Genomic DNA, 55,193 nt, shown 5'->3' with positions numbered 1-55,193 from the left:
CCTCACGCGAACGGCACCGCCGTCGTGCCCTTCGGCAGCTTGGCCTCATCATCGGGCTCGACATGGATGGTGACGCGCACGGAAGGGATTTCCGCCTGCAGCGCATCCTCGATGCGGTCGCAGATGACATGGCTGGCGCCGACCGACATGTCGGCATCGACGACGAGATGGAATTCGATGAAGGTGGCGCGGCCGGCGATGCGTGTCTTGAGGTCGTGCACTTCGAGCGCGCCTTTGCAATTGGCCGAAATGATGTCGCGGATGCGCATATGCTCCTGGGTGTCGACGGCGCGGTCCATCAGCCCGTTCATCGACGAGCCGATAACATGCCAGCCCTGCCAAAGAATGTTGAGCGCGACGATCACGGCCAGCGCCGGATCGAGGATCTGCCATCCGGTCAGCACCGCGCCGACAAGGCCGGCGAAGACGCCGACCGAGGTCACGACGTCGGTCATGATGTGTTGGCCGTCGGCGACCAGTGCCGGCGATCTTGCGTTGCGCCCTGTACGGATCAGCGCCCAGGCCCAGAAGGCGTTGATGACCGTCGCCACACCGTTGACGGCAAGCCCTTCCCAAGGCTGCTGGAGCGGGACGGGGTGGAGCCAGGATTGCCAGACCTCGTTCAGGATCAGGAGTGCCGCGACCACGATCAGCACGCCTTCCAGGACGGCCGAGAAATACTCGGCCTTGTGGTGGCCGAACGGATGGTCCTGGTCGGCAGGCTTGTAGCTGACCTGGATCGCCCAGAACGCGGCGGCCGAGGCGATGACGTTGACGATCGATTCCAGCGCGTCCGAATAGAGTGCGACGGAACCGGTGATGTACCAGGCGGCAAGCTTGAGTGCGAGCACCACACAAGCGACGACGATCGACCAGAAGGCAAGCCTTGCGACCTTGCGCCTGGTCGCGGCCTTCGCCGCGACCGCCGTCGTGTCCCGCGTTTCGACCATCGTCTCTAGGCGGCCTTGTCCTTGGCCTTGCGCGGCAGGTGGGCGACGATGTTCTCGATGATGCGCATGCCGGCATTGTGGCCGAGCGTCATGATCGATTCCGGATGGAATTGTACCGCGGCGATCGGCTCCTTGCGGTGCTCGAAGGCCATGATGACGCCGTCTTCGGTCTCGGCGGTGACCACGAAATCGTCGGGTAGCCGCACCGGATCGGCGAAGATCGAATGGTAACGGCCGACGGTGACTTCCTTGGGCAGACCGGAGAAGATGATGCCGGGCTTGGAGACGCGAATGCGCGACGGCTTGCCGTGCATCGGCACATGCAGCTGCCGCAATTCGCCGCCATAGGCCTCGGCCAGCGCCTGCAGGCCGAGGCAGACGCCGAAGATCGGCAGCTCGCGGGCGCGCGCTCGTCCGATGGTGGCGGCGCAGTCGAAATCCTTGGGCGTGCCGGGACCAGGCGACAGCACGACGAGATCCGGCTTCAGCCGGTCGAAAACTTCTTCCGGCACGGGGGTGCGCACGGTCGAGACATTGGCGCCGGTCTGACGGAAGTAATTGGCCAGCGTGTGGACGAAGCTGTCTTCATGGTCGACGAGCAGGATGTTGACGCCGTCGCCGACGCGCGCGGTGGTGCGCTCGGTGCTGGCGGCATTGCCCGTCTTGGCGTCGCGGATGGCGGAGAGCATGGCGGAGGCCTTCAGTTCGGTTTCGGCTTCTTCTTCCTCGGGAATGCTGTCGAACAGTAATGTGGCGCCAGCACGCACCTCGGCAATGCCGTCCTTGATGCGGATGGTGCGCAGTGTCAGGCCGGTGTTCATATCACCGTTGAAATTGACCATGCCGATGGCGCCGCCATACCAGGCGCGCGGGCTCTTCTCGTTCTGCTCGATGAAGCGCATGGCCCATAGTTTCGGCGCGCCGGTGACGGTCACCGCCCAGGCGTGCGAGAGAAACGCGTCGAAGGCGTCCATGCCTTCGCGCAGCCTGCCCTCGATATGGTCAACCGTATGGATAAGCCGCGAATACATCTCGATCTGGCGGCGGCCGATGACGCGCACCGAACCCGGCTCGCAGACGCGCGACTTGTCGTTGCGGTCGACATCCGAGCACATTGTGAGCTCGGATTCATCCTTCTTGGAATTGAGCAGCTTCAGGATTTGCTCTGAGTCGGAAATGGCGTCGTCGCCACGCTTGATCGTGCCCGAGATCGGGCAGGTCTCGACACGGCGGCCGTTGACGCGCACGAACATTTCGGGCGAAGCGCCGATCAGGTATTCGCCTTCACCCAGATTAATGAAGAAGGAATAGGGCGAGGGGTTGATTGACTTCAGCTTGCGCGAAATCTCGGAGGGTTGGGTCTCGCAGCGTTCGTAGAACATCTGCCCGGGTACGACCTCGAACAGGTCACCGCGCTTGAAGCTGTCCATCGCGCGGCGCACAAGATTGGCGTATTCGCCGGGTTCATGGTCGCCGCGCGGCGGGATACGGTCGGCGGTCTTGAACGGCTCGGCGATCTCGTCGCGCGGCAGGCCTTCGGTCGAAAAACCCTTGCCGGCGTAGTCATATCGATCGGTCCAGGCCTTGGCCGAATAATGATCGACGACCAGGATCTCGTCGGGCAGGAACAGCACGAGATCGCGCTGGCTTGGCTTGCGTTCGAGCTTGTAGTCGACCGGATCGAACTGGAAGGCGAGGTCGTAGCCGAAGGCGCCGTAAAGGCCGAGATTGGCGTCTTCGGCGGTCTTGAACAAGGCGGTGATGGCGCGCAGAACCGTGAAGACGGAAGGAACGCGGCTGCGTTCTTCTTCGGTGAAGACGCGGCCCGGCTTGGCGACGTCGAGGCGGATCAGCTTTTTCGACGCCTCGGCGATCGTGATCTCGGCGATATCGCCGAGCGTCTTGACGATGACCGGCAGAAGCACCTCGCCCCGCCGGTTCAGCGCCTCGATGCGGATGGACCGGCCACGCGCCGAGATCACCAAAGGCGGGTCGATGATGGCGGTGTCCCAACGCGTATAGCGGCCGGGATATTCATAGTTCGAAGAGAACACCGCGCCCCGGCGCGCATTCAGCCCGTCGACATAGGCGTCGATGGCGCCTTCATAGGGCCGGTCGTGGCGCTCGCGGGTGATGGTGATGCCACCCCCGGTCACAAAACTCTCTGCGCCGTTGTCCAGAACCTTCATCGTCATTGCCGTCTCCATCAGCTTCTTGGGCAACGGACCCGGGAATGGCTTGGAAAAAACAAATGGCCGCCCGGACATTCCGCTGCGGCCACCCTCTCTTTTCACGCGCACGCGTTCGAACAGGCCGCTGTCAGCAGGCCCACCACCAAACGGTCTTGATCGAACGCATGTTCATGGCGATTCCCATAGCGGCGATTGAGCGACCGCGCAACTGGATTCGGTGGAGGCTCAATCTTCCAGTGTGCCGGACCTTGCGTCGGCGCTCTTCCTGTCGCCCACCAGTTTCAACAGATCCTCGCCGGCGCGGATGATGCGGCGCGAGCGCCGGGTCAGGACGATGCCGGCCTGCGGCGCGAACACCTCGGTGCGGCCATCGGCTTCGCCCGGTGCGTGGACGATGACGGCAAGCCGCGTGTCCTTGGCCACGCGGTCGCCGGGCTCCACGTCGTAAAGCACGGCACCTGCCCGGGGCGCCGGCATCATGTCGATGTTTTCGAGCGGTGCGACAACCCCGGTGAAGGCACCGGGTGAGGGCAGGGCCGGGTCGGCGACCACGCCGCGCGCCACCAGCAGCCGGTAGAGCCCCGCGGCGTCCGACGCCGCGAACGCGCCATCGACATCGAGGATGCCGCGATATTCGACCGTCGTGACGACGCGCCGGTCGAGCTTCGCCACATCGGCGGGAACGTTCTGATAGGGCATGATCGAGGCGCCCTCGAAAGTGCCGTCCGTGTCTTCACTCCACAGCACCACCGCCTCGACGCCCATGGCGGCGGCGCAGTCGGCCATTGCCGGCCACAGGCTGGTGTGGACATACAGGTAGGAAAGACCCTCGTCGTCGCAATGCAGGTCAAGCACGATGTCGTGGCCGAGCGAAAGCTGCACCAGTCTCGTCTTCAGCCGCTGGTCGGGCGTGCCATGCGCGGTGTCGGGCAGGAGTGCCGTGTCGGGCGCGGCGAGCAGCGGGAAACCGCGGTTGAAGTTGGTGCGCGTGCCCAGATGAAAACGGCCCTGATGTTCGCCGAAATGATACTGGGCGCGGCCGATCGGATTGGCCCAGGGCACGATGGTGATGTCGCCCTTGATGCGCCCCTCCGCCTCGGCCCTGGCCAGCATCGGCATCAGCGCGTCAATGGCGACTACTCCGGGCAGTTCGCCGGCATGGAGCGCTGCCTGCAGATAGGCCGAAGGCGCGGATTCGTCGGTTCCAGCGAAGCGAAACAGCGGGAATTCGTAGGAAACCCCTTCGCTGTCGCCGGCTATGCGTTCGATCGATTTCTGCATGGGGTCTTTCTCCGTCGAGAGGCGAGAAGACATGCCTCTTCGACTGTGCGCTTGTCGATTGGTCCAGGCTGTCGCGCTATGGGCGCAAGCAGCTACTGCGCGGCAGGTTGAAGAGTGACGACCGGAGCGCGCTGGTCCAGTGCCCGCGAGGCAACGGCTACGGCGACCGCCAGCAGAGCGAGTGCCGCGCCCACCAGCGGCAGGTTGGCATAGGAAACGCCCCAGGAGAGCGCCACGCCGCCGATCCAGGCGCCGCTGGCGTTGCCGACATTGAAGGCGCCCTGGTTCAGCGTGGCGGCAAGGTTCGGTCCCTCGGAAGCGGCTTCCACGACACGGATCTGCAACGGCGGCACGACGACGAAGACGAGCATGCCCCACAGGAAGACGATGCCTATGGCGACACTGGCGATAGCGCCGAACTGCATGAAGCCGACAAACAGGACCGCCAGCAGCAGCAGCGTGCCGATGACCGTCGGCATCAGCTTCCAGTCGGCCAGCCGGCCGCCGATGATGTTGCCGATGGTCATGCCGGCGCCGAACAGCAAGAGCACCCAGGTGACCGCTGAAGTCGAGAGGCCGGACACGTCGGTGAGATAGGGTTTGATGTAGGTGAAGACGGCAAACAGGCTGGCTGAGGCGAGCGCCGCGATCAGCATGGCCAGCCACACCTGCAGCTTGCCGAGCACGCGCAATTCGCCGCGCAAGCCGTCGCCGCTTGGTTCAGTGACATCCGGCGGCACTAGCCAAGCGATCGCCGCGACCGAGATCAGCCCGATGCCGACCACCGCCAGGAAGGTGGCGCGCCAGCCGAAGGCTTCGCCAAGCGCCGTTCCGGCGGGAACGCCGAGGATGTTAGCCAGCGTCAGGCCGGCGAACATCAGCGCGATGGCGCTGGCACGCTTGTTGCGGGGCACCAGGCTGGCGGCGACGACCGAACCGATGCCGAAGAAGGCGCCGTGGCCGAAGGCGGTGAAGACGCGCGCGCCCATCAGCATCCAGTAATTGGGCGCGATGGCGCAGAGCAGGTTGCCGACGACGAACAGTGCGGCCAGTCCGACCAGCACCGGCTTGCGCGGCAGATGCGCGGTGGCCATCGCCACGACTGGCGCGCCGAAGACCACGCCCAGCGCATAGCCAGTGACCAGCAGCCCGGCCGCGGGAATGGTCACGCCAAGGTCGGCGGCGACCTCCGGCAGCAGACCCATGATGACGAATTCGGTGGTGCCGATGCAGAAGGACGCAATGGCAAGCGCAAGGATCGGCAAAGGCATGGGAGGTCCAGACTGAATCGGTTCAAATGGAAACTGCGCGAGCGCCCCATGGCGCACAAGCGCCATTGCCGCAATGCAGCAATGCAGAAAGCGGAGAGCAAAGAGGCACTGGCAGCGGTGCTTATGCCGTGCTGCCTAAACGACCCTGACCGAACCCGGCCGAGCGGCCGAACCGACCGCTGAAGCCGGAGTTCAGACCAGCGGCTTCAACTCCTGGGCGATGGTTGGCAGCAGTTCCGAGACATTGGGGTGGATGTGCATGGCGCGCGCCAGCGTGTTCACAGGCGCCTTGGCATACATCAGGTCAAGCACGCAATGCACGGCTTCATCGCCGCCGGGGCCAAGCACGCAGCAGCCGAGGATTTCCCTTGTGTCAGCGTCGACGAGGATCTTCATGAAGCCTTGCGTCTCGCCTTTCTCGACGGCGCGGCCGACACGGCTCATCGGCCGCTGGCCGACCAGCGCGCGGCGTCCCGACTTCTTCACTGACGCCTCGGTCATGCCGCAGCGGCCGAGCGGCGGGTCAATGTACAGAGCGTAGGCCTCGATGCGGTCGGTGACCTTGCGCGGATCATTGTCGAGCAAATTGGCCGCAACGATCTCGTAATCGTTGTAGGACGTGTGGGTGAAGGCGCCCTTGCCATTGCAGTCGCCCATCGCCCAGATGCCGGGCACGCTGGTGCGCAACTGGTCGTCGACGGTGATGAAGCCGCGTTTGTCGACCTCGATGCCGGCCTGGTCGAGGCCGAGATCGTCGGTATTGGGCGTTCGCCCCAGAGCCAGGAGCACATGCGAGCCGACGGCCGGCGGCTTGCCGGCGGAGAAGGCAACAGCAATATCCTCGCCCTGCCTGGCGAAGCTTATGGCGTCGGCGCCGAGATGGACCGCGATGCCTTCGTTTTCGAGGATCAACAGGATGGCGTCGGACACATCCTCGTCTTCGCGGCCGATCAGCCGCGAGCCCTTTTCGACAATCGTGACCTCCGCGCCGAAGCGGCGGAACATCTGCGCGAATTCGAGCGAGATGTAGCTGCCGCCGACCACCACGAGGTGGCGCGGCAACACGTCGAGGTCCATCATCGAAGAGTTGGTGAGAAAGTCGATGTCGTGAATGCCGGGCAGATCCGGTACCGATGCGCGGCCGCCGGTGTTGAGAAAGATCTTGCCGGCGGTCAGGAGATCATCGCCGACGCGCACCGTGTTGGCGGATTCGAAACGCGCATGGCCGCGATAGAGCGTGCATTTATCCATGTCGGCGATCCAGGTTTCCAGATTGCCGCGGGCGTCGTTCGACACCTTGTCCTTGCGCGCCTTGACCCTGGCATAGTCGACGCCGACCGGGCCGGAGAGGGTCACGCCATAGTCCGCGGCGCGCCGCGCCAGATGCGCGGCATAGGCGCTGGCGACCATGGCCTTGGTCGGCATGCAGCCGGTGTTGACGCAGGTGCCGCCGACCAGCTTGCGCTCGATCAGCGCCACGCTCATGCCGGCCGCGGTCAGCCGGCCGGCCAGCGAAGGGCCGGCCTGGCCGGCACCGATGACGATGGCATCGAAGGTTTTCGCCGTCATGCCACCGCCGCCACGATCAAGAGGCCGCCGACGATTGCGACCGCATCCTCAATGAAGGCCGCGGGCTGGTCCTTGCCGAAGGCGGCCGCCAGCCGGCCGCGCGCCTCCGCGCCGCCGAGCGTGCCGATGACGGCCCCTATGGCGCCGGCGATCAGGCAGACGATGGTGGCGCCGCCAGTGGCGCCGATCACGGCGCCGCTGAAGGCGCCGAGCAGGATGCGGGCGCCGAATTGCTGCGGCACCTTGCGGCTCGGCGTCGACGGCAACTGATCGGTGACCAGCTCGACGATGGCCAGGATAGTGAAAATGCCGACAGCGGCCCAGTGGCTCATGAAGCTTGCCCAGGTGCCGGCAACCGGCAGCCAGCCGAGCCAGGCGCCCCAGGCGACGGCGGCCGGCGCGGTCATGGCGCGCAGGCCGGCAATGACCCCGATCAGAAGTGCAAGAATGTAAAGCATGTTGATCCCCCTCGATCCCGGGCCGGGATAGCCCTGAAAAGGCAGGCTACCATAGGTCCGGTATTTGGCCAGTACTTGCATAGGCGCTCTCTTACGCCGCAACGGTGCGTGGCAATGATGACGGAGGCACCGCATGGCTGAGAGCGAACGCGCAAAAATGGCGGCGGGCGAGTGGTATACGTGCATGGATGACGAACTGGAGGCGCTGCGCGGCGTGGCTGCGGGCGCCGTATTCGAGCACAATTCGCTTGCGCCCCGTCAGCGCGGCAACATCGGGCCTGCCTTGCAGGATCTGCTCGGCGGCGCGGGCGAGGGCGCCCGCATCGAGGCGCCGTTCCACTGTGCCTATGGCTTCAACATCTTTCTCGGGGACGGCGTCTTTCTCAATGCCGGCTGCATCATTCTCGACACGGCAAGCGTGCGCATCGGCAAGGGAACGCTGCTCGGCCCCAATGTGCAGATCTATTGCGCCGAGCATCACAGGGAGGCCGCGGGGCGACAAGCCGGGCTGGAAATCGCCAGGCCGGTCGAGATCGGTGCCGATGCCTGGATCGGCGGCAGTGCCGTCATCCTCGGCGGCGTCAGCATCGGCGAGGGCGCCATCGTCGGCGCCGGCGCCGTGGTGACGCGCGACGTGCCCGCGAACATGACGGTGGTCGGCAATCCGGCGCGGGCGGTCAAACGCGGTTGAGTGCCCGGCGGGCGCTCAGTGCGAAAGCGCGTGCGGCGACCGGTCGCCCTGGTCGGCCCGCCTGGAAAATTCACGCCGGTATTGCGCCGGGGAGGTCCTGAGACGCGCCGAAAAATGCTGGCGTAGCGAAGCGGCGCTGCCGAAGCCGGCCTCGAAGGCCACGACGTCCATCGATTTTTCCGTCGCCTCGAGCAGACGCTGCGCCAGTTCAAGCCGTTGCTCGATCAGCCAATCGCCGAAACTGGTGCCGATCGATTTCTGGAAGCGGCGGGTGAAGGTGCGCCGGGTCAGGCCGGCGGCTTCGGCGACGCGGTCCAGGCTGTGCGCATCGCCGAGCGTCGCACGCACCGCGTCGAGTGCTTGTGTGAACCTGTCGGTATCGGCGCTCCTCGCCAGCGGGCGCTCGATGAACTGCGCCTGTCCGCCTTGCCGGTGCGGGGAGAGCACGATCTGCCGCGCGAGCCGCAGTGCTGCCTCGGCGCCGTAGCGGGCGCGAACGATATGGAGGCAGCAGTCGAGCCCGGCCGCGACGCCGGCCGACGTCACCACGTCGCCATTGTCGACATAGAGCACCTCGGCATCCACCGCGATGTCGGGATGAAGCTTCTGAAGCCGCTCGGCATAGGCCCAATGCGTGGCCGCACGCCGACCGCCAAGCAGTCCGGCAGCAGCGACTGCGAATGTTCCCAGGCAAAGGCCGACGATCAGGGCACCATTGCGGTGGGCCCGCCGCAATGCTTGGCTCAGCGGTTCCGGCAGCGGATCTTCGAGATCCCGCCAGCTCGGCACGATGATGATGTCGGCGCCATCGAGGCCCTCTAGCCCATGGGGCGCGGCGACGCTCAGCCCGGCCTCGGTGTGGACGGGACCGGCCTCGATCGCGCAGATGCGGAAGTCGAAGCGCGGCAGGCCGAACGATGTGCGATCTTCGCCGAACACCAGGCAAGGCACGGAGAGATGGAACGGGCTGATGCCGTCGAAGGCGAGGACGGCGACGATCTGGTGGGTCATGTCTTCCGGGGATTTCTGCGCGGGGTTATGCGGATTGTCCCAATTCTTTCGAATGATGTCAATCGGGCCACTTTCGCTCGATGGTGGCGGACCTATGCTCGGGCATCACATCAAGCCTGAAAGGAATGCATCATGTCCGAACCAGCCAGCAAGACGCCGCGCCGCGCGCTCGTCGTCGTGGACGTCCAGAATGACTATGACGGCGGCAATCTCGCCATCCAGCATCCGCCGTTCCGCGACAGCGTCGTCAACGTGGCGCGCGCAATGGACGCGGCAGCAGCGGCCGGCATCAAGGTGGTGGTCGTCAAGCAGATGGCGCCGGAGACGTCGCCAATCTTCGCCAAGGGCAGCCATGGCGCGGAATTGCATCCCGAGATATCGAGGCGGCCACGCGACCACTATGTCGAGAAGACGCTGCCTTCCGCCTTCACCGGCACCGATCTCGAAGAGTGGCTGCGCGCCAACGCCATCGATACGATCGTGGTGGTCGGCTACATGACGCATAATTGCGACCTGTCGACCATCATCCATGCCGTGCATATGGGCTTTGCCGTCGAGTTCCTGTCCGACGCGACCGGCTCGGTGCCTTACGCCAACAGCGCGGGCTATGCCTCGGCCGAGGAGATCCACCGCGTGGTGACAATCATCCTGCAGTCGCGGTTCGCCGCCGTGCTCAAGACCGCCGAATGGATCGAGTGCCTGAAGACCGGCACCTTGCCGGAACGCGATACGATCTTCGGCTCCAACCAGCGGGCGCTGGCTCGCAACGCTGCGTAGTCGTCTGCGGAAATACAAAGGGCGCCGCATCGCTGCGGCGCCCTTTGCACTTTTTGGAATTGAGGATTTCTAGAACAGGCCTTCGATCTGGCCGGCTTCGTTGAGGAAAATCTTTTCCGACGACGGCGCCCTGGGCAGGCCGGGCATGGTCATGACCTCGCCGCAGATAATGACGACGAAGCCGGCACCCGCCGAAAGCCTGACCTCGCGCACTGGTACGGTGTGGCCGGTTGGCGCGCCGCGCAGGTTCGGGTCGGTCGAGAAGGAATACTGCGTCTTGGCCATGCAGACCGGCAAGTGGCCGTAGCCGGCCTGCTCCCAGGCGTGCAACTGGTCGCGCACCGACTTGTCGGCGATCGCTTCCGAGCCGCGATAGATGCGCTGGACGATGGTGTTGATCTTCTCGAACAGCGGCATGGCGTCGGGATAGAGCGGCGCGAACTGCGAGGCACCGGATTCGGCCAGCGCCACCACTTTCTTGGCGAGATCCTCGATGCCGGCCGAGCCGTTGGCCCAGTGCTTGCACAGGATCGCCTCTTCGCCCATCGAGGCGACATAATCCTTCATCGCCTGGATTTCGCCATCCGTGTCGGAGTAGAAGTGGTTGATGGCAACTACCGCCGGCACGCCGAACTGCCTGATGTTCTCGATGTGGCGGCCGAGATTGGCGCAGCCCTTCTTCACCGCCTCGATGTTTTCCTTGCCGAGGTCTTCCTTCTTGACGCCGCCATTCATTTTCATGGCGCGTACGGTGGCGACGATGACCGCCGCCGCCGGCTTCAGCCCGGCCTTGCGGCACTTGATGTCGAAGAATTTTTCCGCGCCGAGGTCGGCGCCGAAGCCGGCTTCCGTGACGACGTAGTCGGCAAGCTTGAGCGCCGTCGTGGTGGCGACCACCGAGTTGCAGCCATGCGCGATGTTGGCGAACGGGCCGCCATGCACGAAGGCCGGATTGTTCTCCAGCGTCTGCACCAGATTCGGCTGCATGGCGTCCTTGAGCAGCACGGCCATGGCGCCGTCGGCCTTGAGGTCGCGGGCATAGACCGGCGACTTGTCGCGGCGATAGGCGACGATGATGTCGCCCAGGCGCTTCTCCAGGTCCTTCAGGTCGGTGGCGAGGCACAGGATGGCCATGACCTCCGAAGCGACGGTGATGTCGAACCCGGCCTCGCGCGGATAGCCGTTGGCGACGCCGCCGAGCGAGCAGATGATCTCGCGCAGCGCCCGGTCGTTCATGTCCATGACGCGGCGCCAGGCGACGCGGCGGGTGTCGATGCCGAGCTCATTGCCCCAGTAGATGTGGTTGTCGATCAACGCCGACAGGAGGTTGTGCGCGGTGGTGATGGCATGGAAGTCACCGGTGAAATGGAGATTCATGTCCTCCATCGGCACGACCTGCGCGTAGCCGCCGCCGGCCGCACCGCCCTTGACGCCGAAATTCGGACCGAGCGAGGCTTCGCGAATACAGATGATCGCTTTCTTGCCGATGCGGTTCAGGCCGTCGCCGAGGCCGACGGTGGTGGTCGTCTTGCCTTCGCCGGCCGGGGTCGGGTTGATGGCGGTGACCAGGATCAGCTTGCCGTCCTTGTTGCCCTTCACCGATTTGATGAATTCGGCGGAGACCTTCGCCTTGTCATGGCCATAGGGCAAAAGGTGTTCGGTCGGGATGCCGATCTTGGCGCCGATCTCCTGGATCTGTTTTTTCTTCGCACCGCGGGCGATCTCGATGTCGGACTTCACTTCTGCCATGACGGCTTTCCTCTGGATTGGACGGTGGAGGGGACGGGTTGATCACTGGTGCATGTTCGATACGCCGCGCGGGCAAGGGCATGTTCTAGCCCTCTCGCTGCCGTGGCGTCAACTTTCATGCAACTATGTTTCCTATGAAGAAAATTCCTCTGCGGCGGGCCGACCTGCCTCCGGTTCTTTCTGGCTCCGCTTGCCGCGCCGTATAGAAGCCAGAGCGGGGACGCGTCCGCCGTCTCAAAACAGCCGCGCAATGCACGGAATGCGACAGACAAGGCGGCGCAAATCCGCCATCGCCGGCCTAAAGCGCATCGCGCTTCAGGCATTTGTCTCCATGCATGTCGTTCTCCCCAGGCCGGACCACTTTTGAGCCACATGCATTGGGCCGACCAGCCCTACTGCGTCAGCACGTTGCTGATTTCGACCATGTTGGAACGCACCCTGAGCACATAGAAACCCATGGTCGTCAGATGCGTGGGCAGGAGCCAGCCGTCCTCGCGGCCATTGGCGATGATGAAGGGCTGAATGCGCAGCGCCGAGACGAACTGCGCGTCCATCGTATCCCACAGGCTCTGCAGGTGCTTTTCCTTGATGACGTCCTCGAAGTCGGCCTGCGCGCCCTTCATCAGTCCGTAATAGGCGTAGAGCTGGCCATAGGCGAACCAGTAGCGGTCGTCGGCGCGGAAATCGAACCAGCCATTGTTATGGTTTTCGGCGCGTTCCTTGAGAATGGCCGAGGTCGAGCCGATATCGCTGGCGATACGGTCGATATATTGCTTCAGATTGTCGGCGCGGGCATCGAAGGTGGCCTGGCAGGTGGCGAGGCGGGCGTTGAAGGAGCGCAGCTTGCGCACGGCGTCGCGATAATAGCTCGGGGTCGGCGTCTTCGGGCCGAACGGGCTTACACCGAAATACCAGGTGTACTCGTCGAACTGCAGATTGCCGCGCGCATCCTGCAGGTCGGCGTCGATCTGCGATGTCGTGCGCACACGGCCGAGATTGTCGGCGAGCTCGGTCGCGGTGCGGCGCACCGCCTGGTTGATGCCGCGCTGGAACGAGGCCTTGTTGTCCATCCACGGCGTGTTGTCCCAGCTGATGCCGAACAGGCCGAGCTTGTAGAGGATCATCGACGAGATCCAGGCATTCTGGTTGACGTTGAAGTCGGTCAAATCGGCGGCAATCTGGGCGATGCCGGAGTTGCCGCAGGTCCTGGCAGTGTCGGCACCGGCACCGGCGGCTACCTGTTCGCCCGCCGAGATGTTGCGCTTCTCGAACGTGTAGGTGTCGGGATAGCTCGGATTGAAATTATTCCACCACTGGGTGGCGTAGAAGAAATTGGCGTAGAGGCCGAGCAGCACCAACAGGGCGAGGCCGAGCACGGCCTTGAGGATCCAACCGCGCTGCGCATACCAGCGGCCGGCCCACATGAACGGCCACAAGATGACGCCGATCAGGAGGCCGATGCCGCGGCCGATCCATTGGAAAATCCTGACGAAGAAGTTCACGATCGGATCGAGCATGGCTGTGTCACCCCTCAAGGCATAATGTCAAAAAGTTGCGGACTTTTGGATAACATCATGCGCCAAAACAACAAGTTAGAACGAAATGACGGCCGGTTTCGTTCTAGTCAGTCAGGCCGTAGAGGCGCGTGCGGAACGCCACCTTGTCCTTCAGATATGTGGTTTTCAGAACGTCCACAACATGCGATCGCCAGGCGTCGCTGAAGCCCTCATAGTCCTTGTAGAAGCCCTGCTTGTTGAAGACGTAGCGCGAGACGAAGTCCGACGGCACGAAATCCGAGATCAGCCGGTTGGTCAGCCAGGCGTCGGGATGGTCGGGCTTGGCGCGGACCACCAGGAAGCGCTGCTGCGGGAACACATCCTCGATCTTGAGATGGCCGAGCTGGGCAATCTCGCGCTTGGCGGCGTTGAGGAAGGGGAAATTGCCGTCCCTGGTGATCAGGTCGGCATGGCCCTGGATCCAGGTCTGCAGCCAGACCTTGTCGACGTCGGTCAGATTGCGATCCGGCTCGGCGTCGCGGATCAGCGCGCGCACCACCATCTCGGCGCGGTGCTCGAGATAGCCCGAGGCTTCGATCCAGGAGGCGCGCGGCAGTTCGATGCGGCCGGTGGCGGCGAGGAACTTGAACACCTTGTCGGCGTCCTTGATCGAGAGATAGCTTACCTGCCACGGCCGCGAGCGGCGGAAACCGGGGGCCGCCGGATCGCTGATGACGGTCGTCATGTCGGGGTCGACGAACACGTAGAGCCCGCCAAAATGGCTGGTCCAGTAGGCGTTGTGGCGGAAGATTACCTGGTCGGGCACCAGCGCGTTCTCGCGGATGTCGCCGCAGATCTTGGCCAGTTCCACCATGCGGGTGAGCATGGCGTTGTCGCGCCAGGCGTCAGGCTCCTGTTTCAGGCGGTCGACGAGCTTGCCGAGCTCCGCGGCCTTGCCCAGCACATCTTCGGCCGACAGCACCTTGAACTCGACCTGGTTGATCGACAGCAGATCCTCGATATCGTTGACCTTGGGAATGGAATCCTCGATCTCGCCGTAGATGACATCCTTGATGGTCAGCGCGTCGATGGCGCGCTGATTCCTGGACATGAACTCGAACATCAGCTGCGAGGTGTTGGAGAAGGCGGTGTGCACCACCGGCAGGTCGATCTGCGACGGCGTCAGGATGATGAAGCGGCGGTTGACCTCATTGGGATCGAGGTAGCCGTAGTCGCCGCATTCCTCCGCCACTTCCGGCGAAAAACCGGTGCGGTCGATCTGGAAGCTCTTCAGCTTGGTGGGCTCGAGGCCAAAGGCGGCAAGCGCCTTGTTGTAGCGCTCGATGAGATGCGGCTCGTCGACGACGAGCAGCCGGCCGTAAATGAGCTCGTTGTCGCGCAGGAGATCGGGTTTGCGGGCCATTATTCCTTCTCCCACAAGGGGAGAAGGAAAGGCCGGAGCGCATCACGCATTCCACAGCCCCTTTTTCTTCATCTCCTCCATCTCACGCGCTGCCCGTTCGCGCAGCCGCGCGTCGCGTAATAGCTTTTCCACGGCGGAGTCGTCGGACTTGTCGGAGTAGCGGAACTCGCTGTCGGCGTAGCGGTTGATCTCCTGCATGACCATGTCCATCGAGAACGGGCCGCGCAGTTGCTCGATCATCACTTTCTTCTCGTCATAGCTCTTGTGCATGAAAACCTCTGGTTTTTCGAACCAGTCGTCGGGAAGCTCGATGTCCATGGCGCGCATCTTGATGGCGTCGGTGACGTTCTTGATGGCGCGGCCAGTGAAGCGCGGCTCGGCCTGCTTGATCAGGTGCAGATAGGTGCCGATGTCGGCCATGGTCTTGGGCGCGCCATTCTCCTTCATGTAGCGCTCATGGACCCGCATCAGCCCGTCCTCCTGCGGCTTCTCGTGCTCCTCATAGGCTTCGGCCACGGCGCGCTGGATCTCCTGCGCGGCGTAGAGTTCGTGGTCGCCGAGCGGGATCTTGTGGTTCTTGCCGGCGAGCAGCACGAAAATGTCGATGTAATCGTCACGCGTCTGCGGCCCGTCGACCAGCCAGCGGGCGCCGGCGCGCTGGCGCAGCGCATCGTCGACATTTTCGGGATAGTTGGAGAACATGCCGAACGAGCAGTTGCCGCGCACCACTGTGGCGGCACCGGCGAAGGCGTCCATCAGCACGCCGGTGATCTCCTGCTGGCCGGCCGAGGCGCGGTCGTCGGAACGGCGCGCCGCCACCTGGTCGATGTCGTCGATGGTGCCGAAGCCGATGACGCGCGGGTTCAACACATTGTTGATGAACTGGCGGCAGTTCTGGCCGGACTTGCCCTGATAGGACGAGATCTGGTCGACGCCGAAATTCTCGTAGGCGAAGGGATAACCGGCGACCTGGCAGTAACCATTGACGAGACCGGCAATCATCTGGATCAGCGTCGTCTTGCCGGTGCCCGGCGCGCCGTCGCCGATGAAGGTGAACAGGAAGCCGCCGAGCTCGACGAACGGGTTCAGCTCGCGCTCGAAGTCATAGGCCATCAACATCTTGGCGAGCTTGACCGACTGATATTTGGCGATGTGGTTGCCGACGACCTCTTCCGGTTTCTTGAAGGTCATCACCAGCGGCCTGGAACGCTTGCCCGGCGCGACGTCGAAGCCGTCGAGCGTGAAATCGTCGGCATCGATGCGGACATGCGCGTTCTCGAACGGGCCGATGCCGTCGAAGCGGCCTTTTCGTGCCAGGAGGCCGTCGATGGCGACACGGGCGAAGGCGCGCGCCCTGGTCATCAGGTCGGCATCGTCGGATGCGCCCGAAATCGCCTTGTCGAGACCGGCCAGGATCGACTTCACCGCGTCCTGCGGCGTGTCGAAGAGGAAATCCGGCTCGGGAATGTCGTTGGGCGCCTCGCCGTCGCTGTCGATGAGCTGGAACAGATAGGAGGACAGGCTGAAGGCGGCAATGTAAGCCGAGGCCGACAGAAGCTTCTTGAACGTGGCGGCCTCGTCGCCTTCGAGGGGAGCGCGGGTGTTCCTGGCCTGCAGGCTTTCGAGATCCGAGCCTTCGGCGAAAACATCCGATATGGCGAGCGCGAGCGCCGTGCCGCGCCGGGCGCGAAACAAAAGTGTGTGCTGCGGGATGGTCAGCAACTGGTCGTCGGGGTGAACGGCGCCGACGGTCTTCGCCAGCTCGACCTCGCGCGTGCGGCGCACCGAACCGACAGAGACGGTGGAGACGAAGCGGCGATTGGTGCCGGCAAGCGCGGTGCCGGAGGAGCTAGACGGGTCTTCCAGCACGACGATGCGGGTGATGAAGCTCTGCGCGGTGGCGCGGTGCTTCTCGATCGCCGCTTCCGGGATGGTGGTCAGGCCGGTATCCATTCCTATACCCCAATTGAAGACAGTAGGTTGTCGATTGACGGAGCCATGTTCTTAAGAAAGTAATCTATCCCAAATATCACAAAATATACGATGCATGCCCACAAAAAAGGGTAATATCCATCCACTCTGAATAATATTCCTACCATGTAAGAAAAATTTACGATCAGAGTAACAATGATAATTGTAGCGGGGCGGGTGCTTTCGAAAATTTCTTGCCAGGAATTTATTATTAATGCGACCAATGTTATTGTTAGCAGAATACTAATAGAAATAATCGATAGTTTAATGTGCTTCCTAAATTGGGGGTCGTCACGAAATGACTGTAGGGAAAGTATCAGAAATGTGAGTGAAAATGGCAGCAGCGATAAACCAATGTACCAATCGCTGGGTGGTTTGACGCTTGGCGTAGAGAAAAGGGCCGAGCTAATAATCGTCACAGATGCGAAATTGAGAAATGCTAGTATCTTATTTTCGTCGTCAAAAAAGCCACTAAGGCGAACTCGGTGAGATCGTAAAAAATATGGAATCAAAACTATCGAGGAAAAAGTTAAGTCATTTCTGAAATCTGAAAGATCAATTAAAATAAATCTTGATACTATAGACCATATGTAGTTAAATACTAATTGGTAGTGAATTACGATTCGGGATAAAGTATCCGAGATAAAGTCTCTCGCTGGGCCTGCAACTGAAAACAATTGAAGACCTGCAGCCGCGGCTGCTGCCGTCCCAAGCCAGGTAAATTGATGCCGCAAATTTCCGAGTGAGCTACTCATTATACGTCCGAGATGACCTGTCCGTTGGACAGGATGTGGACCTTGTATCCGGAAAAGATCTTCTGCGCTTCGCCCGCGGCATAGAGCGCCTGGTATGCCTCGTGCGGGATCAACGCGTGGTTCTCGTAGCTCGACACGCCCTGGCGCGCGGCCTCGAGGTCGTCGGTGTTGATGAAGAACTCCTGCGTCGTCTTCTCGCTCGAAAACAGCCCCCTGCGGCCGGGTTTTTCGCCCTTGGAGTAGACCTCCTGGATGGTCCAGGTCAGCAGCCAGGCGTTCTCCGGCTTGCGCACCTTGGCCAGAACCTCGGTCACCGTAGAATTGTTGTCGGTGATCCCGGCCGAATAGAAGGGGCCGAGCACGACGCGCCGAAGCTGCTTGGGGTGCAGCGGCTCGAAGTCCTTGTCGAGATTGACGGCGATCGTTGCCGGCGACAGCGTATAGGCCGAGTTCTTCTCGGTGAAATCGTCGAAGCGATGGGCAAGCTCGGGATTGAGCAGGCCATCGACTGGCAATGGAATGTCGATCTGGTCGTTGAGCTTGCCATTGCGGTCGACGAGCTGGCGGATCATGTCTTCGGAGGAATCTTCCACCGTCACCATGTAGACCAGCGGCAGGTTGGCGCTGCCGTCGAAGGTCGCCCAATGGACCAGGTAGTAGGGCCGCGCCGTCTTCGGATTGACGGAAACCTTGGCCGTCTGCGCCAGGGTGAAGGGGCCGAAGGTCTGCTCGCTCTTGACGTCCTCGAGATAAAGCCTCTCGGCCATCGACTTCTGCAGCGCTTGGGGGAATTCCTTGTGGCGCAGGATGAAGTCGGCCATCTCCTCGCGCAATTCGTCGGCCAGCGGGATGTTGGCGAGCCGCGTGTCAGCCTGGCGGCGGTCGTTTTCGAGCTCGAGCAGGTTCTGGAACACCGGGAATCCGCTTTCGGCGCGCGAAATGCGGAACGTGTCCATGAAGCCCAGCCGGTTGCGCCAGCAGGAGAACGACTTGTCGAGCCGGGCGATGTATTCGGCGACGATCTTGGCGACGATGCCGTGCCGGTAGAGCGGCGAGCGATCGTCGCGCATGAACACTTCCAGCCCGCCGAGTGCTGCCGTGATTGCCGAGAAATACCGCGCCGCCGCGTCGTTTTCGGAGGTCATGCTATTGGGCCTTGGCATTGTCGCACCGGTGCGGGCGGCAATTACGACTGCACGTAATTGGCCGAATTGTGCTTCTTCAGCACCTCGTCGAAACGGCGGGCGAAGGCGTCGTCGGCCAGTTTCTTGCGGCGCTGGATGTCGGCGGTGGCAACCATGTTCTTCTCGTGCATCTCGAGCAGGTCGCCAATGTGCTTCTGCGAGGCGGCGCCGATGCCGGCCATGGTCTCCTCGGCGGTGTTGTCGACCTGGCTGCCCAGCGTGTTGATCTTGTGGGCGACGTCCTGCTGAGCCGCGGTCTTCAGCGAATCCTCCAGTGCCTTGTAGAGGACGATGCGCTGCTCGGTGTCGATGGTCAGCTTGTTGATCAGCGTCGACTGCGCTGCGATCTGGTTGTTGAGCGAATCGACGAAGGTCTGGAACATCGAGGTGTAGCGCTCCAGCGTCTGGCTCTCGGCCAGCAACTCCTGTTCCTTGGCCTGCTTCTCATTGTATTCCGTGGCGAGCTTGGAACGTTCGCCTTCGAGCTGCGTGCGTTCCTTCTGGCTGGTGGAGGCCGCGATCTTGTTTTCGATGTCGAGCAGCATCGGATTGAGCTCCTCGATGCGCTTCTGCACGGTTTCCAGGTTGGACATGGTGGCCTTGCGGCGCTCGATAACCTGCGACAGGCTGGTCTCGGAGGTTTTGTAGCGCTGGTCGAGGACTTCTTTCTGCGCCTTCAATATGCCGACGATGGTGTCGGACTTGGCCAGCAGTTCCTGCAGGTTGCCCGCCAGTGACATGTTGCGGACGCGGTCGGTGCGCAGACGCTGCTTGCGTTGGCTGGAGAAGATGCCGATGAAGTTTTCCCAGCCGGTGTAGTTCTTCATGCTCTCGAACTCGGCGCCGAAAACGTTGGTGGCGTCCTCCAGCCCGATGATCAGGTCGGCGATATTGCCTTCCATCACCTTCTGCTGCTTCAGCACGTCTTCGATGCGGGCGTTCTCGATATCGAAATTGGCGTCGCCGATCTTCTTGTCGGCGGTGGCAAGTTTGTCGAGCACGGCGCCGGACTGGTCTATCTTGGTGCGCATGTCCTGGACGACCTGCTTGGTCCTGGCAATTTCAGCATCGAAATTCTGCAATGTCGCCATAAGGGCCTCCCGCTCCGGCATCAGGTCGCTGATTGCGAACAGCGGCGAATATATGTGGGGCTTCAGGGGATTGAAAGACGTGAAGACAGGGGCGCTTCGAAAACAAAAACCTTGCCCACGCCCTTGAAACGCAATCGATCCGCGATCATGGCGAAAGGATCGTTTGGAATACGCGTGGTTCAACTGTCATTGAACTTCAACGTCGGCGGATGTCGGCCAGGCATTCAGTCCCCCGCTGCCACGAATGCCTGAAATCCGACGGAGCATTGAGCGCGGTGAGGACGGTGGCAGCTCGGCGTCCATCGCGGGGACGGAATAATCCTGGCTCAGGGCTTGGGATCGGCCTTCAGATAAGCGATGACATTGGCGATGTCCTCGTCGCTGCTCAGGCCGGCAAAGGCCATCTTGTTGCCGGGCACTTTTTGCCGCGGCGCCTTCAGATACTCGGCGAGGTTGGCCTCGTCCCAGACGAGACCGGCGGCGCCTGCACTCTTCATCGCTTCGGAGTAATGGCCGAGGAAGCTCTCGGCACTGCCGGCGGCGCGGCCGACGACACCCATCAGATGCGGGCCGACCTTGTCGCGGTCGCTCGCTGCTTCATGGCAGGCAAGGCATCGGTTGAAGACCCTCTTGCCCAGTGCCGGATCGCCGCCGGCATGGGCGGCAAGGACGCCGGCAAGCAGAAAGGCTGCGGCAGACGAAGCGGCTCGAAACATGGCTATCCCCGACGAGTTCTGGCTGGAACGAGAGGACGCAGAATAGGACCGGGGCCTTAACAAACGCTGCATCGTGGCGGGATCGCGAAAGCCGATCGATGGCGGCAAGTGTGGCGGCCGTGATACCACAGCCCGGTCAAGGCGCGACAAAGCCGATGAAATCGTCGGGGGCGGCGCGACCCATTTCTTCTTCCCAATGGCGACGGCAGAGCGAGACATAGACGTCCTTGCCGATCGCCACCTGTTCGCCCTGCCGAGCGACCTTGCCGTCGGGGCCGAGGCGCACCACCATCGTCGCCTTGCGGCCGCAGCGGCAGATGGTGCGCACTTCGCGCAGCTCATCGGCTATGGCCAGCAACGCGCGCGAGCCGGAAAACAGCTTGCCCTGGAAATCCGTGCGCAGGCCATAGCACATGACCGGAATGTCGAGCCGGTCGGCGATCCGGGCGAGCTGCCAGACCTGCTCCTCCTCGAGGAACTGCGCCTCGTCGACGAAGACGCAATGCACGGCACCGTGCTGATGATGTTCGGCGACGCGGGCGAACAGGTCGTCGCCGTCACGAAACATCTCGGCTTCCGTTTCCAGTCCGATGCGTGACGAAATCAGGCCGGTGTCGCCCTTGCGGTAGTGGCCGGCGACGAACAGCATCGTCGTCATGCCGCGCTCGCGGTAATTGTACGACGCCTGCAGGAGCATCGTCGTCTTGCCCGCATTCATCGTCGCGTAGTGGAAATACAGTTTGGCCATGGCGCCCTTTTAAGCCCACTTGGCCGGGCCCGGGGAAGGCCCCTGGCAGGCCTTCCACCAAAAAAGCCGGCTCGCATGGAAAAAGCGGCTGACGTGTCGCTGATCGGCCAGCCAGCGCCGTTGATCGTGATTGCCTTAATGCTTGAAACCGCACGAGAATGGTGTTTGGCTGACGAAACAAGGCGGGCACAAAAACCGTGACTTCGCCTCGCCAAAGAATCGAAATGGGAGAAAGTTCATGTCGCGTATGAATTCCTTCGTCGCAGGCCTCGGCCTTGCGGCTTTCTTGTCGACGAGCGCTGCCTTCGCCGGGGATCCGGCTAGCTGCAAGGCGGTACGCCTTTCCGATGTCGGATGGACCGATATCCAGGCGACGACCGGCATCGCCTCGGTGCTGCTCACGGCGCTCGGCTACGAGCCGCAGGTAATCCAACTGTCGGTGCCGGTGACGATGGCGTCGCTGAAGAACAAGGACCTCGATGTCTTCCTGGGCAACTGGATGCCGTCGATGACCAACGACATCAAGGACTACACGGCCGACGGTTCGGTGGAGACCATCAGCACGAACCTGACCGGCGCCGGCTACGGCATCGTCGTGCCGACCTATGTGGCGGATGCCGGCGTCAAGACACTCACCGACCTCGGCAAGTTCAAGGACAAGTTCGACGGCAAGATCTACGGCATCGAGGCCGGCAATGACGGCAACCGCATCATCCTCGACATGATCAAGAACCCGAAGGACAATCTCGAAGGCTTCGAACTGGTCGAATCCTCGGAGGCCGGCATGCTGACGCAGGCCGAGCAGTCGATGAAGAACAATGAGTGGATCGCCTTCCTCGGCTGGACGCCGCACCCGGTGATGGGCGCCATGAAGATCACCTATCTCGACGGCATGGGCGACAGCGGCTTCGGTGCCGCCACCGTCCACACCAATGTGCGCAAGGGCTACACCACCGAGTGCCCGAACGCCGGCAAGCTCATTGCCAACCTCAAGTTCAACCTGGACATGGAAGGCCAGTTGATGGACGCCATCCTCAAGGGCGGCGACGCCCAGACTGTCGCCACCGACTGGCTGAAGAAAAATCCGGATGCCGTGACACCCTGGATCGCCGGCGTGACCACCTTCGACGGCGGCGATGCGGCAGCGGCCATCAAGACCGCACTGGGGAGCTGAGCCGACTGACTTCGGCATGCACGCGTGAGAACAAAAGGGCAGCCACTGGAAAAGGCTGCCCTTTTTCATATGCTGTGAGAAGATGACGTGACGACAGCGGACACCGCGGCAAAGCGATGCCGGTAGGAGAGGGGGCAAGATGGATCCGATTTCCAAATTCCTGGTCAGCTACAAGATTCCCATCGGCCCATGGGGCAAGGCGTTCTTCGGGTTCCTCACCGACAATTTCGACAACGTCTTCAGGGCCTTTTCCAACGGCCTGAACTTCATCCTCGACGGCCTGGTCGACCTCCTGCTGGTGGTGCCGCCGGTGCTGCTGGCGCTCATCATCGCCATCATCGCCTGGCTGCTGCAGCGTTCGCGCCCGCTCGCGATCGGCGTCTTCCTCGGGCTGATCTTCATCATCAACCAGAACCTGTGGAAACAGACGGTGCAGACGCTGGTGCTGGTCGTGGCCGCCGCCGCCATGGCAATGGCCATCGGCGTGCCGCTCGGCATCTGGGCGGCGCACAAGCCGAAGGTCTACCGCTTCATGCTGCCGGTGCTCGACCTGATGCAGACGCTGCCGACCTTCGTCTACCTGATCCCGGTGCTGACCCTGTTCGGCCTTGGCAACGCGCCCGGCCTCATCGTCACCATCATCTTCGTCATCCCGACCGCGGTCCGGCTCACGCATCTCGGCGTCGTCTCGGTGCCCAAATCGATCATCGAGGCCGGCGAGGCCTTCGGCGCCACCAGGAGCCAGCTGCTGTGGAAGGTCGAGCTGCCCTCGGCGCTGCCCACCATCATGGCGGGCCTGACCCAGTCGATCATGCTGTCGCTGTCGATGGTGGTGTTCGCGGCGCTGATCGGCGCCGGCGGGCTCGGCACCGAGATCAACCGCGCGCTCGGTTCGCGCCGCATCGATCTCGGCCTCGAGGCCGGGCTCGCCATTGTCGTGCTCGCCATCGTGCTCGACCGCATGACCCGCATTGGCGTTGGAGGCAAGAAATGACCGTCGCCGTCGATTTCAGGAACGTCGATATCGTCTTCGGCGCCGACCAGGCGGGTTCGCTGGCGCTGATCGACAAGGGTGCGACGCGCGCCGAGATCCTCGAGCAGACCGGCAATGTGCTCGGTTGTGCCGGGGCCAGCCTTACCGTGCATGAGGGCGAGATTTCCGTCCTCATGGGTCTGTCCGGCTCGGGCAAGTCGACACTGCTGAGAGCGGTCAATCGCCTGAACGTCGTCTCGCGCGGCCAGGTTCTGGTCAAGGATGGCGACCGCACCGTCGATGTCGTCACCTGCGACGAGGCTACCTTGCGGCGCCTGCGGCAGAAGCAGGTTGCCATGGTGTTCCAGCAGTTCGGCCTGCTGCCGTGGCGGACGGTGGAAGAGAATGTCGGGCTTGGCCTCGAACTTGCCGGCGTGCCGGACGCCGAGCGCAAGGAGCGCGTGCACAGGCAGCTCAAGCTGGTCAATCTCGAGCAGTGGTCGAAGAAATACGCGCATGAGCTTTCGGGTGGCATGCAGCAGCGCGTCGGCTTGGCGCGCGCCTTCGCCACCGAGGCGCCGATCCTTCTGATGGACGAGCCGTTCTCGGCGCTCGACCCACTGATCCGCACCAAGCTGCAAGACGAGTTGCTGCAGCTGCAGGCCGAACTGAAGAAGACCATCATCTTCGTCAGCCACGACCTCGAGGAAGCGCTGAAGATCGGCAGCCACATCACAATCATGGAGGGCGGACGCATCGTGCAGACCGGCGCGGCGGAGGACATCGTGCTCAAGCCGGCCAACGATTATGTCCGCGACTTCATCGCCAATGTGAATCCGCTGTCGGTGCTGACCGCCTGGAACGTGATGCGCGACCGCCGCGATCTCGAACAGGGCAAGGACGGCTGGGTGTGGCTCGACCGGCGCAAGACGACGCGCTTCAAGATCGACGATCATGGCCTTGTGGCGGCGGCCGAGCGTGACGGCAAGCCGGCGGTATGGGTGTCCTGCGCCGACGTCGAAGGCCAGTCCGAGGAAGCGGCTCAGGTGTTCTGGGCCAATCCCGGAACGTCGCTGAAGACCGTGATGCTGGCCATGCACCGATCGCAGACTGCGCCCGTGGCGCTGTTCGATGATCAGTCGCGCTTCGTCGGCGCGATCGGCATCAGGGACGTGCTGAGCGCGGTGCTGCGGCGGTAATCCCTCAGTCCTGTCTCAAGTCGCCAGCGGCAGCCTCAATTCCGTCAGCAGGCCGCCCTCCGGATGGTTGGACAGGCGGATCTCGCCGCCGGCGGCACGGGCGATGTTGCGGGCGATGGTGAGGCCGAGGCCGAGGCCGCCGGTCTGGCGGCTGCGGGACTGCTCCAGGCGTACGAAAGATCCGAACACGGCGTCGATCTGGGCTTGCGGAATGCCCGGCCCTTCGTCGCGTATGGCCAGCGTGATCATGTCGCCCGACCGGTACAGGCAGAGATGCGCCTTCTTGCCGTAGGTGACGGCATTCTGGACAAGGTTGGTGATGCAGCGCTTGAGCGCGACCGGCCGCGCCATGCAGATCAGGCCGCGCGAGCGCGTATCGTCATTGTCGAAGGAGACCTCGGTGTAGCCGTCGGCGATCGATTCCACCAGCGACCAGAAGTCGATGCGCTCGCTCTTTTCCTCGTTCACCTCGAAAGTGGCGAAGTCGATGACCGAACTGGCGATGCTTTCGACATCGGCGAGATCGTGCGCCAGCGCCTCGCGAACCGCCGACTTGCGCAACAGTTCCAGGCGCAGCCGCATCCTGGTCATCGGCGTGCGCAGGTCGTGCGCCAGCGCGGCGGCCAGGTGCTCACGGTCCTCGACATATTCACGCAGTCTCGCCTGCATGGCGTTGATCGCCTTGGCGGCGGCGCGCACCTCGCGGCTGCCGCTTTCGGCGATCGGCGGGCTCTTGAGGTCATTGCCGATCCGGTTCACGGCGGTTTCCATCATTCGGTAGGGCGCGGTCAGCCGGCGCAGCGACCAGATCGACATGATCACCACCAGCCCCGCTATCAGCGAATAGAGCGGCAGGCTGTCGAAGCTCAGGATCGGGCCGACCGGCGTGATCGGCTCGGTGAAGTTCAGCCATTGGCCGTCGGCGAAGCGCAGCGAGGCGGTCAGCTTGTCACTCTGGGCGAAATTCGCCGCCAGCACCAGGAGATCGCGTTCCACCTGGCCGACGTCCCTGTTCATGACCTCGCCACCGGGGCTGTCGGATTCCTGCGTCGCCGGATCGCGCCGGACGCGCGCGTCGGTGACGCCGAACTTCGACAGCCGTCCAACGAGAATGTCTTCCAGCTCGGCGAGTTCATCGTCGCCGGCGATCGACGAGGTGACCGCGGGGGTGTCTGAAACCGTGAGAGCGTAGGTGGCGTTGAACAGGCCGGATGCGGTCGCCTTGCGCTCCTCGGGCGTGGCGGCATGCATCAGCTGCACCAGCGAATAGGCGCGGTCGTTGAGGCGGTAGAGATCGACCACGTCATTGGCGGCCGCGCGGTCGCGCGACACGATGTAGAGCGTCGCGACCTGACTGATCAACAGGCCGGCAATGACGATCAGCAGCACCCACACAGGCAGGGTCTGCGGCAGGAAACGTCTCATTCGGAAGTCGTTTCGGGGAGGAACTGATAGCCGCCGCTGCGCACCGTCAGGATCAGCTTGGGCGTCTTGGGGTCATCTTCCATCTTGCGCCGCAGCCGGCTGACCAGGATGTCGATGCTGCGGTCGAAGGAATAATCGCTATCGCCGCCGGAGAGTTCGATGAGCTGGTCGCGGGTCAGCACGCGCTGTGCGCTCTTGACGAAGGTCTGCAACAGATTGAACTCCGCCATGGTCAGTTCGACCCTGACATCGTCGGGCGCGGTCAGCCGGCGCCGCGAACAATCCATCGTCCAGCCGGCGAAGCGGTAGATCTGCTTCGATGTGACGCGTTTGGGCTCGGGGGCACCGTTGCGCCGCAGCACGGCGCGTATGCGGGCCAGCAATTCGCGGGGGTCGAAAGGTTTGGGCACATAGTCGTCGGCGCCCATCTCGAGGCCAACCACGCGGTCTGTCGTCTCGGTGACGGCGGTCAACATGATGATCGGCGTCGAATACTGGGCCCGGACGTCACGGCACAGTTCCAGCCCGCTCCTGCCGGGCAGCATGACGTCGAGCACGATGAGATCGACCTGTGCACGGCGCAGGATCGTTTCCATCTCGGTGCCGTCGGCGGCAACCGATGTGTGCAGGCCGCGCTTCTGGAAGAACTCCTGCAGCAGGTCGCGAATGCCCTTGTCGTCGTCGACGATCAGTATGTGTGCGTCGGATTTCACGGGGATCCTGTCTTCGTTGACCTGCCAAGCCGGCAGGCGGCCACCCACACGATAGAATTCGGGCCATATGTTGGCCAGTGCCTTGGATTTCAAGGCAAGGTAAATCTGGCAATCTCCACACCGAATGCGCTGGAGGCCTCCCGCCGGGGCGCACAGACACAATCCAGAAACAAAATTCTATAATCGGGAAAAACTCCTGAAAAACTAGGCCGGCATAACGGTGCCGTGGCGGTCAGGTCATTTGGCCGCGACGCAAGTCTCCGGGTTCACGGATTAACCGATGCCAAGGTTGTCGATCAGTTTGTTGGGTGCGTTGATGGGCATTTCGCTCGTCACAGCCGCTGCTGGACAATCGGATGCAAAAGTGACGCCCACCACCCGGACCGAGCGGTGTGCCAATCTCAGCCACCAATTCGATGAAGCCCTCGAAACCCATGCCGCGGCAACGCAGGTCACCGCGGCAAAGGCACTTCAGAGAAAGGGCAACCGGTACTGCGCCGCCAAGAAACAGGCACAGGGTATCCGGATGCTCGCCAACGCTTTGAAGTTGCTGGGGGTGACACCGAACGACCCGGTTCAGTGACACTCGAAACCCGACCCGCATGAAAAGGAAATGAAGCCATGAAAAAGTCCATCCTCTCCGCCACCGGTCTCGCCGTTGCTCTCGCCTTCGCCATGCCGGCTCTCGGCAACGCCGCTGCCACCACGACCGCCGCTCCGGCTGCTTCCTCGACGACCACCGCTCCGGCGACCACGACCGCCAAGCCTCCGGTGAAGAAGGTCGTTGCCAAGAAGCACAAGAAGGCGAAGAAGACTGTCAAGAAGACCGACAAGAAGGTCGCTCCGAAGGCTTAATCCAGGTCGGGCACACTGCCTGCCTTATGACAAGGCCGCTCCAGTCGCGTTTTGCTGGAGCGGCCTTCTTCCTGTCCGAAAAAGCCGAAGGCCGTGTATCGGCAGTGAAGCGAACGGACAGGTCCGAACGATGTGGCCGAAGCCGGCGCCGGCGGCTTTGCCTCGATCGGCCTTAACCCGATTGCAAGGCCGGCGCCGTAGGACAATCCGCATGAAGAGGCGGCTTTCGTCCATTCTGCGCTCGATCGTGTTCGGCAGCCTGGTCGCCACCGGCGCCGCCCGGCTTATGATCCTGTTCACCGCCAGTCCCGTGCCGGATCCGGCCAGCGGCCGCACCGAGCCGTCACTGTTCGCGCCTGTGATTTCCACCGACTGGGATTACATCACGCCCGCGCAGACCTGGCTGCTCATCGCACTTGCCAGCGTGACGCTGATCTGCGTCGTCGCCTGGCCGGTCGCATCCTGGATGGAACGCCGGTCGGATGCTGCCGGAAACTTGCCCTCCCGGAGCGGCTTCGGCCGCCAGGGCCGTTGAACCGCGGGCCGCACTTCCCACATAGCTCTGTGATTGGACGCTCGCTTTCGCCCGTGCGAAAATAGGGGCGTAGCCGAGGCTCGCGCAATTGCCGGTTCCCATGCCTGAAATCACGACAAAACCCCGTACGCAGACCCTACCCAAGACCGAGCGGCCGAAGCTCTACAAGGTCATCCTGCTCAATGACGATTTCACGCCGCGTGAATTCGTGGTGACGGTGCTGAAGGGCGAGTTCAAGCTCAGCGAAGACCAGGCGCATCGGGTGATGATCACGGCGCATCGGCGCGGCGTCTGCGTCGTCGCCGTCTTCACCAAGGACGTCGCCGAGACAAAGGCGACACGGGCCACCGACGCCGGCAAGGCCAAGGGCTATCCGCTGATGTTCACGACGGAGCCGGAAGAGTAGAGCAGGTTTCTTCCCTTCTCCCACAAGGGGAGGAGGGAAAATGCTCCTATCGTCCTTCGCGGTACCACATCGAACCCATCGCCAGCAGCAGCAGGCCGAGGCCGAGAAAGCCGCCGAACAGCGGAACGCGCGAGACCGCCTTGAGCACGCTGTCGTCGGTGGTGCGCAGGCCGATCCAGTCGGCGCCGGACGCTTCTCCCGAGGACCGTACGGGGACGATCGAGGGCAAGGTCACGTCGCCGCCTCCAAGGGTCGATCCCGCAAGCCTGCGAACGCTGCCGCCGGTGGCTTCGGCGGGAGCCTTCAGCCGGTCCTGCGTGGAAACGACGTCGGCGAATTCGGGTGCGTTGACCGGCCCGACATGGGCGAGCGCGGTAAGGTCGCCATTGCCGACCTGGTAAAGGCCGATCTCGGAGGTCTGGGCGCTGCCCAGGAAGACACCGGGTTCGGATTTCTCGAGCTTGACGGTAATGGTCTTGCCGGAGGGCGTAATGATCTGGGCCGGGCCGGGGTCGTCGGCCATGGTCTGGCGGCGGATTTCCAGCACCATGCCGCGCCCGTCGGCGGTCAGCCGTTCCTCCTCGAGCTCTGGCTCCTTCATCAGCCAGTGGGCGATGCGGCGGTAGAGCTGGACATGCGGGCCGCCGCCTTCGAAGCCGCGCGCCCACAGCCAGCCCTGGTCGGACAGAAGCATGCCGACGCGGCCTTCTCCCTTGCGGTCGAGCAGGAGCAGCGGCCGGTTGTCGGCCCCCTTCATCACCACCTCGCCTTCGGGATTCTGCACGCCTATGGTGCGGAACCAGCGGCTCCAGTGCGGCGGCTCGCTGGCAGAACCGTCGAGACCGCGCGTCACCGGATGGCGCTGGCCGATGTCGGTGAGGCGTGGGTAGAACGCCTTGTCGACGACCTCGCCGGTCGGCATCGCCGGCAGCGCCGACATCAGCGGCGTGCGCGCGATCGAGCTTTCACCGGCATATTCGGGTCCGGCCGCAATCAGCAGCGCGCCGCCTTTTTCGACATATTCGGAGATGTAGTCGTAATAGAGGATCGGCAGCACGTCGCGGTGCTGGTAGCGGTCGAAGATGATCAGGTCGAAATCCTTGATCTTCTCGACGAACAGTTCCCGCGTCGGGAAGGCGATCAGCGACAATTCGTTGATCGGCGTGCCGTCCTGCTTCTCCGGTGGCCGCAGGATGGTGAAATGGACGAGATCGACCGAGGCGTCGGATTTCAACAGATTGCGCCAGGTGCGCTCGCCCGCATGCGGCTCGCCAGAGACGAGCAGCACGCGCAGGTTCTCGCGAATGCCGTCGACCAGCGCGATGGCGCGGTTGTTGGTGTCGGTGAGCTCGCCCGGCTCGCGATCGATGGCGAGTTCGATGATGTTGCGCCCAGCGCCGGGAATGGTCACGTGCAGCGGCATGGCCTGGCCGACGGTGGCATGCTCGACAGCGACCTGCTCGCCATTGACCGAAACGCGCACATCGACCGGCCCGGTCTCGTTGCTGGTTGAAATGACGCGATAGGTCATATCGAGCGGCTTGCCGACGAGGGCGAAGCGGGGCGCGTTCTCGAAACGTATGCGGCGATCCTTCTCGTGGTCGTTGCCGGTGATCAAGGCGTGCAGCGGGGCATTGAAATCAGGCGCGCCGGCGGGTGCGTCATGCACTTCGCCATCGGTGATCATGACGGCGCCGCCGATGCGCGAGGGCGGCACGTCGCGGAAGGCGTTTTCGAGCGCGCCGAACAGCCGCGTTTCCGTGCGTTCCTCGGCGGCTTCCGACTTGCCGGCCTCGACGACGCGGACGTCGAACTGCTTGAAGCGGCCGAGGCGCTGCTCAAGCCCGGCCAGCGCCTCGTCGGTCTGTTTGGTCCGTTCACCGATGTCCTGGCTCTGGCTCCGGTCGACGATCAGGGCAACCACGCTTTGCTGCGGCTCGCGCTCCTCGTTGAGGAACACCGGATTGAAGAGAGCGGCGGCGAGCGCCAGCAATGCGACGAGGCGCAGGACCGCGCCGCGCTGGCGAAACCACAGGCCGACGGCCGCGAGCAGGGCCAGCGGCACCAGCACAAGGGCCAGCAGCGGCCAGGAGATCAGCGGTTCGAAGGAGATCGACCAGTTCATGCCTTACCCTCCCCCTTGCAGGGAGGGCCGATCCGGGGAGCGAGCGCAAGAAGGAGCGTCATCTTACTGGCCCAACCGTTCAAGCAATATGGGCACGTGCACCTGGTCGGATTTGTAGTTGCCGGTCAGCATGTACATCATGATGTTGACCCCGGCGCGCAACGCATAGATGCGCTGCATCGGGTCGTTGGGCACGGTCGGCAGCAGCGGGTCGCCATTCTCGTCGACGGCCCAGGCGCCGGCGAAATCATTAGCGGTGATCATGATCGGCGAGACGCCGTCACCGGTACGCACCGGCCGGTTTTCGGCATTGCTGGCGTCGAGCGATGCCTCGACCCAGAGCGGGCTGCCGGCGAAGCGGCCGGGGAATTCGGGCAGGATAAAGAAGGATTTGGTCAGCACATGATCCGACGGCACCGGCTCCAGCGGCGGCACGTTGAGGTTGCCGAGGATGTCGCGCAGCCGCTCGGTGGCGGGGCTGGTCGAGTCGGCGCCGATGCCGTTGGCGAACTGGTCGCGCGTGTCGAACAGCACGGTGCCGCCCTGCTGCATATAGGCATCGATACGGGCAATCGCGGCCTGGCTGGGCATGGCTGCGGCCGGATCGATCGGCCAATAGATGAGGGGAAAGAACGAAAGCTCGTCCTTGGAGATGTCGACGCCGGCCGGCGCGCCCGGCTCGAGCGCGGTCTTCTCGATGAGGAAGCGGGTCAGGCCCTCGAGCCCGGCGCGACTGATCGAATCGTCGCCGGGCACGCCGGTCAGCACATAGGCGATCCGGGTCTTGGAGATGTCCTCTATGGCGGCGGTGTCGCCAGGCTTGGCATCGTCGGCGCGCGCGGGGCCGACATGGCCGAACAGCGCGCCGAGCCCGATCAGAATGGCCGCCATGGTGGTTACGGCCGCAGCGCGGCGCGGCCTGCGCGTCAACAGGCCGCCCATCCAGAACACCGCCAGCGTATCGAGCACCATCAGCGCCAGCGCGGCGGCCACCAGCGCGCCCTTCAAATTACGCGATTCGTCAAAGGCATACTGAATTGTGGTGACCGGGACAGTGATTTGCGGGCGCGCCAGCGGCGCAAGCGTGCTTGTCGCATCGAGCAAATTGTGGGCGAAAACGCCGGCTTCCGAGCCATAGAGGCCGGGCGGGTTTTCGAAGGTCACCGGCAGTGTACCGGCGCCCGGCACCAGCGGGCGCGCATCCGGCGTCGGCGGCACCAGCATTCCGTCGGCCGCTATCATGCGGTAGGGCGCCAGCGAGGTGGCGGCGGCTTCGGCATTGGCGATGGCGGCTCCCTGGTTGCGCGACAGCTGCACGATGCGGCGCAGCATCTCGACGAAGCTGCCTGAGATCGGCAGGTTCGACCAGGTTGCTTCGGGCGTGACGTGGAACAGCACGAGCGTGCCCTTGCCCTTCTTCAGGCCGGTGACCAGAGGCGTGCCGTCGGCAAGCGCTGCCCAGGTGCGCTCGACGATATCGGGCGTCGGTTCGGCCAGCACCTGCCTGGAAACGGTCACCTCGGTCGGCGGCGCCAGATCGGCGAAGGGGCCAGCCTTGGGGAATTCGGTGACCGGCTGCGGCGTGGTCCATGACAATGCGCCGCCGAGCGAGCGTTCGCCGGTGCGCAGACGCACCGGCAGCAGGTCGTCGTCATTGCCGGCGGCGGCCAGCCGCGACCCGGCGAAACGCACCAGGGTGCCGCCCTTTTCAACCCAGTCGACGAGCCTTGGCCTGATCTGTGCGGGAATGGTGCCGATATCGGCCATGACGATCATCGCCGGCTTCTGGTCGAGGATCTGCGGAATGGCGTCGGCCAGGTCGGCGCTGGAAGGTTCGACCAGGTCGGCGAAGGGCTGGAGCGCGCGCCTGATATAGTAGAGCGGCGACAGAAGCGGCTGCGCCTGGTCGGCCTCGGCCTGCGATAGGAGTCCGACGCGGCGGCGCTTGGAGCTTTCGTCCAGCACGCGCACCGCGCCCGCCTGACGCTCGCCATCGAGCGCGATCGAGGCGAAATCGTTGCGCAGCTCGAACGGCACCGCCATGGTGCCGGTGGCGGTGGATTGGCCGGGTGCGAAAGTCAGCGTCGCATCGGCGATGCGGCGGCCCTTGTCGTCGAAGGCGCCAGCGGTGACTTGCGCCGGGGCCGCATCGCCGGGCGCGCGGATGGCGGCGAGGGCAAAACCGTCGACGTCGTTCTCGGCGCCTGTCAGGCCGGTCAGCGACATCCGGTCGGCAACGGCCCACACGACGCGGGCGGCGTTTTTGGACAGGAGCGTGTTGAAGGCGGCCTCGTCGCCCTTCGCCGCCAGTCCGTCGGCCAGCACGGCGACGCTGGCGCCCGGCAGGCGCTCCAGGGCGGCGGCGACGCGGGCGTAGACCGCCGGCCGGTCGGTCGGGATCGGCCGCGGCTTTGCCGCGCGCAGGCGGTCGAGCGCCGCGGCCGCATCGAAGGGGCCGATCTCGGCATTGGGTTTTTCGGCGGTGAAGGCGATGATGACCGGCACGCCGTTCGAACCGGCGTCGGCGATCAGCCGCTCGGCGGTTGCGATGCGCTTGTTCCAGTCGGCGGCGCTTGCCCAGCCATTGTCGACGACCAGCGCCAGGGCCGCGCCCTCGGCCGGCAGTTTCTCGCGCGGATTGAAGACCGGTTCGGCAAGGGCGGCGACGATGAGCGCCGCCATCAGCAGCCTGAGCAGCGTCAGCCACCAGGGGCTCTGCTGCGGGGTTTCCTCGCGCTTCAGCACGCGCGCCAGGATCTTCAGCGGCGGAAACACCTCGGTCTGCGGCCTGGGCGGGGTCAGCCTGAGCAGCCACCAGATCACCGGCAGCGCCAAAAGACCCCACAGCAGCATGGGCGCGCCAAAGGAAAGCGGCAGCCAGCTCATGCGACGGCCTTTCCTGGCTGATCGCCACCAGCGATCATGCCGCCACGATCGCCAGCGATCGGCCTGGGCTGATCGCCACCGGCGATCATGCCGACGTGGCCAATGGCGGTCAGCCCGGGCTGACCGCCATCCGTCATCGCCATGTGCAGGCGTACCAGGGCGTCGGAAGCCAGCCGATCGGTGTGGTTGACGGTGAAGCTCCAGCCGAGCCGCTTGCACCAGCTGGCCAGTTCCTGGCGTCGGGCGCCATAGAGCAGGCGATACTCATCGGCCAGCATCTCGGCGCGGCCGGCGGTCAGCTTGTCGCCGCTCTCCGGGTCGGTGAATTCGGTGCGGCCGGCATAGGGGAATGTCTCCTCGGCCGGGTCGGCGACCTCAATCAGATGCGCGCGCACGCCATGGCGGGCGAGCACGTCGAGCCAGGCCATGGTTTCCTCGACCGGGTCGAGGAAATCACTGGCGATGACGATGTCGCAGAAGCGGCGGATGCCGGAGAGATCGGGCTTGGCCGGCAAGTCGCCGGCATGCATGAGCTGGGCGGCGATGCGCTCGGCGCCGTTGCGGGCGGTGAACGGATCGGTAAGGCCGGGCCAGGCGATGCGCTCTCCGCTGCGCGACAGCAGCTCGGCCATGGCCAGCGCCAGCACCAGGCCGCGCGATTGCTTGGAAACGGCGGCACCGGTCGATTTGTAGAGCATGGACGGCGACGGATCGGCCCACAGCCACACCGTATGGGCCGCCTCCCATTCGCGGTCGCGTACATAGGTGTGGTCGTCGCGGGCCGAGCGGCGCCAGTCGATGCGGGAGGAATCGCCTTCGACATAGGGCCGGAACTGCCAGAAATTCTCGCCGATGCCGCGCTTACGGCGGCCATGCCAGCCGGCGATCACGGTGTTGACGATGCGGCGCGCCTCGACCAGCAAGTCGGGCACGAGCGAAGCCCGCAACCGGCCGCGGGCGAGCGCGTCGCGCGTCGCTGCCGGAGCCTGGAGCTCGCCGATGCGCGCCATCAAATCCCTTTCACGAGCTTGGCCACCACATCGCGCACGCTGGTGCCTTCGGCGCGGGCGGCGAAGGTCAGCGCCATGCGGTGCTGGAGCACCGGCTCGGCCAGAGCCCGCACATCGTCGACCGACGGCGCCAGCCGCCCATCATAGAGCGCGCGCGCCCTCGTGCACAGCATCAGTGCCTGGCTGGCGCGGGGACCCGGGCCCCAGGCGACATGCCTGTCGGTTTCGGCGTTGCCCTGGCCGGGGCGCGCCGAGCGCACCAGGGCCAGGATTGCCTCGACCACGCTTTCAGGCACCGGCATGCGGCGGATCAGCGTCTGGATATCCCTCAGCCGCGCCGGCTGCAGCACATTCTGTGCCTTCGCGTCCTCGACCCCAGTGGTTTCCAAAAGGATGCGGCGCTCGGCCTCGAGTTCGGGATAGAGGATGTCGACCTGCATCAAAAAACGGTCGAGCTGTGCCTCGGGCAGCGGATAGGTGCCTTCCTGCTCCAGCGGGTTTTGCGTCGCGAGCACATGGAAAGGCGAGGGCAGGTCGTGGCGGGCACCGGCAATGGTGACGTGATACTCCTGCATGGCCTGCAGCAGCGCCGACTGGGTGCGCGGCGAGGCGCGGTTGATCTCGTCGGCCATCAGCAACTGCGCGAAGATCGGCCCGGAAATGAAGCGGAAGGAGCGCTTGCCGAATTCGTCCTGCTCCATCACCTCGGAGCCGAGAATGTCCGAGGGCATCAGGTCGGGGGTGAATTGGATGCGGCGCGAATCGAGGCCGAGCACGATACCCAGCGTCTCGACCAGCTTGGTCTTGGCGAGGCCCGGCACGCCGACCAGCAGCGCGTGGCCGCCGGCCAGAAGCGCCACCAGAGCGCGTTCGACGACACTTTCCTGGCCGAAGATGATGCGACCGACCCCGTCGCGGACCCTGGAAATGTCGGCCAGCGCCTTCTCGGCCTCGGCGATCATGTCTTTTTCGCTGATCGGGCTTTCCTTGACCATCACGCTCATGCAGCATCGATCCTTGTGGTTGGAAATACCAGCTTGACGCAGAATGCCGCGATTCGGCTCCGTCTGGCGCCTGCCTTCAAATTTAAATCACAGAGTTAGGCTGACAAGCGCAACAACAGTGACTATTTCGTGACGATGGCAGAGGGCTCCGAACAAAGACAGCAAAGCTTGGCGGCCGCGACCGAGGCGCGCGGCCTCGAGGCGCTGATCTCGCGTGCGGCCCGCGCCGGCAAGGGGCCGGCCCCGGTGGAGCGCTGGAATCCCGACTTCTGCGGCGATTTGGATATGGAAATCAAAGCTGACGGCACCTGGTTCTATCTCGGCACGCCGATCGGCCGCATGCCGCTGGTGCAGCTTTTTTCCTCGGTGCTGCGCAAGGACGCGGACGGCAGGACCTATCTGGTGACGCCGGTGGAAAAGGTCGGCATCCGCGTCGCCGACGCACCCTTCATCGCCGTCGAGATGGATGTCTCGGGCAGCGGCGAGGGCCAGATCATCACGTTCCGCACCAATGTCGGCGACGTCGTCGAGGCCGGACCGGAGCGGCCGCTGCGCTTCGTCGACGAGCACGAGACCGGCGGGCTGAAGCCTTATGTGCTGGTGCGCGGGCGGCTGGAGGCGCTGGTGGCGCGGCCGGTGATGTACGAACTGGTCGAGCATGGGGAGGAGATCGAGATCGGCGGCAGGTTGATGTTTGCCGTTCGTTCGAAAGGCCAGGCCTATCCGATCATGCCGGCCGACAGGCTGAGGCAGCTGAGCGCGTGACGGACAGTTCATGATGGACCAGGTGACGCCGACGCCCTTTTCCATTGCCGATTTGCGCGCGCGCTTTGCCGCGCAGCCGCAGGCGCATGCCGGCGACGACTATGGCGATCATCGCTTCAATCCAGGCCATCCGCGCCTCCACCGGGCGAAACCGCTGCGCGAAGCGGCGGTGCTGATCCCGATCGTCGATCACCAGGACGATGCCACGGTTCTTTTGACCAAGCGGGCCGAGACGCTGCGCAACCATTCCGGGCAGGTGGCCTTTCCCGGCGGGACGATCGATCCGACCGACGCCAGTCCGGAAGCGGCGGCGCTGCGCGAGACTTTCGAGGAGATCGGCCTTGGCCGGGACCATATCGAGGTCATCGGCCGCATGCCCGATTATGTCGCGGGCAGCGGTTACAGGATCGCGCCGGTGCTGGGCATCGTGCGGCCGCCTTTCCAGTTGACACTCAATGCCGAGGAGGTCGACTTGGCCTTCGAAGTGCCGCTGCGCTTCCTCATGGATCCGGCCAACCACATCAGGGACAGCCGCATTTGGAACGATCTCGAATGGTTCTTCTATGACATGCCCTATGGCGACCGGCGCATCTGGGGCGTCACCGCCGGCATCATCCGCACGCTCTATGAAAGGCTCTATGGGTGAAGGTCTCGATCGCTGACAGGGCCGACTGGCTCGGCGACAAGCATCTGCAGCGCCTGCTTGCCATTCTGGCGAGTGGCGGCGAGGCAGCGCGGGTCGCCGGCGGCGCGGTGCGCAACACGCTGATTGGCCAGCCCGTCGCCGACATCGACATCGCCACCACCTGCCTGCCGCAGGAGACGATCCGCCGCGCCGAGGCGGCGAGGTTCAAGACGGTTCCGACCGGCATCGAGCACGGCACGATCACCGTGATTGCCGGCGGCAAGCCTTATGAAATCACCACGCTGCGCGCGGATATCGAGACCGACGGCCGCCGCGCCAAGGTGTCGTTCGGGCGAGACTGGAAGCTTGATGCCGAGCGGCGCGACTTCACCATCAACGCGCTCTACGCGGAAGCCGACGGCACGGTCGTCGATCTGGTCGGCGGCGTCGCCGACATAGAGGGGCGCCGGCTGCGCTTCATCGGCGATCCGGAAGCGCGTATCCGCGAGGACTATCTGCGTATCCTGCGCTTTTTCCGCTTCTTCGCCTGGTATGGCGAAGGCCGGCCGGACGCCGAGGGGCTGAAGGCTTGCGCCCGGCTGAAGGGAGGGCTCGTGCAGCTCTCGGCCGAGCGCGTCTGGTCCGAACTCAAGAAGCTGTTGTCGGCGGCCGATCCGTCCCGCGCGCTGTTGTGGATGCGGCAGGCGAGCGTTTTGACCAGCGTGCTGCCGGAAAGCGAGAAATGGGGCATCGACGCGATCCACGGCCTGGCCAGAGCCGAGAAGGATCTGGGCTGGACCGCAGAGCCGCTGCTCAGGCTGGAGGCGATCGTGCCGCCGGATGCGGCGCGCATGAAGACGCTGGCCGAGCGGCTGAGACTGTCGACGGCGGAAGCAAACCGTTTGCGCGACTGGGCGCTTACGCCGGGAATCGAGCCGAAAACGACCGAAGGCGAACTGGCTAAGACGCTCTACCGCGGCGACCGGCAGGGGGTCGTCGACCGGCTTCGCCTGTCACTCGCAGCGGCACGGGTGCGCGCGGTGGACCAGACCGATGCGCTCCTCGAGGCAGGCGGCTTTTCCCGACTTCTCGCCTTCGCATTGAGATGGGAAAGGCCCGTGTTTCCGCTCAAGGGCGCCGATCTGACAGCGATCGGGGGGATGCCCGGGCCAAAACTCGGCGCGATCCTCAGGAATCTCGAAGTGGAATGGGTCGATGCCGGGTTTGGGCCCGATCGCGACGCGCTGCTCAAGCGCGCCGCGCAAGCCCTGAAGGCCGGATAGAGCATTCGTCAACGCAATCCGGGCGGAAATCGCCGCGATTTCCGGAACTTGCTCCAAATCAGGCGGCGTCGCGGACCTTCTCGATGCGCGAGCGGATCGCTTCGATCATCGTTTCGCGGATGATCGTCTCGCCATGCGTCTCGCGCATATGTTCGACGGCACGGCGCATGACCTCGGCTTCCTCCTCGGCGCGCGTGTGCCATTCACAACCTGGAACGAGCGAGCCGCAGTGGAATTCCTTCATGGGATTTCTCCTTTTCCTCCATGGAGTCCGGTCGACCGTCCTGCAAAAGGCGGCAGGGACTCCGCATCTTCTTGGCGCGTTGTCCGACCTTGAGACTGGTTGGACCACGAGCGGGTGAAACCATAACACAGATGGGGTGGCATTGATTGCCGTCAACGGCAAAAAAGGCGGAGCAGCGCTGCTCCGCCCTCTTACGCCAGCCCTATGGGCAGGTCATCACTTCATGATCTTGACTGCCTCGGCAACCTTATCCTTGCCGCTCATGTCCCATGAAACTCTGACCTTCTCGCCTACCTTCAGGCCAGGATCCTTGAAGGTCCGGGGAAGCGTAAAAGACGATCCATTGTCGAGAACCAGGCTTTTGGCCGCCGTATCAAAGGTCTTGATCGTGCCGGTGGTGTGCTTGACGGCGGCGAATGCCACCGAACCGGAAGCAAGAAGGGCAGCCGCTGCGGCCGAAACAATGATCTTGCGCATTGCGAAGTACTCCTGGAAAGCGCGGGCACCCTTTTGGCAGAGGTGTCCCGCATCGTCCTGGGCCGTCCGGTTGCGTCGAGTCGCGATCCGCTTCGTTCTGACGCAATTCCGAACGGAGCACCGTTCTGCACTCCTGGAATTGCGCAGGCGAACCGCCGGCGCTTCCCGACCCGTCCCGACAAATAGCCCAGTCTTTTCCGAAGCCTATTAGACGAAAAAGAAACTTTGCGACGGCTCCCGCGCCACATTCGATGCCCATTTCGAAGTGAATGGGACATCAATGCGGCTCACGGCGCGCTCACCATCTTTTTACGGCCAGCGGGCCTCCGGCGGCAGGCTGGAGAGAATCGAGGCGACATTGCCGCCGGTTTTCAGGCCGAAAATGGTGCCGCGATCATGAAGCAGGTTGAACTCGACATAACGGCCGCGGCGGATGAGCTGTTCGTCGCGGTCGCCATCGGTCCAGTTCTCGTTGAAATTGCCTCGCACGAGATGGCCATAGACGACGAGAAAAGCGCGCCCGACATCCTGGACGAAGTTGAAGTCGGCATTCCAGCCGCCTTTGTCCTCGCCCGAATGCAGCCAGTCGAAAAAGATGCCGCCGGTGCCGCGCGGCTCGTTGCGATGCGGAAGGAAGAAATACTCGTCGCACCAGGCCTTGAATTTCGCATGGTCGGCGACGCCGGCATTCTTCTCGCAGGCGAACTGCATGGCGCGGTGGAAGGCTGTCGTGTCGGGGTCGTCCTGTGTGCGGCGCCGGTCGAGCACCGGGGTGAGGTCGGCGCCGCCGCCGAACCAATGGCGCGAGGTGACGACCATGCGCGTATTCATGTGCACGGCCGGAACGTTGGGGTTCCAAGGGTGCGCGATCAGCGAAATGCCGGATGCCCAGAAGCGCGGGTCCTCCTCGGCGCCGGGCATCTGCTTCCTGAATTCGGGCGAGAACTCGCCGTAAACCGTCGAGGTGTGGACGCCAACCTTCTCGAAGACTCGGCCGTGCATCATCGACATGGTTCCGCCACCGCCCTTGCCGGAGTCACGCTCCCACGGCGTCCTTTCGAACCGGCCCGGCGACCATGAAGCGAGCGGGCCCTGGAGATCCTGCTCGATCTGCTCGAAGGCGCCGCAGATGCGTTCTCGCAGCGCCTCGAACCACAGCCGTGCCTTCATCTTCTTTTCTTCGATGTCGGCGGGCAGGCCAACCGGTATTTCAGGTCGTTCCAAGTGCTGTCTCCGGTTTCGGGGCGGCCGGCCCCTACAAATGACTCGTCTTTTGCCGGCGCGATCCCTAATCTCTTAGGGGAAAGGGTCAAGTCTGATCTGATCGGAGCAAGGAGACCTTCGTGCGCACCCCGGCAAGACCGCCGTTGGATGGCCTGAAGAAAAGGCTCGATCAAAGCCGGGCTGAACGCGCGCGCATGCCGCGCGACGGATTTTTGCGCGAAACCTTCGTCCTGCCGCGTTCGGACGCTCGCCTCAAGGCAAAGGAATGGTTCGAGCGCTTCCCCAAGCAGGCTTACTGGACCGAGATCGAAAGCTGGTTCGAACGGCCGGGCGATTTGATCGAATTCACCATAAGGCGCCTGCCGGCGGCGGATTAGAATTCCTCGCCCTGTTTACGGGGACAACCCAATACAGGCGTCGCCCCTTGTATCCGCCTTCACTACGCTCAGGCACCTTCTCTCCGTGAACCGAGAGAAGGAAGAACCAGCCTTCTCGCCCCTGTTCCTTCCCTGGCCAGCCGGTCATCCTTGTTGCGGAGCGGACATTTGTCGATCGACATGCAGCCGCAGCCGATGCAGTCGGTCAGCCCGTCGCGCAATTTCTTCAATTGACCGATCTTGCGGTCGAGCCCGTCGCGCCAGGCGGTCGACAGCAGGCTCCAGTCGTCGCGCGTCGGGGTGCGGCCCTCGGGCAGGGATTGAAGCGCCGTCGCTATCTCGGCCAGCGAAATGCCGACCTCCTGCGCGATCTTGATGATGGCAACGCGCCTCAGCACGTCGCGGCCGTAGCGGCGCTGGTTGCCTGACGTGCGGTGGCTGCGGATCAGGCCGCGAGCTTCGTAGAAATGCAGCGCCGACACCGCGACACCGCTGCGCGCGGCCACTTGGCCAACCGTCAATTCCGCTGCTGGCGCCATCTCGCACTTTTCCGCTTGACCTCAAGTTAAGTTGAGCTTGTAGCGAAGAAGCCATCGACATGCAAACGACAGGAGATGGCGATGTGCGCCTGGGTGAGGATGACGGGCGAGGGCCGTGTCGCGGGCGCCGGCGGGACCGTGGCCGCCGCTTCAGCGGATGGCATTCTGGCCCAGTTGTCGCGTGGCTTCGCCGGCCACCATGGCGGCGGAGAGGGCCACATTGATGCTGCGCGCGCCGGCCTGCATCGGGATCGTCAGCCGCGCGTCCGCCGCCTGATGGACCGGATCCGGCACGCCTGCGGATTCACGGCCGAACAAAAGGATATCGCCAGTGGCGAAGTTGAAGCTGGTGTATGGGGTCGCGGCCTTGGTCGACAGCAGCACCAGCCGGCGCGCGCGGGCCTTGCGCCACTCCTCGAAGGCGTGCCAGTCGACATGCCGGGTCAGGGCAGCCATTTCGAGGTAATCCATGCCGGCGCGCCTGAGCGCTTTATCGGAGAGCGGAAAGCCGGTCGGTTCGATGATGTCGACGCCGATCCCGAGGCAGGCGGCGAAGCGCAGGATTGTGCCGGTGTTGCCGGCGATGTCAGGCTGGTACAGGGCGATGCGGAGACGGTCGTTCATTTCCGCATCCTTCTATTAAGTGGCAAATCGGCCACAGCGGCTTCGCGGTTTTGGAAATTGCTGGACCTGCGGGTGGCCATTTTCTGCGAAGTCGGGTATACAGCGTACATTGTCAACCCGAACCGAAGGAGGGGTAATTCATGATGACCATGCACATCCAGCACCCTCTCCGTGGGCTTACATGCCCGCTGGCGGTTTCGGTACGACGGTTCTCCTGATCTCTTAGACGCTTCCGCACCGATTTCCGCCGAAACCATTCCCCGGTCTTCGAAGGAATCCTGCGATGTTTTTCAAGCTGCCGAAGGGGCCGATGGCCCCGCCCCAACGCGTCTCGACTGATCAGCCGCCGATCCCGCGGCAGGACGTCGAGCACCCTTTTTATCTCTATTTTCACACGGAGGACGGACCGATGTTCGATCCCTACAGAATACCGGGCTCGAGGAGCCTGCATATCCACCGGCTGCCGACCTGGGCGCTGCTGATCGGCGAAACCTATTCGTCGGCGGTCCACGCCGAGGTTCGCCGGCGTCCGCATCGCGGCATGCTGCCCGATGTCGATTTCTCGCGCGCGGTTCCCGACCCGAGCCGGCCCTCGTTGGTGCGCCGTATTATCCGGGCGATCCGGCCGGGCGCGAAGATTCGCCTTGTCGACACCGCACCGTCAGGATCAACAAAAGAGCCTGTCGGCGAAAAGCCCGCGAACCCCTATATAGCGCGAAGCAGGGCCGACGGTCCGGATGATTCCGGACCGTCGGCCCTCGGCGCCATGCGGTCCGAGGACTTCGTACGTTCACGCGCCGCGTGAGCGGAAACAGATTTCATGAGCATGACCTATGTTGTTGTTTAGCTGGTTTGAAAAAAGGCTCGATCCGTTCCCGGGCGCGGAGCCGGTCGAGCCGCCCAAGACGCTGGTTGCCTTCTGCCTACATTACACGCGCGGCGCATGGCCCTATATCCTGGTCGATGCGGTGCTGGTGGCGGCGATCGCCATCGCGGAAGTGTGGATGTTCGGCTTCCTCGGCCGCATCGTCGACTGGCTTTCGGCGCAGAACCGCGAAACCTTCCTGCAGACGGAGGGCTGGAAGCTCGCCAGCATGGCCTTCATCGTGCTGTTCGCGCTACCTGGCACGGTATGGCTGCATTCGCTGCTCAACCAGCAGACGCTGATGGGCAACTATCCCATGCGTATCCGCTGGCAGGTGCATCGCTATCTGCTCAAGCAGTCGATGAGCTTCTACCAGGACGAATTCGCCGGCCGCATCGCCACCAAGCTGATGCAGACGGCGCTCGCCGTGCGCGAATGCGTGATCAAGGTGATCGACGTCCTGAACTACGTCATCGTCTATTTCCTCGGCATGCTGCTCATCGTCGGCTCGGCCGACTGGCGGCTGGCCGCACCGCTCGGCGTGTGGATGGTCGGCTACATCCTTCTGCTGCGCTATTTCATTCCTCGGCTGGGCAAGGTCGGCGAGGAACAGGCCAATGCGCGCTCGGTCATGACCGGCCGCGTTGTCGACAGCTACTCCAACATCCAGACGGTCAAGCTGTTCAGCCATGCCCGCCGCGAGGCCTCCTTCGCCAAGGAGGGCATGATGGGCTTCCTCGACACGGTCTACCGGTCGATGCGGCTGGTGACGGTGCTGTTCGGCTCGCTCTACATCCTGAATGCGCTTCTCCTGTTCTCGGTTACCGCCATCTCGTTGTGGCTGTGGCTGGGCCAGGCGGTGACGATCGGCGCGGTCGCCGTGGTCATCGGCCTGGTTCTGCGGATGTGGGGCATGTCGCAGTGGATCATGTGGGAAATGTCGGGCCTGTTCGAGAATATCGGCACGGTGCAGGACGGCATCGCCTCGATTTCGCTGCCGCGCCTTGTCGAGGACAGGCCCGGTGCGAAGGAGATCACGGTCTCCAAAGGCGAGATACGCTTCGAGGACATCCGCTTCCACTATGGCAAGCAGAAGGGCGTCATCGAGAACCTGTCGCTGGCGGTGAAGCCGGGCGAGAAGGTTGGCATTGTCGGCCGCTCCGGCGCCGGCAAGTCGACGCTGGTCAATCTTCTGCTGCGGTTCTACGACCTCGAAGCCGGCCGTATCCTGATCGACGGCCAGGAGATCGCAGCGGTGAAACAGGATTCACTGCGCGCCCAGATCGGCATGGTCACGCAAGACACCTCGTTGCTGCATCGTTCGGTGCGCGAAAACATCCTCTATGGCCGGCCCGACGCCAGCGACGACATGCTTGTCGAGGCTGCGCGGCGCGCCGAGGCGCTGGACTTCATCGCCGGGCTTTCGGACCATAGCGGCCGCAAGGGATTCGACGCCTATGTCGGCGACCGCGGCGTCAAACTGTCCGGCGGCCAGCGGCAACGCATCGCCATCGCTCGCGTTATGTTGAAGGACGCGCCCATACTTATCCTTGACGAGGCGACGTCGGCGCTGGATTCCGAGGCGGAAGCGGCCATCCAGGAGAACCTCTACAAGCTCATGCAAGGCAAGACCGTCATCGCCATCGCCCACCGGCTGTCGACCATCGCGGCGATGGACAGGCTTGTGGTGATGGACCAGGGACGCGTCATCGAGGAAGGTTCGCACGAGGAATTGGTGGCCAAGGGCGGGCTCTACGCGCAGCTCTGGCAGCGCCAGTCGGGCGGTTTCCTGCTGGATGACGGCCCGATCGGTGCCGCAAGCGACGTTGTTGCCAATGACGTTGGCGCAAAGGGACAAGCCGCTGAATGATGGCCGCCGCCGCATGATGACAGCCGTCTATCGCTGGTTCGAGAACTGGGTCTATCCGTTCAGGGAGCCCACGAATCTTCGGCCGCCGTCCGGCGTCGCCGGTTTTCTCTGGCACTATGTCGGCCAGGCCAAGTTCGCCTTCTTCGCCATGCTGGTCATCGGCGGCATCGCGCCGCTGGTCGAGGCCGGGCTGTTCTACTTTGTCGGGCGGCTGGTCGACATCCTTGACCAGCTTCCCGGCGAACGCAGCTGGCATGCGCTGTGGACGGCCGCCGGGCCGGAACTTGTGTTCATGATCGTCGTGGTGCTGGTCGTCCGCACCATCGTCGTCGGCCTGTCGGCCCTGGTCGACGAGCAGACGATCACGCCTGGCTTCTACAACCTGGTGCGTTGGCAGGCGCACCGGCACGTGTCGCGCCAGTCCTACTCCTTCTTCCAGAACGATTTCGCCGGCCGCATCGCGACAAAAGTCTGGCAGGCTGGGCAAGCGACCGGCGACCTGATGGAAAGCTTCATCGAGGTCGTCTGGTTCATGATCGTCTATACGGTGACGACGCTGGCGCTGGTCGCGGGGCTCGATATCAGGCTCGCAGTGCTGGTGCTGATCTGGATCGCCGCCTTCGCCTGGCTGGCCAGGCTCTATCTGCCGGCAATCCGCAAACATGCCGAGGCGACCGCCGAGGCGGGGTCGATGATCACCGGCCGCATCGTCGATTCCTACTCCAACGTGCAGACGCTGAAACTGTTCTCCGCCGATGGCGACGACCGCTACATCAGGAGCGGCTTCGACATCTATCTCGACGCGTTGCGCCCGTTCACGCGCCGGCTGACCGGCGTGCGCATGGCGCTGACGACGCTGTCGGGCATCATGATCACGGCGATCGGCTGCTTTGCCGTCTATCTCTGGGTCGAGGGCTCGATCACCGTCGGGGCGGTCGCCTTCACGCTGTCGCTGGTGCTGCGGCTCAACATGCTGCTTGGCCGGCTGATGATGCAGCTCAACAGCATCCTGCGCAATCTCGGCGTGCTGGAGAATTCCAAGGCGCTGATCTCGCAGCCGCTCGGTCTGGTCGACGCACCCGACGCCCGGGAACTGGTCGTGGCCGGCGGGCGCATCGAGGTGAAGAATGTCGAGTTCCACTACGGCAAGGGGTTCGGCGTGCTCAACGGCATCGATCTCGTGGTGCGGCCGGGCGAGAAGGTCGGGCTGGTCGGGCCGTCCGGCGCCGGCAAGACCACGCTCGCCAACCTTATCCTGCGGCTGTACGAACTCGAAGGCGGAAAGATCGCCATCGACGGCCAGGATGTCTCGCAGGTGACGCAAAATTCGCTGCGCGCCAATATCGGCGTCGTCAGTCAGGACACAGCGCTTTTCCACCGTTCGCTGCGCGACAATATCAAACTCGGCATGCCCGACGCCACCGACGCGCAGGTGATCGCGGCGGCCAGGAAAGCTGAGGCGCATGATTTCATCCTGACCTTGCGCGACAATCGCGACCGACAGGGCTACGAGGCCTATGTGGGCGAGCGCGGCGTCAAACTGTCGGGCGGCCAGCGCCAGCGCGTGGCGATCGCGCGTGTCTTCCTCAAGGATGCACCGATCCTGATATTGGACGAGGCGACCTCGGCACTCGATTCCGACATCGAGGCGGCGATCCAGGAAAACCTGACGCGGCTGATGGAAGGCAAGACGGTCATAGCCATCGCCCACCGGCTGTCGACGATCGCCGCGCTTGACCGCCTCGTCGTGCTCGACGGCGGCCGCATTGTCGAACAAGGCACGCATGATGAACTGGTGGCGCTCGACGGGCTCTACGCGCGGCTGTGGAAGCGTCAGTCCGGCGGCTTCCTCTATCATGAGGAAGCCGTGCTGGAAGAGACGCGGCCGGCGGAGTAGCGGCATGGGCGTGACGCATGAGACCGACTATCTGCTGAAACGGCTGCGGCCGACGACACCGGCCTTCGATGCGCTGATGGAAGAGAGCCGGCGGGAAGGCTACTGGATGCTGGTGCGGCTTCGCGACGGCTGGACAAGCGGCCGCAACAAGTTCCTGAAACACGGCGAGGCACTGTTCGGAGCATGGCACGGCGGCGAACTCGCCGGCGTGTGCGGGCTGAACATCGATCCCTATTTCGAGGGCAGGAACCATGGCCGGGTCCGGCATCTGTTCGTCGGCGCGCGCCATCGGCGCACCGGCCTTGGCCGCATGCTGGTTGAGACCGTTGTCGACAGGGCACGCCACTATTTCACCGTGCTCAACACCCGTGCGCCGCAGGAAGCCTTCGGCTTCTATGAGCGGCTTGGCTTCGCGCCGGTGGCGGGCGAAGAATTCGTCACGCACCGGATGATTTTCGCGAAAAGGAGGCTGAAACGTCCCTGCGTCCGCCGTCCCGTCTGACCAATGCCTCTGCCGCCGAAGCCGCCTTCGACGCGCTCGGCCATGAAGTCCTCGCCGAGAAGGCGGCGGCACTCGGCCGCGCCGGACAACGCGTCGAAGAAACGCTGGCCCGGCTGCGCAACAATGGCGACGAGCAGTTGCGTCCCCGGCTGCTCAAGGAGGCGGCGGTGGCGGTGCATGGCTACTTCATCCAGCGCGAACTGTGCGGCCTTCGGAAGCACGATGCCGTCATCCGCGAATACAACATTCCGAAGGCCGTGCTGGTCAGGCTTGGCGCGATGTAAGGCTGGCGCTTGCTGCACCGATCTCTCTGTGGAATCTCGCCAGGCGGGCGGCGAGCGCCTCCGGGTTCTCATCGGCGATGAAGTGCCCGCTGTCGGCAATGATGTCGCCCTCGATATTCGAAAGCCCGGCGGCCCTGAGGCCCTCGACATAGTCGCCGACATCGCCGGACTCGGCCGAGCCCCTGAGATACAGCACCGGAATCGCTGTCGGCGTCGCGGGCCGCGCGGCATTGGCTTTGGCATCTTCGGGGAAGGCGCGATACCAATCGAAACCGGCCTGGAGGCTTTCAGGCCGGGAATAGGCTCTCGCATAGATTTCCCTGGCCTGCGCCGGGATCGATGTCCGATCCTTCGAAAGCACATTGAAGAAGAAGTCGAAATAGGTGCTTTGGTGGCCGCTCACCAGCGTTTCCGGCAGCGCCGGGACGGCATGGAAGGCAAAGTGCCAGATCCGCGGATTGCGAATGACCTCTTCCCATGGCGCGACACCCGGAACAGCGACATCCATGATCGCCGCGCCGGAAAGGATCTCGGGATGGTCGCGCAGCAGGGCGAACACGATCTGGCCGCCGACATCATGACCGGCCGCCAAGAGGTGCCGCAGCCCGCAGGCCTCGGCAACGCCTCTCATCAGCCTCGCCAGAGTTCTCTTGTCGCCGGCCTCAGGCATGCCTTGCGAGCCGCCGATGCACGGCAGGTCAGGTGCGACGACACGGTACTCGGCAGCCAGCCGGCCGATCACCCCTTCGAACGCATAGGAGCTTTGCGGCCAGCCGTGCAGCAGCAGGAATGCAGGCGCTTCAGCCGGGCCCGCCTCGCGGATCGCTATGCTAAGCCCTTCGATTTCGATGTTCGAGGTTTGCATGTCCTGACCCTGCCGGCTGCCTATGCCATAGATCTAGGCGGCGATCGGAAGACCGACAGGGCTGGATTGTTTGACCCGTTTGCGGACGGAAACCGTTTCATACTTTTCCAGGAATTGCGCTTTTCCAGGAATCACCTGATCCTGGATCACTCCAGCCACTGGGTAATGAAAGTGCCGTTCTCGTGGATGTCGGTCGTCTCCAGCGGGCCGGGGCCGAGATTGGTGAATTTGTGCGGCGTGCCGGGCGGCACGATGACGATCTGGCCGGCGGAGGCCTCGATCTCCTCACCGCCGACCGTGAACAGGCCGATGCCCTGGCGGATGACGAAGATCTCGGCGTAGGGATGGGAATGCAGGCGCGGTCCGCCGCCGGTCTCCGGCAGATAGTTGAAGATCAAGCAGGAGTTGGAACCGTAGGGGGCACATTGCAACTCGCCCTTCCAGCGGTCGGGGCGAACAGCCCATTCCTCGCGGTCTATGACATGCGCCATGGGGGCAGGATAGACCCCCCGGAGCCAGGTGTCGAGGCGAAGCTGGCCCCTGGATTCGCTACTGTTTCCCGGCTGTTTGGCGGTGTTTCACAGCCATTCGCCGTCTTGTCGCGCGGTGCCGGATTTCGTCCCCGCGACAATCTGCCCTTGTGCCTTCACCCGTCTGGACAAAAACGGGCTTCACGCATAAACCGAAGTCCAAATGCCGGAGGAATTCGCTAGCCTGTTCGCCATGCGCTGTCGGGTTGGCGTGAATGAGCGGGGAACAAGGCTCGCCACCGGCACGGAAGAGGCGAAAGGATCAGGCACCCGTGAGCGCAACCGACACCCAGGATCCCAACCGTCGAGATTTTCTCTACGTCGCCACCGGCATGGCCGCCGTGGTCGGCGCGGGCGCCGTCGCGTGGCCGTTCATCGACCAGATGCGCCCCGATGCCTCGACGCTGGCGCTCGCCTCGGTCGAGGTCGACGTCTCCTCGCTGACGCCGGGCATGTCGCTGATCGTCAAGTGGCGCGGCAAGCCGGTCGTGGTGCGCAACCGCACCGAAAAGGAGATGAAGGACGGCGAGGCCGTCAATCTCGCCGATCTCAAGGATCCGATCGCCCGCAACGCCAACCTGCCGGCCGACGCGCCGGCGACCGACGCCAACCGCACCACGCCCGGCAAGGAAGCCTGGATGGTGATGGTTCAGGTCTGCACGCATCTGGGCTGCATTCCGCTCGGCCAGGAAGGCGATTTCGGCGGCTGGTTCTGCCCGTGCCACGGTTCGCAATACGATACCGCCGGCCGCATCCGCAAAGGCCCGGCGCCCGAGAACATGGCTGTGCCGGTATTCAAGTTCATTTCCGATACCAAGATCCTTATCGGTTGAGGCAGGGGATATTTCGATGAGCGAGGGACACTCGACCTATACGCCCAAGACCGGTATCGAGCGCTGGTTCGATGCGCGCATGCCTCTGCCGCGGCTGATCTATGACAGCTTCGTCGCCTATCCGGTGCCGCGCAACCTCAACTATGCCTGGACCTTCGGCGGCATCCTGTCGATCATGCTGGTGGCGCAGATCCTGACCGGGATCGTGCTGGCCATGCACTACACGTCCGACACCAATCTCGCTTTCGATTCAGTCGAAAAGATCATGCGCGACGTGAATTCCGGCTGGCTGCTGCGCTACATGCATGCCAACGGCGCGTCGTTCTTCTTCGTCGCGGTTTACATCCATATCTTCCGCGGCCTCTATTACGGCTCCTACAAGGCGCCGCGCGAGCTGCTGTGGATCCTCGGCTGCATCATCTACCTCCTGATGATGGCGACCGGCTTCATGGGCTACGTGCTGCCGTGGGGCCAGATGAGTTTCTGGGGCGCCACCGTCATCACCGGCTTCTTCAGCGCCATTCCACTGGTCGGCGACTGGATCCAGCAGCTTCTGCTCGGCGGTTTCGCGGTCGACAATCCGACCCTCAATCGCTTCTTCGCGCTGCATTACCTGCTGCCGTTCATGATCGCCGGCGTGGTCGTGCTGCACATCTGGGCGCTACACGTGGTGGGCCAGTCGAACCCGACCGGCATCGAGGTGAAGTCGAAGACCGACACCGTCGCCTTCACCCCTTACGCGACCATCAAGGACGCGTTCGGCATGATCGTGTTCCTGTTCTTCTTCGCCTATTTCGTCTTCTACCTGCCGAACTATCTCGGCCACCCCGACAACTACACGGTCGCCAACCCGCTGAAGACGCCGGCCCACATCGTTCCGGAATGGTACTTCCTGCCGTTCTACGCGATCCTGCGCGCCATCACCTTCAACATCGGGCCGATCAACTCCAAGCTCGGCGGCGTGCTGTGCATGTTCGGCGCCATCGCCATGCTGTTCCTGGTGCCGTGGCTCGACACCTCCAAGGTGCGCTCGGCGGTCTACCGGCCCTGGTACAAGCTGTTCTTCTGGCTGTTCGTGGCCGATGCCATCCTGCTTGGCTGGCTGGGCTCGCAGCCGGCAGAAGGCAGCTACGTGTTCATGGCGCAGATGGCGACGCTGTTCTACTTCGCCTTCTTCCTGATCATCATGCCGGTGCTCGGTCTGATCGAGACGCCACGCAGGCTGCCGAACTCGATCACCGAGGCGGTGCTCGAGAAGAACAAGGGCGGCAGCGGGCATCCGGCGGGCGCCACGGCCGCACCTGAGACCAAGGGCTGAGCGGTAGAGAATCTAAGGGGATTTGGCATGAAAAAGATTCTCACCTCGTTTGCGCTGATCGGCCTTGTGGCCGCCGGCCTTGGGGCTACGGGCACCTGGGCGACCGCGGCCGAAGAGGCGCATAACGCGGCGGCGCCGACGCATTTCCCGATCAACGAACCGAAGGAAATGGACTGGAGCTTCACCGGCCCGTTCGGCACCTACGACAAGGCGCAGCTGCAGCGCGGCCTCAAGGTCTACAAGGAAGTCTGCTCGGCCTGCCATTCGATGAACCTGGTGGCATTCCGCACGCTTTCGGACCTCGGCTATTCCGACGCACAGATCAAGACGCTGGCGGCCGAGTACACCATCCATGACGGCCCCAACGACGCCGGCGACATGTTCGACCGTCCCGGCAAGCCGTCCGACCATTTCCCGGCGCCGTTCGCCAATGAGGAAGCCGCGGCAGCCTCGAATGGCGGCGCAGCCCCGCCCGACATGTCGCTGCTGGCCAAGGCGCGCGGCGTGGAGCGCGGCTTTCCGCAGTTCGTCTTCGACATCTTCACCCAGTATGATGCCGGCGGCCCTGACTACATCCACTCGCTGCTGACCGGCTACGACCAGACGCCTCCGGCTGGAATGGTCATCCCGGAAGGCACGCACTACAATCCGTACTTCATGTCCGGCGTGTCGCTGAAGATGCCCAAGCCGCTTTCCGACGGCCAGGTGACTTATGACGACGGCGCGCCGCAGACCGTCGACCAGTACTCCCGCGACGTCGCCGCTTTCCTGGCGTGGGCGGCTGAGCCGCATATGGAAGCCCGCAAGAAAACCGGCTTCCGGGTGCTGGTGTTCCTGCTCCTGTTCGGCGCACTGGTCTACATGACCAAGCGCAAGGTTTGGGAAGCAGTCGCGCACTAAGCCGCGCGGCCGGAGATTGAAGAAAGGGCGCCCGCGAAGCGCCCTTTTTGCTTGCCGAAGAGGCTGGCGCGTGAGGTGATCGCTTTGTTGTCGAACAAGCCGGCTGGCAGCGCGGCAGGCGATTGCTATTCGACGCCCCGACGGCGGCGAAAGCTTTGCCGCCTATAGGGCGTTTGGGGTTCCATGATGCGGCTCAGCGACTGCCACAACTTCTCCGATTTCCGCCGCATGGCGCAGCGGCGGCTGCCGGGGCCGATCTTCAACTACATCGACGGCGCGGCGGACGACGAGATCACCTATCGCCGCAACACCGAGAGCTTCGAAACCTGCGATCTCGTTCCCAACGTGCTGCGCGGGGTGAACGAGATCGACATGTCGGTGACCGTCATGGGCCAGAAGCTGGCGATGCCGTTCTACTGTTCGCCGACCGCTCTCCAGCGGCTGTTCCACCATCAGGGCGAACGGGCGGTCGCCAGGGCCGCTGCAAAATACGGCACCATGTTCGGAGTTTCCTCGCTCGGCACGGTCAGCCTCGAGGAAGTCCGAAAAATCAGCAGCGGCCCGCAGGTCTATCAGTTCTACTTCCATCGCGATCGCGGCCTCAACCGGGCGATGATGCAGCGGGCACGGGAGATCGGCGTCGAAGTGATGATGCTGACCGTCGACAGCATCACCGGGGGAAACCGCGAGCGCGACAAGCGCACCGGTTTTGCGATTCCCTTCAAGCTCAACCTGGCGGGAATGGCGCAGTTCGCGATGAAGCCTGCCTGGGCGATCAACTATTTCACGCATGAGGCGTTCAAGCTGCCGCAGCTGGACGAGCATATCGACATGGGCGGCGGCACGATGTCGATCAGCCGCTACTTCACCGAAATGCTCGATCCGTCGATGACGTGGGACGACGTCGCCGAGATGGTGAGGCTTTGGCCGGGACCGTTCTGCCTCAAGGGCGTCATGTCGGTGGAGGATGCCAGACGCGCCGTCGAGATCGGCTGCAAGGGCATCGTGCTGTCGAACCATGGCGGCCGGCAACTGGACGGTTCGCGCGCGGCTTTCGACCAGCTCGCCGAGATCGTCGATGCGGTCGGCGACCAGATCGACGTCCTCATGGATGGCGGCGTGCAGCGCGGCACGCATGTGCTAAAGGCGCTGTCGCTCGGCGCCAAGGCCGTCGGCGTCGGACGCTACTATCTGTTTCCGCTGGCGGCGGCGGGCCAGCCTGGCGTCGAACGCGCACTCGAACAGATGCGCATCGAGATCGAACGCGGCATGAAGCTGATGGGGTGCAGCTCGATCGAACAGTTGACCCGCCGGAATTTGCGTTTTCGGTAGATGGCCATTGCTTCGATGCGAAAGATCGCAGCGCAGGCAGAGGCAAGCCCTTGGACCTATATGCTCCTTTCGCCGGATGCGCTTGTCTCGGCCGCCACATCGCGCTAGCCGTTGTCGGTCGCGCCGGGTTAGGATTTGGCGCTGCGCCATTTCACGCCTTTCCGCCGAAACTGGACCACCCGGAGCCGCCTCATGAAACCTTCGCTCGAAGACACGCTGCTGGCGGCCATCCGCACCATTCCGGACTATCCCAAGCCCGGCATATTGTTCCGCGACATCACCACGCTGCTTGGCAATGCGCGCGCTTTCCGCCGCGCCATCGATGAGCTGGTGCATCCCTATGCCGGCGAGAAGATCGACAAGATCGCCGGCATCGAAGCGCGCGGCTTCATCCTCGGCGGCGCCGTCGCCCATCAGCTCTCCGCCGGTTTCGTGCCGATCCGCAAGAAAGGCAAGCTGCCTTATGAGACAGTGCGCGTCGCCTACAGCCTGGAATACGGGCTGGACGAGATGGAGATGCACAAGGACGGCGTGTCGCCGGGCGAGAAAGTGATCCTGGTCGACGATCTGATCGCCACCGGCGGCACGGCGGAGGCGGCGGTGAATCTCCTGCGCCAGATCGGCGCCGATATCCTTGCCGCCTGCTTCGTCATCGACTTGCCGGATCTCGGCGGCCGCGCCAAGCTGGAAGCGCTCGGCGTGCCGGTGCGGACGCTGATCGGGTTCGAGGGGCATTGAGAGAACAGTTCTTCCTTCTCCCCCTGGGGAGAAGGAAGAGGCGCCTACTCCACCTTGACCAGCACGGCGCTCTCGAACTCCAGTACCTTGTCGCCGGTCGAATCGAAGGCTTCCGAGCGCAAGGTCAGCACCCGCCAGCCCGGACGTGAGGCGATCGGGCGGTGGGAAAGGGCGGTGCGGGTGAAGGTCACGGTCTGCCCGGCATAGACCGGCTTCAGCCATTTCAGGTTCTTGAAGCCAGGCGAGGGGCCGAATTCGGGCGTCGGGCCAGGGCCGGTCCACTCGGCGTCCATGCGGGTTTCGAGGTTGAGCTTCATCCAGGTGGCGGCGGTATGCCAGCCGGACGCACACAGCCCGCCCAGCACGCTCTTCTTCGCGGCATCCTCATCGACGTGGAAGACCTGGGGGTCGTATTTGCGGGCGAAGGCCTTGATCGCCTCGGCTTCGAACGTATGCGAGCCCAGCGTGACGGTGGTGCCGACGCGGAAGAATTCGTCCAGCATCATGCAAGGCTCCCTGCGGCATTGCGCGTGAGGAACATGACGGAATTCTCGAGCTCGAAGACGCTTTCGCCGCGTTGGTTGAGCAGTTCGCTGCGCATGGTCACGAAGCCGAGCTGCGGCTTCGATTTCGAAGGACGCTTGGCCAGGACGACGAGGCTGCCCTTGAGCGTGTCGCCGGCCAGCACCGGCTTCTTCCATTTGACCTGATCGACGCCGGGTGCGCCCTGGCAGGTCGAGTCCAGCAGGAAGGCATCGCATAGCATGCGCATGAACATGGCGCAGGTATGCCAGCCCGAGGCCGAGAGGCCGCCCAGGATGCTTGCCTTGCCGGCCTCCTCGTCGAGATGCATCGGCTGGGCATCGAATTCGCTGGCGAACTCGATGATCTCGGCCGCGCTCACCTGTTTGGTGCCGAGGTCGAACGAGGCTCCTTCAACGAAGTCCTCATAGGCCCATGTCTTTCCAGTCATGGCGTGGAATCCGGTTGCAGAACGTGCGATCCACATGGATCGGCAAACCCGGATGCAGGCCGGACGGCGTTTGGTCAAGCCCTTTCTGGTGAGCCAGCCGCGGGCGCCCGGCCGGCCGTTGCGATCATAACCAGCCGCGGCGGCGGAAATACCAGAAGGGCAGGATCGCCGACAGAACCATCATGGCGATCGCGAACGGATAGCCGAGCTCCCATTTGAGCTCGGGGATGACGTCGAAATTCATGCCGTAGATCGAGGCGACCAGCGTTGGCGGCAGGAAGATGACGGCGGCGACCGAGAAGATCTTGATGATGGCGTTCTGCTCGATCGAGATCATGCCGAGCGTGGCGTCGAGCAGGAAGGAGATCTTCTGCGACAGGAAGGTGGCGTGGTCGGCAAGAGAAAGCACGTCGCGCGACAAGGTCTTGATGCGGGCGCGGACATCCTTGCTCATCTTGGCCTGGGTCGCGACATGGGCGAGGAAGCCGGC

The 55,193-nt window shown here is 63.7% G+C and carries 55 protein-coding genes (1 of these 55 cut by a window edge); 24 read left to right on the top strand and 31 right to left on the bottom strand.

Annotation, left to right across the window (positions count from 1 at the left end; translation table 11 throughout):
- Nucleotides 1-2: 2 nt before the first annotated feature.
- The 6 genes from FJ951_RS20200 to FJ951_RS20175 form a co-directional block, all read right to left on the bottom strand.
- On the bottom strand, nucleotides 3-950 hold the full coding sequence (locus FJ951_RS20200; protein ID WP_140516968.1) for a cation diffusion facilitator family transporter: 948 nt from the start codon (nucleotides 948-950) through the stop codon (nucleotides 3-5).
- A 5-nt stretch (nucleotides 951-955) separates the two neighbouring features.
- Complete coding sequence (locus FJ951_RS20195; protein WP_140516966.1) at nucleotides 956-3,145, bottom strand: anthranilate synthase; 2,190 nt, start codon at nucleotides 3,143-3,145, stop codon at nucleotides 956-958.
- Between the two features lie 222 nt (nucleotides 3,146-3,367).
- A complete protein-coding gene (locus tag FJ951_RS20190) occupies nucleotides 3,368-4,423 on the bottom strand; it encodes a succinylglutamate desuccinylase/aspartoacylase family protein (RefSeq protein WP_140516964.1) in 1,056 nt (351 codons plus the stop codon).
- 92 nt (nucleotides 4,424-4,515) lie between these two features.
- On the bottom strand, nucleotides 4,516-5,694 hold the full coding sequence (locus tag FJ951_RS20185; protein WP_140516962.1) for an MFS transporter: 1,179 nt from the start codon (nucleotides 5,692-5,694) through the stop codon (nucleotides 4,516-4,518).
- 192 nt (nucleotides 5,695-5,886) lie between these two features.
- Nucleotides 5,887-7,263 carry an FAD-containing oxidoreductase gene (locus tag FJ951_RS20180; protein ID WP_140516960.1) on the bottom strand — a complete coding sequence of 459 codons (1,377 nt, stop codon included), beginning with the start codon at nucleotides 7,261-7,263 and terminating at the stop codon, nucleotides 5,887-5,889.
- A complete protein-coding gene (locus FJ951_RS20175; RefSeq protein ID WP_140516958.1) occupies nucleotides 7,260-7,721 on the bottom strand; it encodes a DUF4126 domain-containing protein in 462 nt (153 codons plus the stop codon). The genes FJ951_RS20180 and FJ951_RS20175 overlap by 4 nt, the downstream gene beginning before the upstream one ends.
- Before the next feature lie 133 nt (nucleotides 7,722-7,854).
- Here FJ951_RS20175 and FJ951_RS20170 point away from each other — a divergent pair, with 133 nt between their 5' ends.
- The gene (locus FJ951_RS20170) at nucleotides 7,855-8,412 is read left to right on the top strand and encodes a sugar O-acetyltransferase (RefSeq protein ID WP_140516956.1); all 558 of its coding nucleotides are present in this window, start codon (nucleotides 7,855-7,857) and stop codon (nucleotides 8,410-8,412) included.
- 15 nt (nucleotides 8,413-8,427) lie between these two features.
- On the opposite strand, the gene FJ951_RS20165 is transcribed toward FJ951_RS20170, so the two are convergent.
- A complete protein-coding gene (locus tag FJ951_RS20165; protein ID WP_140516954.1) occupies nucleotides 8,428-9,423 on the bottom strand; it encodes a helix-turn-helix domain-containing protein in 996 nt (331 codons plus the stop codon).
- A 132-nt stretch (nucleotides 9,424-9,555) separates the two neighbouring features.
- Here FJ951_RS20165 and FJ951_RS20160 point away from each other — a divergent pair, with 132 nt between their 5' ends.
- Nucleotides 9,556-10,200 (top strand): cysteine hydrolase family protein, encoded by a 645-nt coding sequence (locus tag FJ951_RS20160; protein WP_140516952.1) that lies wholly within the window; start codon nucleotides 9,556-9,558, stop codon nucleotides 10,198-10,200.
- Nucleotides 10,201-10,269: 69 nt separating this feature from the next.
- Here FJ951_RS20160 and FJ951_RS20155 read toward each other — a convergent pair whose 3' ends face one another.
- The 8 genes from FJ951_RS20155 to FJ951_RS20120 all read right to left on the bottom strand — a co-directional run bounded on the left by FJ951_RS20155 (nucleotide 10,270) and on the right by FJ951_RS20120 (nucleotide 21,333).
- Nucleotides 10,270-11,949 (bottom strand): formate--tetrahydrofolate ligase, encoded by a 1,680-nt coding sequence (locus FJ951_RS20155; protein ID WP_140496069.1) that lies wholly within the window; start codon nucleotides 11,947-11,949, stop codon nucleotides 10,270-10,272.
- Nucleotides 11,950-12,341: 392 nt separating this feature from the next.
- Nucleotides 12,342-13,466 carry a DUF2333 family protein gene (locus FJ951_RS20150; RefSeq protein WP_140516950.1) on the bottom strand — a complete coding sequence of 375 codons (1,125 nt, stop codon included), beginning with the start codon at nucleotides 13,464-13,466 and terminating at the stop codon, nucleotides 12,342-12,344.
- Nucleotides 13,467-13,569: 103 nt separating this feature from the next.
- Complete coding sequence (locus tag FJ951_RS20145; RefSeq protein WP_140516948.1) at nucleotides 13,570-14,868, bottom strand: DUF6638 family protein; 1,299 nt, start codon at nucleotides 14,866-14,868, stop codon at nucleotides 13,570-13,572.
- A gap of 42 nt (nucleotides 14,869-14,910) precedes the next feature.
- Nucleotides 14,911-16,821 (bottom strand): ATP-binding protein, encoded by a 1,911-nt coding sequence (locus FJ951_RS20140; protein WP_140516946.1) that lies wholly within the window; start codon nucleotides 16,819-16,821, stop codon nucleotides 14,911-14,913.
- Between the two features lie 772 nt (nucleotides 16,822-17,593).
- Entirely contained in the window at nucleotides 17,594-18,739 is a 1,146-nt protein-coding gene (locus tag FJ951_RS20135; protein WP_140516944.1) for a hypothetical protein, read from the bottom strand.
- Between the two features lie 41 nt (nucleotides 18,740-18,780).
- Nucleotides 18,781-19,869, bottom strand: coding sequence for a hypothetical protein (locus tag FJ951_RS20130; RefSeq protein ID WP_140496064.1), 1,089 nt, complete (start codon nucleotides 19,867-19,869; stop codon nucleotides 18,781-18,783).
- 326 nt (nucleotides 19,870-20,195) lie between these two features.
- A complete protein-coding gene (locus FJ951_RS20125) occupies nucleotides 20,196-20,585 on the bottom strand; it encodes a cytochrome c family protein (RefSeq protein ID WP_140516942.1) in 390 nt (129 codons plus the stop codon).
- Between the two features lie 136 nt (nucleotides 20,586-20,721).
- Nucleotides 20,722-21,333, bottom strand: a complete 612-nt coding sequence (locus tag FJ951_RS20120) for a thymidine kinase (protein ID WP_140516940.1) — start codon at nucleotides 21,331-21,333, stop codon at nucleotides 20,722-20,724.
- A gap of 75 nt (nucleotides 21,334-21,408) precedes the next feature.
- On the opposite strand from FJ951_RS20120, the gene FJ951_RS29035 reads away from it, so the two are divergent.
- The 4 genes from FJ951_RS29035 to choV all read left to right on the top strand — a co-directional run bounded on the left by FJ951_RS29035 (nucleotide 21,409) and on the right by choV (nucleotide 24,679).
- Complete coding sequence (locus FJ951_RS29035) at nucleotides 21,409-21,534, top strand: hypothetical protein (protein ID WP_263483040.1); 126 nt, start codon at nucleotides 21,409-21,411, stop codon at nucleotides 21,532-21,534.
- A 37-nt stretch (nucleotides 21,535-21,571) separates the two neighbouring features.
- Nucleotides 21,572-22,507, top strand: a complete 936-nt coding sequence (locus FJ951_RS20115) for a choline ABC transporter substrate-binding protein (protein WP_140496061.1) — start codon at nucleotides 21,572-21,574, stop codon at nucleotides 22,505-22,507.
- A 139-nt stretch (nucleotides 22,508-22,646) separates the two neighbouring features.
- Nucleotides 22,647-23,501, top strand: coding sequence for a choline ABC transporter permease subunit (gene choW / locus FJ951_RS20110; RefSeq protein ID WP_140516938.1), 855 nt, complete (start codon nucleotides 22,647-22,649; stop codon nucleotides 23,499-23,501).
- Nucleotides 23,498-24,679, top strand: a complete 1,182-nt coding sequence (gene choV / locus FJ951_RS20105) for a choline ABC transporter ATP-binding protein (protein ID WP_140516936.1) — start codon at nucleotides 23,498-23,500, stop codon at nucleotides 24,677-24,679. Before choW ends, choV begins: the two co-directional genes overlap by 4 nt.
- 15 nt (nucleotides 24,680-24,694) lie before the next feature.
- Here the strand turns inward: choV and FJ951_RS20100 are convergent, their stop codons facing one another.
- Nucleotides 24,695-26,104, bottom strand: coding sequence for an ATP-binding protein (locus FJ951_RS20100; protein ID WP_140516934.1), 1,410 nt, complete (start codon nucleotides 26,102-26,104; stop codon nucleotides 24,695-24,697).
- Complete coding sequence (locus FJ951_RS20095) at nucleotides 26,101-26,817, bottom strand: response regulator transcription factor (protein WP_140496057.1); 717 nt, start codon at nucleotides 26,815-26,817, stop codon at nucleotides 26,101-26,103. Before FJ951_RS20095 ends, FJ951_RS20100 begins: the two co-directional genes overlap by 4 nt.
- Before the next feature lie 280 nt (nucleotides 26,818-27,097).
- Here FJ951_RS20095 and FJ951_RS20090 point away from each other — a divergent pair, with 280 nt between their 5' ends.
- The 4 genes from FJ951_RS20090 (at nucleotide 27,098) to clpS (ending at nucleotide 28,613) form a co-directional block, all read left to right on the top strand.
- Nucleotides 27,098-27,400, top strand: a complete 303-nt coding sequence (locus FJ951_RS20090; RefSeq protein WP_140496056.1) for a hypothetical protein — start codon at nucleotides 27,098-27,100, stop codon at nucleotides 27,398-27,400.
- Nucleotides 27,401-27,438: 38 nt separating this feature from the next.
- Nucleotides 27,439-27,672, top strand: a complete 234-nt coding sequence (locus tag FJ951_RS20085; RefSeq protein WP_140496055.1) for a hypothetical protein — start codon at nucleotides 27,439-27,441, stop codon at nucleotides 27,670-27,672.
- Between the two features lie 211 nt (nucleotides 27,673-27,883).
- On the top strand, nucleotides 27,884-28,207 hold the full coding sequence (locus FJ951_RS20080; protein ID WP_140496054.1) for a hypothetical protein: 324 nt from the start codon (nucleotides 27,884-27,886) through the stop codon (nucleotides 28,205-28,207).
- Between the two features lie 100 nt (nucleotides 28,208-28,307).
- Nucleotides 28,308-28,613 carry an ATP-dependent Clp protease adapter ClpS gene (clpS, locus tag FJ951_RS20075; RefSeq protein WP_140496053.1) on the top strand — a complete coding sequence of 102 codons (306 nt, stop codon included), beginning with the start codon at nucleotides 28,308-28,310 and terminating at the stop codon, nucleotides 28,611-28,613.
- A gap of 46 nt (nucleotides 28,614-28,659) precedes the next feature.
- On the opposite strand, the gene FJ951_RS20070 is transcribed toward clpS, so the two are convergent.
- The 4 genes from FJ951_RS20070 to FJ951_RS20055 form a co-directional block, all read right to left on the bottom strand.
- Nucleotides 28,660-30,738, bottom strand: a complete 2,079-nt coding sequence (locus FJ951_RS20070; RefSeq protein WP_140496052.1) for a hypothetical protein — start codon at nucleotides 30,736-30,738, stop codon at nucleotides 28,660-28,662.
- A gap of 63 nt (nucleotides 30,739-30,801) precedes the next feature.
- Nucleotides 30,802-33,624, bottom strand: a complete 2,823-nt coding sequence (locus tag FJ951_RS20065) for a DUF4159 domain-containing protein (RefSeq protein WP_140516932.1) — start codon at nucleotides 33,622-33,624, stop codon at nucleotides 30,802-30,804.
- Entirely contained in the window at nucleotides 33,621-34,634 is a 1,014-nt protein-coding gene (locus tag FJ951_RS20060; protein WP_140516930.1) for a DUF58 domain-containing protein, read from the bottom strand. The genes FJ951_RS20065 and FJ951_RS20060 overlap by 4 nt, the downstream gene beginning before the upstream one ends.
- Complete coding sequence (locus tag FJ951_RS20055; protein WP_140496049.1) at nucleotides 34,634-35,638, bottom strand: MoxR family ATPase; 1,005 nt, start codon at nucleotides 35,636-35,638, stop codon at nucleotides 34,634-34,636. The genes FJ951_RS20060 and FJ951_RS20055 overlap by 1 nt, the downstream gene beginning before the upstream one ends.
- Before the next feature lie 135 nt (nucleotides 35,639-35,773).
- Here FJ951_RS20055 and FJ951_RS20050 point away from each other — a divergent pair, with 135 nt between their 5' ends.
- Genes FJ951_RS20050 through FJ951_RS20040 form a run of 3 tightly spaced genes read left to right on the top strand, consistent with a single transcriptional unit; the run spans nucleotide 35,774 to nucleotide 38,311 of the window.
- A complete protein-coding gene (locus FJ951_RS20050) occupies nucleotides 35,774-36,403 on the top strand; it encodes a DUF1285 domain-containing protein (RefSeq protein ID WP_140517010.1) in 630 nt (209 codons plus the stop codon).
- Nucleotides 36,404-36,416: 13 nt separating this feature from the next.
- A complete protein-coding gene (locus FJ951_RS20045; RefSeq protein ID WP_140517008.1) occupies nucleotides 36,417-37,049 on the top strand; it encodes a CoA pyrophosphatase in 633 nt (210 codons plus the stop codon).
- Nucleotides 37,046-38,311, top strand: a complete 1,266-nt coding sequence (locus FJ951_RS20040) for a CCA tRNA nucleotidyltransferase (protein WP_140516928.1) — start codon at nucleotides 37,046-37,048, stop codon at nucleotides 38,309-38,311. Before FJ951_RS20045 ends, FJ951_RS20040 begins: the two co-directional genes overlap by 4 nt.
- Nucleotides 38,312-38,369: 58 nt before the next feature.
- On the opposite strand, the gene FJ951_RS20035 is transcribed toward FJ951_RS20040, so the two are convergent.
- From FJ951_RS20035 to hemF, 3 genes are all read right to left on the bottom strand, one after another.
- Nucleotides 38,370-38,555, bottom strand: coding sequence for a DUF1059 domain-containing protein (locus FJ951_RS20035; protein ID WP_140496047.1), 186 nt, complete (start codon nucleotides 38,553-38,555; stop codon nucleotides 38,370-38,372).
- Between the two features lie 216 nt (nucleotides 38,556-38,771).
- The gene (locus tag FJ951_RS20030; RefSeq protein WP_140516926.1) at nucleotides 38,772-39,032 is read right to left on the bottom strand and encodes a DUF1344 domain-containing protein; all 261 of its coding nucleotides are present in this window, start codon (nucleotides 39,030-39,032) and stop codon (nucleotides 38,772-38,774) included.
- A 309-nt stretch (nucleotides 39,033-39,341) separates the two neighbouring features.
- Nucleotides 39,342-40,256 (bottom strand): oxygen-dependent coproporphyrinogen oxidase, encoded by a 915-nt coding sequence (gene hemF / locus FJ951_RS20025; RefSeq protein ID WP_140496045.1) that lies wholly within the window; start codon nucleotides 40,254-40,256, stop codon nucleotides 39,342-39,344.
- A 119-nt stretch (nucleotides 40,257-40,375) separates the two neighbouring features.
- Between hemF and FJ951_RS20020 the strand changes: the two genes are divergently transcribed.
- Nucleotides 40,376-40,633 carry a hypothetical protein gene (locus tag FJ951_RS20020; RefSeq protein WP_023770299.1) on the top strand — a complete coding sequence of 86 codons (258 nt, stop codon included), beginning with the start codon at nucleotides 40,376-40,378 and terminating at the stop codon, nucleotides 40,631-40,633.
- Nucleotides 40,634-40,701: 68 nt separating this feature from the next.
- Here the strand turns inward: FJ951_RS20020 and soxR are convergent, their stop codons facing one another.
- Both soxR and FJ951_RS20010 read right to left on the bottom strand, forming a co-directional pair.
- Complete coding sequence (gene soxR / locus FJ951_RS20015) at nucleotides 40,702-41,172, bottom strand: redox-sensitive transcriptional activator SoxR (RefSeq protein WP_140496043.1); 471 nt, start codon at nucleotides 41,170-41,172, stop codon at nucleotides 40,702-40,704.
- A 150-nt stretch (nucleotides 41,173-41,322) separates the two neighbouring features.
- On the bottom strand, nucleotides 41,323-41,796 hold the full coding sequence (locus FJ951_RS20010; RefSeq protein ID WP_140516924.1) for a tRNA (cytidine(34)-2'-O)-methyltransferase: 474 nt from the start codon (nucleotides 41,794-41,796) through the stop codon (nucleotides 41,323-41,325).
- Nucleotides 41,797-42,079: 283 nt separating this feature from the next.
- On the opposite strand from FJ951_RS20010, the gene FJ951_RS20005 reads away from it, so the two are divergent.
- From FJ951_RS20005 to FJ951_RS19985, 5 genes are read left to right on the top strand one after another with little or no spacing between them, the layout of a single operon-like run.
- The gene (locus tag FJ951_RS20005; protein ID WP_181167235.1) at nucleotides 42,080-42,601 is read left to right on the top strand and encodes a hypothetical protein; all 522 of its coding nucleotides are present in this window, start codon (nucleotides 42,080-42,082) and stop codon (nucleotides 42,599-42,601) included.
- Nucleotides 42,602-42,629: 28 nt separating this feature from the next.
- Complete coding sequence (locus tag FJ951_RS20000) at nucleotides 42,630-44,531, top strand: ABC transporter ATP-binding protein (protein WP_140516922.1); 1,902 nt, start codon at nucleotides 42,630-42,632, stop codon at nucleotides 44,529-44,531.
- 13 nt (nucleotides 44,532-44,544) lie between these two features.
- Nucleotides 44,545-46,428 (top strand): ABC transporter ATP-binding protein, encoded by a 1,884-nt coding sequence (locus FJ951_RS19995; protein ID WP_140496430.1) that lies wholly within the window; start codon nucleotides 44,545-44,547, stop codon nucleotides 46,426-46,428.
- Nucleotides 46,429-46,432: 4 nt separating this feature from the next.
- A complete protein-coding gene (locus tag FJ951_RS19990) occupies nucleotides 46,433-46,930 on the top strand; it encodes a GNAT family N-acetyltransferase (protein WP_140516920.1) in 498 nt (165 codons plus the stop codon).
- A complete protein-coding gene (locus FJ951_RS19985) occupies nucleotides 46,927-47,214 on the top strand; it encodes a DUF6665 family protein (RefSeq protein WP_246671757.1) in 288 nt (95 codons plus the stop codon). Before FJ951_RS19990 ends, FJ951_RS19985 begins: the two co-directional genes overlap by 4 nt.
- Here FJ951_RS19985 and FJ951_RS19980 read toward each other — a convergent pair.
- Together FJ951_RS19980 and FJ951_RS19975 are read right to left on the bottom strand one after the other, a co-directional pair.
- Nucleotides 47,195-48,079 (bottom strand): alpha/beta hydrolase, encoded by an 885-nt coding sequence (locus tag FJ951_RS19980; protein ID WP_140516916.1) that lies wholly within the window; start codon nucleotides 48,077-48,079, stop codon nucleotides 47,195-47,197. The genes FJ951_RS19985 and FJ951_RS19980 overlap by 20 nt on opposite strands.
- 146 nt (nucleotides 48,080-48,225) lie before the next feature.
- Nucleotides 48,226-48,570: a cupin domain-containing protein gene (locus tag FJ951_RS19975; protein ID WP_140516914.1), complete on the bottom strand. Its 345-nt coding sequence runs from the start codon at nucleotides 48,568-48,570 to the stop codon at nucleotides 48,226-48,228.
- Nucleotides 48,571-48,881: 311 nt separating this feature from the next.
- Here FJ951_RS19975 and petA point away from each other — a divergent pair, with 311 nt between their 5' ends.
- From petA to FJ951_RS19950, 5 genes are all read left to right on the top strand, one after another.
- Nucleotides 48,882-49,442 (top strand): ubiquinol-cytochrome c reductase iron-sulfur subunit, encoded by a 561-nt coding sequence (gene petA, locus FJ951_RS19970; RefSeq protein ID WP_140496036.1) that lies wholly within the window; start codon nucleotides 48,882-48,884, stop codon nucleotides 49,440-49,442.
- A 16-nt stretch (nucleotides 49,443-49,458) separates the two neighbouring features.
- Nucleotides 49,459-50,760, top strand: coding sequence for a cytochrome b N-terminal domain-containing protein (locus tag FJ951_RS19965; protein ID WP_140496035.1), 1,302 nt, complete (start codon nucleotides 49,459-49,461; stop codon nucleotides 50,758-50,760).
- 27 nt (nucleotides 50,761-50,787) lie between these two features.
- On the top strand, nucleotides 50,788-51,660 hold the full coding sequence (locus tag FJ951_RS19960; protein ID WP_140516912.1) for a cytochrome c1: 873 nt from the start codon (nucleotides 50,788-50,790) through the stop codon (nucleotides 51,658-51,660).
- 186 nt (nucleotides 51,661-51,846) lie between these two features.
- Complete coding sequence (locus FJ951_RS19955; RefSeq protein ID WP_140517004.1) at nucleotides 51,847-52,992, top strand: alpha-hydroxy acid oxidase; 1,146 nt, start codon at nucleotides 51,847-51,849, stop codon at nucleotides 52,990-52,992.
- A 192-nt stretch (nucleotides 52,993-53,184) separates the two neighbouring features.
- Nucleotides 53,185-53,730, top strand: coding sequence for an adenine phosphoribosyltransferase (locus tag FJ951_RS19950; RefSeq protein WP_140496033.1), 546 nt, complete (start codon nucleotides 53,185-53,187; stop codon nucleotides 53,728-53,730).
- Between the two features lie 44 nt (nucleotides 53,731-53,774).
- On the opposite strand, the gene FJ951_RS19945 is transcribed toward FJ951_RS19950, so the two are convergent.
- The 3 genes from FJ951_RS19945 to corA form a co-directional block, all read right to left on the bottom strand.
- On the bottom strand, nucleotides 53,775-54,236 hold the full coding sequence (locus FJ951_RS19945; RefSeq protein WP_140516910.1) for a MaoC family dehydratase: 462 nt from the start codon (nucleotides 54,234-54,236) through the stop codon (nucleotides 53,775-53,777).
- On the bottom strand, nucleotides 54,233-54,703 hold the full coding sequence (locus FJ951_RS19940; RefSeq protein WP_140516908.1) for a MaoC family dehydratase: 471 nt from the start codon (nucleotides 54,701-54,703) through the stop codon (nucleotides 54,233-54,235). The genes FJ951_RS19945 and FJ951_RS19940 overlap by 4 nt, the downstream gene beginning before the upstream one ends.
- Before the next feature lie 124 nt (nucleotides 54,704-54,827).
- A protein-coding gene (gene corA / locus FJ951_RS19935) for a magnesium/cobalt transporter CorA (RefSeq protein WP_140516906.1) crosses the window boundary here: on the bottom strand, nucleotides 54,828-55,193 show its 3' end. It continues 609 nt past the right edge of the window; 366 of the gene's 975 nt are visible here — the last part of the coding sequence; its start codon lies beyond the right edge, outside the window — the gene reads right to left on this strand; its stop codon occupies nucleotides 54,828-54,830.

This window comes from Mesorhizobium sp. B2-2-3, assembly GCF_006442405.1.
Lineage (GTDB): Bacteria > Pseudomonadota > Alphaproteobacteria > Rhizobiales > Rhizobiaceae > Mesorhizobium.
The sequence above is the reverse complement of the archived record's forward strand: the minus strand, read 5'-3'. Positions and strand labels throughout refer to the sequence as shown.

Coding starts and splice junctions, on each gene's coding strand:
- FJ951_RS20070 (WP_140496052.1), bottom strand. CDS start 30,738: ATGAACTGGTCGATCTCCTTCGAACCGCTGATCTCCTGGCCGCTGCTG.
- FJ951_RS20090 (WP_140496056.1), top strand. CDS start 27,098: ATGCCAAGGTTGTCGATCAGTTTGTTGGGTGCGTTGATGGGCATTTCG.
- FJ951_RS20130 (WP_140496064.1), bottom strand. CDS start 19,869: ATGGCGACATTGCAGAATTTCGATGCTGAAATTGCCAGGACCAAGCAG.
- FJ951_RS20170 (WP_140516956.1), top strand. CDS start 7,855: ATGGCTGAGAGCGAACGCGCAAAAATGGCGGCGGGCGAGTGGTATACG.
- FJ951_RS20145 (WP_140516948.1), bottom strand. CDS start 14,868: ATGGCCCGCAAACCCGATCTCCTGCGCGACAACGAGCTCATTTACGGC.
- FJ951_RS20175 (WP_140516958.1), bottom strand. CDS start 7,721: ATGCTTTACATTCTTGCACTTCTGATCGGGGTCATTGCCGGCCTGCGC.
- FJ951_RS20115 (WP_140496061.1), top strand. CDS start 21,572: ATGTCGCGTATGAATTCCTTCGTCGCAGGCCTCGGCCTTGCGGCTTTC.
- FJ951_RS19960 (WP_140516912.1), top strand. CDS start 50,788: ATGAAAAAGATTCTCACCTCGTTTGCGCTGATCGGCCTTGTGGCCGCC.
- FJ951_RS19980 (WP_140516916.1), bottom strand. CDS start 48,079: ATGCAAACCTCGAACATCGAAATCGAAGGGCTTAGCATAGCGATCCGC.
- FJ951_RS20055 (WP_140496049.1), bottom strand. CDS start 35,638: ATGAGCGTGATGGTCAAGGAAAGCCCGATCAGCGAAAAAGACATGATC.
- FJ951_RS20065 (WP_140516932.1), bottom strand. CDS start 33,624: ATGAGCTGGCTGCCGCTTTCCTTTGGCGCGCCCATGCTGCTGTGGGGT.
- choW (WP_140516938.1), top strand. CDS start 22,647: ATGGATCCGATTTCCAAATTCCTGGTCAGCTACAAGATTCCCATCGGC.
- FJ951_RS20085 (WP_140496055.1), top strand. CDS start 27,439: ATGAAAAAGTCCATCCTCTCCGCCACCGGTCTCGCCGTTGCTCTCGCC.
- soxR (WP_140496043.1), bottom strand. CDS start 41,172: ATGGCGCCAGCAGCGGAATTGACGGTTGGCCAAGTGGCCGCGCGCAGC.
- FJ951_RS20100 (WP_140516934.1), bottom strand. CDS start 26,104: ATGAGACGTTTCCTGCCGCAGACCCTGCCTGTGTGGGTGCTGCTGATC.
- FJ951_RS19955 (WP_140517004.1), top strand. CDS start 51,847: ATGCGGCTCAGCGACTGCCACAACTTCTCCGATTTCCGCCGCATGGCG.
- FJ951_RS20160 (WP_140516952.1), top strand. CDS start 9,556: ATGTCCGAACCAGCCAGCAAGACGCCGCGCCGCGCGCTCGTCGTCGTG.
- FJ951_RS20135 (WP_140516944.1), bottom strand. CDS start 18,739: ATGACCTCCGAAAACGACGCGGCGGCGCGGTATTTCTCGGCAATCACG.
- FJ951_RS19945 (WP_140516910.1), bottom strand. CDS start 54,236: ATGATGCTGGACGAATTCTTCCGCGTCGGCACCACCGTCACGCTGGGC.
- FJ951_RS19990 (WP_140516920.1), top strand. CDS start 46,433: ATGGGCGTGACGCATGAGACCGACTATCTGCTGAAACGGCTGCGGCCG.
- FJ951_RS20185 (WP_140516962.1), bottom strand. CDS start 5,694: ATGCCTTTGCCGATCCTTGCGCTTGCCATTGCGTCCTTCTGCATCGGC.
- FJ951_RS19975 (WP_140516914.1), bottom strand. CDS start 48,570: ATGGCGCATGTCATAGACCGCGAGGAATGGGCTGTTCGCCCCGACCGC.
- FJ951_RS20195 (WP_140516966.1), bottom strand. CDS start 3,145: ATGACGATGAAGGTTCTGGACAACGGCGCAGAGAGTTTTGTGACCGGG.
- FJ951_RS20030 (WP_140516926.1), bottom strand. CDS start 39,032: ATGCGCAAGATCATTGTTTCGGCCGCAGCGGCTGCCCTTCTTGCTTCC.
- FJ951_RS20155 (WP_140496069.1), bottom strand. CDS start 11,949: ATGGCAGAAGTGAAGTCCGACATCGAGATCGCCCGCGGTGCGAAGAAA.
- FJ951_RS19965 (WP_140496035.1), top strand. CDS start 49,459: ATGAGCGAGGGACACTCGACCTATACGCCCAAGACCGGTATCGAGCGC.
- FJ951_RS20180 (WP_140516960.1), bottom strand. CDS start 7,263: ATGACGGCGAAAACCTTCGATGCCATCGTCATCGGTGCCGGCCAGGCC.
- FJ951_RS19995 (WP_140496430.1), top strand. CDS start 44,545: ATGATGACAGCCGTCTATCGCTGGTTCGAGAACTGGGTCTATCCGTTC.
- FJ951_RS20045 (WP_140517008.1), top strand. CDS start 36,417: ATGGACCAGGTGACGCCGACGCCCTTTTCCATTGCCGATTTGCGCGCG.
- FJ951_RS29035 (WP_263483040.1), top strand. CDS start 21,409: ATGGAAAAAGCGGCTGACGTGTCGCTGATCGGCCAGCCAGCGCCGTTG.
- FJ951_RS20060 (WP_140516930.1), bottom strand. CDS start 34,634: ATGGCGCGCATCGGCGAGCTCCAGGCTCCGGCAGCGACGCGCGACGCG.
- FJ951_RS20035 (WP_140496047.1), bottom strand. CDS start 38,555: ATGAAGGAATTCCACTGCGGCTCGCTCGTTCCAGGTTGTGAATGGCAC.
- FJ951_RS20005 (WP_181167235.1), top strand. CDS start 42,080: ATGTTTTTCAAGCTGCCGAAGGGGCCGATGGCCCCGCCCCAACGCGTC.
- FJ951_RS20120 (WP_140516940.1), bottom strand. CDS start 21,333: ATGGCCAAACTGTATTTCCACTACGCGACGATGAATGCGGGCAAGACG.
- FJ951_RS20200 (WP_140516968.1), bottom strand. CDS start 950: ATGGTCGAAACGCGGGACACGACGGCGGTCGCGGCGAAGGCCGCGACC.
- FJ951_RS20010 (WP_140516924.1), bottom strand. CDS start 41,796: ATGAACGACCGTCTCCGCATCGCCCTGTACCAGCCTGACATCGCCGGC.
- clpS (WP_140496053.1), top strand. CDS start 28,308: ATGCCTGAAATCACGACAAAACCCCGTACGCAGACCCTACCCAAGACC.
- FJ951_RS20050 (WP_140517010.1), top strand. CDS start 35,774: ATGGCAGAGGGCTCCGAACAAAGACAGCAAAGCTTGGCGGCCGCGACC.
- FJ951_RS20125 (WP_140516942.1), bottom strand. CDS start 20,585: ATGTTTCGAGCCGCTTCGTCTGCCGCAGCCTTTCTGCTTGCCGGCGTC.
- FJ951_RS20165 (WP_140516954.1), bottom strand. CDS start 9,423: ATGACCCACCAGATCGTCGCCGTCCTCGCCTTCGACGGCATCAGCCCG.
- FJ951_RS19940 (WP_140516908.1), bottom strand. CDS start 54,703: ATGACTGGAAAGACATGGGCCTATGAGGACTTCGTTGAAGGAGCCTCG.
- FJ951_RS20000 (WP_140516922.1), top strand. CDS start 42,630: ATGTTGTTGTTTAGCTGGTTTGAAAAAAGGCTCGATCCGTTCCCGGGC.
- FJ951_RS20080 (WP_140496054.1), top strand. CDS start 27,884: ATGAAGAGGCGGCTTTCGTCCATTCTGCGCTCGATCGTGTTCGGCAGC.
- FJ951_RS20140 (WP_140516946.1), bottom strand. CDS start 16,821: ATGGATACCGGCCTGACCACCATCCCGGAAGCGGCGATCGAGAAGCAC.
- FJ951_RS20190 (WP_140516964.1), bottom strand. CDS start 4,423: ATGCAGAAATCGATCGAACGCATAGCCGGCGACAGCGAAGGGGTTTCC.
- FJ951_RS19950 (WP_140496033.1), top strand. CDS start 53,185: ATGAAACCTTCGCTCGAAGACACGCTGCTGGCGGCCATCCGCACCATT.
- choV (WP_140516936.1), top strand. CDS start 23,498: ATGACCGTCGCCGTCGATTTCAGGAACGTCGATATCGTCTTCGGCGCC.
- FJ951_RS20150 (WP_140516950.1), bottom strand. CDS start 13,466: ATGCTCGATCCGATCGTGAACTTCTTCGTCAGGATTTTCCAATGGATC.